Annotated in this window: 49 protein-coding genes (1 of these 49 running past the window's edge); 28 read left to right on the top strand and 21 right to left on the bottom strand. The window is 68.4% G+C overall.

All coding sequences use genetic code 11. From position 1 onward, the window contains the following. The coding region (locus tag CGZ91_RS14130) for an IS3 family transposase (protein WP_324252666.1) at window positions 1-160 on the top strand (160 nt) is incomplete at its 5' end. Window positions 161-445: 285 nt separating this feature from the next. Here CGZ91_RS14130 and CGZ91_RS13010 read toward each other — a convergent pair. Next, window positions 446-2,056, bottom strand: a complete 1,611-nt coding sequence (locus CGZ91_RS13010) for an ABC transporter transmembrane domain-containing protein (protein WP_094455807.1) — start codon at window positions 2,054-2,056, stop codon at window positions 446-448. After that, window positions 2,053-3,720: an ATP-binding cassette domain-containing protein gene (locus CGZ91_RS13015; protein ID WP_144276914.1), complete on the bottom strand. Its 1,668-nt coding sequence runs from the start codon at window positions 3,718-3,720 to the stop codon at window positions 2,053-2,055. The genes CGZ91_RS13010 and CGZ91_RS13015 overlap by 4 nt, the downstream gene beginning before the upstream one ends. Window positions 3,721-3,966: 246 nt before the next feature. Between CGZ91_RS13015 and CGZ91_RS13020 the strand changes: the two genes are divergently transcribed. Continuing rightward, window positions 3,967-4,308: a hypothetical protein gene (locus CGZ91_RS13020; RefSeq protein ID WP_094455811.1), complete on the top strand. Its 342-nt coding sequence runs from the start codon at window positions 3,967-3,969 to the stop codon at window positions 4,306-4,308. Window positions 4,309-4,565: 257 nt separating this feature from the next. Here CGZ91_RS13020 and CGZ91_RS13030 read toward each other — a convergent pair whose 3' ends face one another. The 3 genes from CGZ91_RS13030 to CGZ91_RS13040 all read right to left on the bottom strand — a co-directional run bounded on the left by CGZ91_RS13030 (window position 4,566) and on the right by CGZ91_RS13040 (window position 5,856). After that, complete coding sequence (locus tag CGZ91_RS13030; RefSeq protein WP_144276915.1) at window positions 4,566-4,901, bottom strand: hypothetical protein; 336 nt, start codon at window positions 4,899-4,901, stop codon at window positions 4,566-4,568. Between the two features lie 60 nt (window positions 4,902-4,961). Beyond that, a complete protein-coding gene (locus CGZ91_RS13035) occupies window positions 4,962-5,159 on the bottom strand; it encodes a hypothetical protein (RefSeq protein ID WP_094455817.1) in 198 nt (65 codons plus the stop codon). A gap of 211 nt (window positions 5,160-5,370) precedes the next feature. Beyond that, window positions 5,371-5,856 carry a hypothetical protein gene (locus CGZ91_RS13040; RefSeq protein ID WP_144276916.1) on the bottom strand — a complete coding sequence of 162 codons (486 nt, stop codon included), beginning with the start codon at window positions 5,854-5,856 and terminating at the stop codon, window positions 5,371-5,373. A 129-nt stretch (window positions 5,857-5,985) separates the two neighbouring features. Here CGZ91_RS13040 and CGZ91_RS13045 point away from each other — a divergent pair, with 129 nt between their 5' ends. Then, on the top strand, window positions 5,986-8,037 hold the full coding sequence (locus CGZ91_RS13045) for a maltotransferase domain-containing protein (RefSeq protein ID WP_229116629.1): 2,052 nt from the start codon (window positions 5,986-5,988) through the stop codon (window positions 8,035-8,037). A gap of 126 nt (window positions 8,038-8,163) precedes the next feature. Here CGZ91_RS13045 and CGZ91_RS13050 read toward each other — a convergent pair whose 3' ends face one another. Genes CGZ91_RS13050 through CGZ91_RS13065 form a run of 4 tightly spaced genes read right to left on the bottom strand, consistent with a single transcriptional unit; the run spans window position 8,164 to window position 11,351 of the window. Further along, window positions 8,164-9,819, bottom strand: coding sequence for a hypothetical protein (locus CGZ91_RS13050; protein ID WP_094455820.1), 1,656 nt, complete (start codon window positions 9,817-9,819; stop codon window positions 8,164-8,166). Beyond that, the gene (locus tag CGZ91_RS13055; RefSeq protein WP_094455822.1) at window positions 9,819-10,127 is read right to left on the bottom strand and encodes a hypothetical protein; all 309 of its coding nucleotides are present in this window, start codon (window positions 10,125-10,127) and stop codon (window positions 9,819-9,821) included. The genes CGZ91_RS13050 and CGZ91_RS13055 overlap by 1 nt, the downstream gene beginning before the upstream one ends. After that, window positions 10,124-10,732, bottom strand: a complete 609-nt coding sequence (locus tag CGZ91_RS13060) for a YbaB/EbfC family nucleoid-associated protein (RefSeq protein WP_094455824.1) — start codon at window positions 10,730-10,732, stop codon at window positions 10,124-10,126. The genes CGZ91_RS13055 and CGZ91_RS13060 overlap by 4 nt, the downstream gene beginning before the upstream one ends. Before the next feature lie 55 nt (window positions 10,733-10,787). After that, window positions 10,788-11,351 carry a TetR/AcrR family transcriptional regulator gene (locus tag CGZ91_RS13065; RefSeq protein ID WP_179229367.1) on the bottom strand — a complete coding sequence of 188 codons (564 nt, stop codon included), beginning with the start codon at window positions 11,349-11,351 and terminating at the stop codon, window positions 10,788-10,790. An 82-nt stretch (window positions 11,352-11,433) separates the two neighbouring features. On the opposite strand from CGZ91_RS13065, the gene CGZ91_RS13070 reads away from it, so the two are divergent. After that, window positions 11,434-12,435: an alpha/beta fold hydrolase gene (locus CGZ91_RS13070; protein ID WP_179229368.1), complete on the top strand. Its 1,002-nt coding sequence runs from the start codon at window positions 11,434-11,436 to the stop codon at window positions 12,433-12,435. 8 nt (window positions 12,436-12,443) lie between these two features. Here the strand turns inward: CGZ91_RS13070 and CGZ91_RS13075 are convergent, their stop codons facing one another. The 5 genes from CGZ91_RS13075 to CGZ91_RS13095 form a co-directional block, all read right to left on the bottom strand. After that, complete coding sequence (locus CGZ91_RS13075) at window positions 12,444-13,205, bottom strand: hypothetical protein (RefSeq protein WP_144276917.1); 762 nt, start codon at window positions 13,203-13,205, stop codon at window positions 12,444-12,446. Between the two features lie 176 nt (window positions 13,206-13,381). Further along, window positions 13,382-13,963, bottom strand: a complete 582-nt coding sequence (locus tag CGZ91_RS13080; RefSeq protein WP_094455831.1) for an ATP-binding protein — start codon at window positions 13,961-13,963, stop codon at window positions 13,382-13,384. Between the two features lie 125 nt (window positions 13,964-14,088). Continuing rightward, window positions 14,089-14,901: a D-hexose-6-phosphate mutarotase gene (locus tag CGZ91_RS13085; protein WP_179229369.1), complete on the bottom strand. Its 813-nt coding sequence runs from the start codon at window positions 14,899-14,901 to the stop codon at window positions 14,089-14,091. 14 nt (window positions 14,902-14,915) lie between these two features. After that, the gene (gene serB / locus CGZ91_RS13090; protein ID WP_094455834.1) at window positions 14,916-15,731 is read right to left on the bottom strand and encodes a phosphoserine phosphatase SerB; all 816 of its coding nucleotides are present in this window, start codon (window positions 15,729-15,731) and stop codon (window positions 14,916-14,918) included. Between the two features lie 114 nt (window positions 15,732-15,845). After that, the gene (locus CGZ91_RS13095; RefSeq protein WP_094455836.1) at window positions 15,846-16,832 is read right to left on the bottom strand and encodes a class I SAM-dependent methyltransferase; all 987 of its coding nucleotides are present in this window, start codon (window positions 16,830-16,832) and stop codon (window positions 15,846-15,848) included. Window positions 16,833-16,997: 165 nt separating this feature from the next. Between CGZ91_RS13095 and CGZ91_RS13100 the strand changes: the two genes are divergently transcribed. The 7 genes from CGZ91_RS13100 (at window position 16,998) to CGZ91_RS13130 (ending at window position 34,012) form a co-directional block, all read left to right on the top strand. Next, complete coding sequence (locus tag CGZ91_RS13100; protein WP_094455838.1) at window positions 16,998-17,819, top strand: siderophore-interacting protein; 822 nt, start codon at window positions 16,998-17,000, stop codon at window positions 17,817-17,819. A 115-nt stretch (window positions 17,820-17,934) separates the two neighbouring features. Then, window positions 17,935-21,414 carry an FHA domain-containing protein gene (locus tag CGZ91_RS13105; protein WP_144276918.1) on the top strand — a complete coding sequence of 1,160 codons (3,480 nt, stop codon included), beginning with the start codon at window positions 17,935-17,937 and terminating at the stop codon, window positions 21,412-21,414. Window positions 21,415-21,618: 204 nt separating this feature from the next. Then, a complete protein-coding gene (locus CGZ91_RS13110) occupies window positions 21,619-27,705 on the top strand; it encodes an Ig-like domain-containing protein (RefSeq protein WP_094455842.1) in 6,087 nt (2,028 codons plus the stop codon). 84 nt (window positions 27,706-27,789) lie between these two features. Continuing rightward, window positions 27,790-28,755, top strand: coding sequence for an AAA family ATPase (locus CGZ91_RS13115; RefSeq protein WP_229116630.1), 966 nt, complete (start codon window positions 27,790-27,792; stop codon window positions 28,753-28,755). 2 nt (window positions 28,756-28,757) lie between these two features. Further along, complete coding sequence (locus tag CGZ91_RS13120; protein WP_094455845.1) at window positions 28,758-30,086, top strand: DUF58 domain-containing protein; 1,329 nt, start codon at window positions 28,758-28,760, stop codon at window positions 30,084-30,086. Then, window positions 30,083-32,368: a transglutaminase family protein gene (locus tag CGZ91_RS13125; protein WP_094455847.1), complete on the top strand. Its 2,286-nt coding sequence runs from the start codon at window positions 30,083-30,085 to the stop codon at window positions 32,366-32,368. The genes CGZ91_RS13120 and CGZ91_RS13125 overlap by 4 nt, the downstream gene beginning before the upstream one ends. A gap of 96 nt (window positions 32,369-32,464) precedes the next feature. Next, window positions 32,465-34,012 (top strand): RDD family protein, encoded by a 1,548-nt coding sequence (locus CGZ91_RS13130; protein WP_094455848.1) that lies wholly within the window; start codon window positions 32,465-32,467, stop codon window positions 34,010-34,012. Between the two features lie 113 nt (window positions 34,013-34,125). On the opposite strand, the gene dcd is transcribed toward CGZ91_RS13130, so the two are convergent. Beyond that, entirely contained in the window at window positions 34,126-34,707 is a 582-nt protein-coding gene (gene dcd / locus CGZ91_RS13135) for a dCTP deaminase (protein WP_094450052.1), read from the bottom strand. Between the two features lie 149 nt (window positions 34,708-34,856). Between dcd and CGZ91_RS13140 the strand changes: the two genes are divergently transcribed. After that, a complete protein-coding gene (locus CGZ91_RS13140) occupies window positions 34,857-35,543 on the top strand; it encodes a 4a-hydroxytetrahydrobiopterin dehydratase (protein ID WP_094455850.1) in 687 nt (228 codons plus the stop codon). Between the two features lie 112 nt (window positions 35,544-35,655). Here CGZ91_RS13140 and CGZ91_RS13145 read toward each other — a convergent pair whose 3' ends face one another. From CGZ91_RS13145 to CGZ91_RS13165, 5 genes are all read right to left on the bottom strand, one after another. Beyond that, window positions 35,656-36,528, bottom strand: a complete 873-nt coding sequence (locus CGZ91_RS13145; RefSeq protein ID WP_094455852.1) for a carbohydrate ABC transporter permease — start codon at window positions 36,526-36,528, stop codon at window positions 35,656-35,658. Beyond that, a complete protein-coding gene (locus CGZ91_RS13150) occupies window positions 36,525-37,427 on the bottom strand; it encodes a carbohydrate ABC transporter permease (protein WP_094455854.1) in 903 nt (300 codons plus the stop codon). Before CGZ91_RS13150 ends, CGZ91_RS13145 begins: the two co-directional genes overlap by 4 nt. Then, complete coding sequence (locus tag CGZ91_RS14395) at window positions 37,420-37,713, bottom strand: type 2 periplasmic-binding domain-containing protein (protein ID WP_179229370.1); 294 nt, start codon at window positions 37,711-37,713, stop codon at window positions 37,420-37,422. Before CGZ91_RS14395 ends, CGZ91_RS13150 begins: the two co-directional genes overlap by 8 nt. Beyond that, window positions 37,701-38,684, bottom strand: coding sequence for an ABC transporter substrate-binding protein (locus tag CGZ91_RS13160; protein ID WP_179229371.1), 984 nt, complete (start codon window positions 38,682-38,684; stop codon window positions 37,701-37,703). Before CGZ91_RS13160 ends, CGZ91_RS14395 begins: the two co-directional genes overlap by 13 nt. A 242-nt stretch (window positions 38,685-38,926) precedes the next feature. After that, window positions 38,927-40,603 carry a glycoside hydrolase family 10 protein gene (locus CGZ91_RS13165; RefSeq protein ID WP_094455859.1) on the bottom strand — a complete coding sequence of 559 codons (1,677 nt, stop codon included), beginning with the start codon at window positions 40,601-40,603 and terminating at the stop codon, window positions 38,927-38,929. Window positions 40,604-40,707: 104 nt separating this feature from the next. On the opposite strand from CGZ91_RS13165, the gene CGZ91_RS13170 reads away from it, so the two are divergent. The 12 genes from CGZ91_RS13170 to CGZ91_RS13225 all read left to right on the top strand — a co-directional run bounded on the left by CGZ91_RS13170 (window position 40,708) and on the right by CGZ91_RS13225 (window position 52,835). Further along, entirely contained in the window at window positions 40,708-42,006 is a 1,299-nt protein-coding gene (locus CGZ91_RS13170) for an extracellular solute-binding protein (RefSeq protein WP_094450113.1), read from the top strand. A 93-nt stretch (window positions 42,007-42,099) separates the two neighbouring features. Beyond that, the gene (locus CGZ91_RS13175; protein WP_229115949.1) at window positions 42,100-43,059 is read left to right on the top strand and encodes a carbohydrate ABC transporter permease; all 960 of its coding nucleotides are present in this window, start codon (window positions 42,100-42,102) and stop codon (window positions 43,057-43,059) included. Further along, window positions 43,056-43,883 (top strand): carbohydrate ABC transporter permease, encoded by an 828-nt coding sequence (locus CGZ91_RS13180; protein ID WP_094450045.1) that lies wholly within the window; start codon window positions 43,056-43,058, stop codon window positions 43,881-43,883. Before CGZ91_RS13175 ends, CGZ91_RS13180 begins: the two co-directional genes overlap by 4 nt. A gap of 11 nt (window positions 43,884-43,894) precedes the next feature. Then, the gene (locus CGZ91_RS13185) at window positions 43,895-45,040 is read left to right on the top strand and encodes a glycoside hydrolase family 3 N-terminal domain-containing protein (RefSeq protein WP_179229372.1); all 1,146 of its coding nucleotides are present in this window, start codon (window positions 43,895-43,897) and stop codon (window positions 45,038-45,040) included. Between the two features lie 11 nt (window positions 45,041-45,051). Next, window positions 45,052-46,275 (top strand): anhydro-N-acetylmuramic acid kinase, encoded by a 1,224-nt coding sequence (locus CGZ91_RS13190; RefSeq protein ID WP_179229373.1) that lies wholly within the window; start codon window positions 45,052-45,054, stop codon window positions 46,273-46,275. Beyond that, the gene (locus CGZ91_RS13195) at window positions 46,272-47,252 is read left to right on the top strand and encodes an N-acetylmuramic acid 6-phosphate etherase (protein WP_094455863.1); all 981 of its coding nucleotides are present in this window, start codon (window positions 46,272-46,274) and stop codon (window positions 47,250-47,252) included. The genes CGZ91_RS13190 and CGZ91_RS13195 overlap by 4 nt, the downstream gene beginning before the upstream one ends. Further along, window positions 47,249-48,121 (top strand): MurR/RpiR family transcriptional regulator, encoded by an 873-nt coding sequence (locus CGZ91_RS13200; protein WP_229116631.1) that lies wholly within the window; start codon window positions 47,249-47,251, stop codon window positions 48,119-48,121. Before CGZ91_RS13195 ends, CGZ91_RS13200 begins: the two co-directional genes overlap by 4 nt. A 104-nt stretch (window positions 48,122-48,225) precedes the next feature. Further along, a complete protein-coding gene (locus CGZ91_RS13205; RefSeq protein ID WP_094455865.1) occupies window positions 48,226-49,023 on the top strand; it encodes a 3-ketoacyl-ACP reductase in 798 nt (265 codons plus the stop codon). Between the two features lie 96 nt (window positions 49,024-49,119). After that, the gene (locus CGZ91_RS13210; RefSeq protein ID WP_094455867.1) at window positions 49,120-51,165 is read left to right on the top strand and encodes an FAD-binding protein; all 2,046 of its coding nucleotides are present in this window, start codon (window positions 49,120-49,122) and stop codon (window positions 51,163-51,165) included. Window positions 51,166-51,204: 39 nt separating this feature from the next. Next, complete coding sequence (locus CGZ91_RS13215; RefSeq protein WP_094455868.1) at window positions 51,205-51,924, top strand: ThuA domain-containing protein; 720 nt, start codon at window positions 51,205-51,207, stop codon at window positions 51,922-51,924. 10 nt (window positions 51,925-51,934) lie between these two features. Then, the gene (locus CGZ91_RS13220) at window positions 51,935-52,615 is read left to right on the top strand and encodes a hypothetical protein (protein WP_094455870.1); all 681 of its coding nucleotides are present in this window, start codon (window positions 51,935-51,937) and stop codon (window positions 52,613-52,615) included. Continuing rightward, window positions 52,593-52,835, top strand: coding sequence for a hypothetical protein (locus CGZ91_RS13225; protein WP_094455872.1), 243 nt, complete (start codon window positions 52,593-52,595; stop codon window positions 52,833-52,835). Before CGZ91_RS13220 ends, CGZ91_RS13225 begins: the two co-directional genes overlap by 23 nt. A 130-nt stretch (window positions 52,836-52,965) precedes the next feature. Here the strand turns inward: CGZ91_RS13225 and CGZ91_RS14400 are convergent, their stop codons facing one another. Continuing rightward, window positions 52,966-53,532, bottom strand: a complete 567-nt coding sequence (locus CGZ91_RS14400; RefSeq protein ID WP_179229374.1) for a hypothetical protein — start codon at window positions 53,530-53,532, stop codon at window positions 52,966-52,968. 212 nt (window positions 53,533-53,744) lie between these two features. On the opposite strand from CGZ91_RS14400, the gene CGZ91_RS13230 reads away from it, so the two are divergent. The 4 genes from CGZ91_RS13230 to CGZ91_RS13245 all read left to right on the top strand — a co-directional run. After that, window positions 53,745-54,497: an EcsC family protein gene (locus CGZ91_RS13230; protein ID WP_179229375.1), complete on the top strand. Its 753-nt coding sequence runs from the start codon at window positions 53,745-53,747 to the stop codon at window positions 54,495-54,497. 128 nt (window positions 54,498-54,625) lie between these two features. Then, window positions 54,626-55,645 carry a Gfo/Idh/MocA family protein gene (locus CGZ91_RS13235; protein ID WP_094455876.1) on the top strand — a complete coding sequence of 340 codons (1,020 nt, stop codon included), beginning with the start codon at window positions 54,626-54,628 and terminating at the stop codon, window positions 55,643-55,645. Then, entirely contained in the window at window positions 55,642-56,661 is a 1,020-nt protein-coding gene (locus CGZ91_RS13240) for a Gfo/Idh/MocA family protein (protein ID WP_094455878.1), read from the top strand. Before CGZ91_RS13235 ends, CGZ91_RS13240 begins: the two co-directional genes overlap by 4 nt. A gap of 101 nt (window positions 56,662-56,762) precedes the next feature. Continuing rightward, window positions 56,763-57,671, top strand: partial view of an IS30 family transposase gene (locus CGZ91_RS13245; RefSeq protein ID WP_229116632.1) — the 5' portion only. Its footprint extends 315 nt past the window's final position; the window shows 909 of its 1,224 coding nt (coding positions 1-909); it begins with the start codon at window positions 56,763-56,765; the stop codon falls past the right edge of the window.

The raw sequence follows: 57,671 nt of genomic DNA on the forward strand, positions 1-57,671 counted from the left end.
CCTCAACCGCCACCCGTGGGCCAGCCGAGCCGAGCTACGCCTGGCCATCATCACCTGGATCGAGAAGTCCTACCACCGCCGACGTCGCCAACGACGCCTCGGCAAACTCACTCCAGTAGAGTTCGAAACAACCCATCAGGCGACCACCCAGGCCGCCTGACCCACCCCTAGAAATCTGTCAAGCAAACTGGGGGCAGTCCCCTGTTACCGGGGCTGGGGTGCGCGAGGCGGGTCTGTTCGATCTACACCTCGATCGCGACGCTGACCCGGCAGTCCGAGAGAGGGTGGTCGTTCAACGGCGCACCTCACCCGTCGACCTGGACTGGCACGCGAGGTGGTGACCTTTCGGTAGAAGGCCAAGACCCGGTCCGCTCTGGCGTCTTGGCGAGTCCGATGACACGGCCGCCTGTGGCATGGGCGACGGGTCGCGGAGGTTGGGACGGCTCTACTCGGGCCGTGTCGGGATGGGGCGGTGTGATGTGATGAGGACGAGCTTGGTCTTGGAGGCTTGTGCTATCCCTTGAGCGATTCCCTCTGCACGGCTGACGTCGAGTGCGGAGAACGGTTCGTCCAGGATCACGATGTCTCGGGGGGCCAGCAGGGCGCGTAAGACGCAGAGCGACTGGCGTTGTCCTCCGGAGAGGTGTGATCCTCCTGGGCCGATGTTGCTGTCTAGGCCGTAGGTGGTGAGCCATTCGGCAAGGTTGAGGGTGGCGGCGTGTTCCATGATGTGTTTGGTGGTGATGGCCGGGTCGCCGAGGGTGAGGTTGTCGCGGACTGAACTGTCGAACAATCCCCCCGTTGCTGGTGCGTAGCTGCTCAGCTGGCTGAGATCGTGTTGGGTTGTCGGCGTGTTGTTGATGGTGATGGTCGATCCGGGGTCGAAGGGGTACAGACCGAGCAGGCACTTCAGCAGGGTGGTTTTGCCGCTACCTGAGTTGCCGGGGATGTGATTGACGGTGCCCAGGCCTGCGTGCAGTTGATGTCGTAGTGCCGTGTCGGCTCCGGGGTACGTAAAGCGGCTGGCGATGTCGAGCTGGGTCACAGGCCCACTGTGGCGGTCCGACGCTGCCGGGAGCTTGCCTGCAATGGCCATGGCTGGCGTGCTTGTTGCGCCGATCTCGTCGAGTCGTTCCCAGCTCGCGTCGGACACGGTGAGCCTGCTCCACCATCTGAATGACGTTTCGATGCTGACGAGCCCTTGGAGCATGAGCGCGATGTAGGCGGACAGCGTTCCGACGTTCGCCTCGCCGTGGGCCACTCGGTAGGCCATCCACAGTGCTGCGGTGAAGACCGTGCCGGTGCTGACGATCGAGTAGAGGCCGACGCGTTGGCCGTCGATGTGAGTGCTGCGCATCACGGCACGCTCGAAGCTGTCGCGGTGGGATCCGAAGATTGCGCGGATGAATCCGACGGCGTTGAAGATTCGTGCCACGTCGAAGGCTGCGATGGCGGTGAGGACGGTGTTGGTGAGGCCGCCTTGGGCTTTGCGTGCGTCTCGTTCGGCGTCCTTCACACGTTTCAGAAGCGTGGAGTTGAGCAGTGCGGCGACCAGGGTGGCGGCGACCAGGATGGCGGTGAGACTCGGGTCGAGCAGGGTCATCGCGACGATGGAGAAGCCGCCGGTGGTCAGGCAGGTGAGGATGCGGCTCCACACGGTGTAGACCCGCTCTGCTGCTTGCTGGGTGTCGCGCTGGACGAGCGAGACGAGTTCGCCGCGGCCGCGTGTCTCGAAGGCGAGCATGGGCATATGCAGGATGCGACGGACTGTGACTAGACGAAGCTCGACGAGTGCATGGCCTTGCAGGTGGGTGGTGAGTATCGCCGCGACGCAGCGTGTCACGTACGACAGGGCGTCGATGATCAACGTGGCGACGAGGAAGAGCACGAACACCTGGACTGCCTTGTCCAGAATCGCGTTGGTGAGCGGCTCAACCAGAGCAGCCCCCAGGGCGCGGGTGATGCCGGCGGCGACCTGGAACAACAGGATCAGGGCGAACAGGCTGCGGTGCCGCCGGTAGATGCGGCCGAGAAACTGACGCCGTCCGGTGTTCATTTCGTCTCCAGACGTTCGACCTCGACTCGGCCGTCGCCCACGATGAGCCGGGCAGTGAAGGGCAGGTCGATGTGGTCGTGGTTGATCAGGACCACGGTCGCGGCACCGGCATGGGTTCTGAGCAGGCCGAGCACGCGGTCCGTGTTGTCGGCATCGAGGCCGGCAGTGATCTCGTCACCAATCAGGTAGTTCGACTCGGGCAGCCGGGCGAGGGCTCTTGCCGCCCCGATGCGGCGAACCTCGCCGGTGCTGAACTCTGACACCTCGGCGCCGGTGCGGTGGCTGAGCGCGAGTTCGTTGACCAGGTCGTCGACCCGGTTCCGGGCGACGGGGTTGTCGAGGGCAATGTTGGCGGTGCTTTCACCGTCGAATACGGGAGTGGACTGCGGGAGGTAGACCACGCCGCGTTGGTCGCCCGATCCGCGGCGGATTTCACCCGAGTCAGGTTGTAGGAGTCCCAGCATCAACGCGACCACGGTCGACTTTCCTGCTCCGTTGCGGCCCTGGACCTCGACCCACTCGCCTGGCTCGATCCGAAATGACACCCGGTCCAGGACAACGTGCTCACCGTAAGAGAACGACACCTGGTCGAACTCGATCGAGCCGTCACCGCCAAGCTGCCGCCAGTCAATGTCATCGGGCTCAGCGAGAAACTTGCTGATGGCCCGCTTCGCCGGTGCGATCTGCGCTTGAGTCACCCAGTAGCCCAAGAGTGCACTGAAGCCGTTGTACAGGTAGGCCGACGCCGGGATGAACGCAATGATGGCGCTCAACTCGACCATGCCCCGCATCGCGAGGAGACCACCGACGCCGAAGATGATCGTGACGTCGGCGAACTTCTTGATCATCCACTGTGAGTCTGCGTACCCGGCAGTCCACGCGAACTGGCGGTTCCGGGTCACCCGTTCCTCGTCCTGAGAGTCCTTCAGCCTGGACGTGACCCAGTCCTCGCGACCGAAAACCTGGGCAACGTCCTTGATGCCGACAAGGTCACTGATGAGGTCGTTGGTGCGCTCGCGGATGGTGCGCGCCGCAGACGAGATCGCATCGATGTGGCGATCCACCCGCCGTGTGACCAACCGGAACACCACGTTGAAAGCTACCGTCGACACTGCGAGCACTGGGTTGAGGAACACGCAATAGGCAAGCCCTGCCATCAACGTGGCCAATCCCAGGACCAGCCCTGAGTACGCACCCACGTGTCCTTGGGCGAAACCTGGCACATCGTCCATCACGTGCGTGAGGACGGTCCCATCGCCTAGCTCAGTTACCCGACGCTTCGGCAGGGCCAGAGCCTTGACCAACGCCTTGGACTGCAGGTCGCGCTCCAACCCGTTCTGTGCGAGCTGCTTCGCCACGCGTGAGAGGTATTCCAGCGCCGCGTACACCATGGCGATCGCCACCCCTGCCAATCCCAGCGGCAGGATCGCGCCCACATCACCCCTCTGAGCGGCCTGGACCGCCCGCCGCGTGAGCTCTGGCACGCCGAGACCGACCACGGCAAGCGCGATGAGAGCAGCCATCGCCAAAGCCAGACGTCGCTTCCCCGCCCGATCGAGGCCAACTACTACTGCCGTCGACGTCATTACCCACCTCGCTGAAGGTCCGACGACGCCAATTGGCACCGCGACATCGCCAACGCGAACGGGCGCGAACCAGCGCACACGGGTCCCGGGCGGACCGACCACACTACACGACCGGCGAGGGCTTCTCGGTCGCCGGTCATCATCCGAGGGACCCAAGGCCGCTGCCCTAACGAACAAACGACCGTCTGTCTCACGCCGACCTCGGCTGCGATGTGACAGCCCGGGGAAGACACGATCGCCACCGGCACCGCGGGCCGTGGTCACGGTTTGGTCAGGTGGGTTCTGAGCCCTGTGGCGCGTTGGAGCCAGCCGAGGATCTCCCAGGTGTTCGCCGGGAAGCTGGCCGCCTACGTCGATGCCCACCGTCTGGCCATGGAACTCTTCGCTACGAGGCTTCGTGAACAAGCCTCACCGAAGTTCAGCGCCCGGGCAGTCCATGCGGCGATCGGTGACCTGCTGGCCGAATCACCGCAGGTTCCGATGATCATCGCCCACTCGCTGATCCCCACCGAACACGAGCCCCGCCTGATCGAACTGGCCGGCGAAACCTTCGACCAGGTGATGGACCTGCTGATCACCGATCTGCACGCCACACCAGCACAGGCCCGCCAGACCTTCGCCGAGCTCCTGCTGGCCTTGGTCGACCGCGCCGCCCACCCTGCCTGACCACACACCGCACCCCGGGTCGTCACCACCTGCTGGTCCAGTTCGGGTCGACGTCGATCGGGACCATCTGTCCTGTGGTGCACCACTCCACGCGGGGTGCAGGGCGGTGGTCCAGCTCGTCGACCAGCATCACCAGGGCCCGATGACGGCCCCCGGTTTCCCGGACCCACTCCAGGACGAATCCTCTTGCAGGCTTCAGAGTTCCGTGCCGGCGAACCAGGACGAACCTGATGTCGTGGTAGGGCTGCCACTTGTCGTTACGCGGCGGAGACGCCATGTCCCAGCTCGCCCGGTTCGATGCGCCGTACGTCGCCGGCGAGGACCCCGGGCCCGATCAGCCGAGGATCCGAAAGGTCAACATACACATGTGTCGCGGTCCATCGGCGAGCGTGACCGCGGCACCATTCCTCGCCGTCGGTCTCCCACACCACGCGGACCTCGACCGGGATCGACCTGGGCTGGTCTGGGATCCCGCGTGCATGCCAGCCGGTCCTGTCGCTGCCCTGCGGCCAGCACATGTTCATCACCCGCTGGCTCGGCACATCGACCCCGAGCATCCACGGCATCACGACTGGTCGCGCAGCATCCCCCACGACACTAATTAGAACAGATGTTCGGCTTTGGGGGAAGTGTCGTACGACCCCGGTGACGTGTCAGCTGGCCGGGCTGTGGTGCTCCGGTACGACGAAGTGCAGGAGCTGCCATTCGTCCGTCTCGGCCGCGACCAGGCTTCGTGCCGCATCCCTCGCTTCCTCGTAGGTGGCGCCGGATGCGGTGAACTCTCGCCGTACGGCCTCTGCGACCTCGCCGTCCGGGGTGAGTTGTCGGGCTACCGCGATCACATCCACCATGACGCCCATCCTCCCCCAGCTACCGCCCGTGCGGCACTGTTTCCCTGTGGGGCCAGGGTTTCTGTCGTGGCTGAGTGCTACGATGGTGGCAACGAGGTGGAGTCGCGAACCTCTCCTAGTCCGGGATCTTCGGGTCACTGGTGTCGGAGTCAGTAGTTGACCGGTCCCGGATTGCATAGCCGTTTGGCTGTGCCCGGCGGTCCCACCTCGTTTAACGTTCCCGGCCGGGCCTGGTGTAGTCCTCCATCGGCGGAAGCTCCCGGCCGTTCAGTTGCTCCCATGTCTCGTGCCCGCCGCGCACCTGGCCGAGGCGTTCGGCCATCTGCTCCAGCCGGGTCAGCGCGGCATCCAGCTGTTGCGGATCCCGTGTGGGGCTGTCGTAGAGATCGTTCACCCGCTGGCGGGCGGCCAGGGTCAGCGACCTGGTGTGGAGCTCGGCCAGCCGGCCGTCGAGCCCGTTCGACCTGGCCACCGGCTGGGCCGGGTCTGGGCGCTGGTCGACCGGCAGGATGGTGGCCTCGCGGATCGCCATCTTCTCGGCCAGCCTCACCAGCCGGCCCGGGTCGTTGCGGTTGATCGCCTGCTGTCCGGCATAGGCGGCGACGTCGGCGATCCACAGCGGGTGGTAGTCCTGGTCGTGGCGGTGCGTCACCTTCAGCCGTGAAGGAACCTCCCCGGCATCTTTCAACGCGTTCACCGTCGCCACGTCGAGCGGGTGCCGCGGTCATATGTGTCGTCGCGCGTCATCACGGTGGACGTTGCAGGGAGGAACAGGTGCGGGCAGGGGGTCCGTGCTGAGGCCGGCCCGCCAAGTACGATCACGATCGTGACTGAGCATCTGAATCGTGCCCCGCAGGAAACCCGAAACGGCCTGCCCGAGCTCGGCTCGGCCAGCGGACAGTCCGGCTACATCGGCCGGATCCCCGTCACCGATGTCCAGCCCGCCGTTGATTGTGGCCGCTACCCGACCAAGTCGGTGGTCGGGGAGGAGTTCACCGTCGTCGCCACGGTCTTCCGGGAGGGCCATGACGCCGTCAATGCGACCGTGGTGGTCACCGACCCCCACGGTGTCGAAACCCACCACCCGATGACCTTGATCAATCCCGGCCTCGACCAGTGGGAGTGTCCGCTGAGCGCCCCCCGCGAAGGACTGTGGAAGTTTCGCGTCGAAGGCTGGTCTGACCCGTACGCGACCTGGCGCCACAACGCCGAGATCAAGATCAATGCCGAGATCGACGTCGATCTGATGCGCGCCGAGGGCGTCATCGTGCTCGATCGCGCCGCCGCCGAGGTGGAGCGCAGCGCGACCGGCCGGCGCCTGGTGGAGGAGGCCTCCCGGGCGCTCGCCGATCCCGAGATCAGCGCGGCCGATGCGCTCGCCCGGGCCACCAGCACCGACCTGGTCGCCGAGCTCGACGCCCAGCCGTTGCGCGACTGGGTCTCGCCCAGCGCCGACCTCACCTGGCTGGTGGAACGCGAACGCGCCCTGGTCGGGGCGTGGTACGAGATCTTCCCCCGCAGCGAGGGCGCCAAGCAGGATCCGGTCACCGGCGAGTGGCAGTCCGGCACCTTCGCCACCGCAGCGAAGCGGCTGCCCGCGATCGCCCGAATGGGCTTCGACGTCGTCTACCTGACCCCGATCCATCCGATCGGCTGGACCAACCGCAAGGGCAAGAACAACACCCTCACCGCCACCCCCGAGGACCCCGGATCGCCGTACGCGATCGGTTCCGCCGAGGGTGGCCACGACAGCCTCCATCCCGACCTGGGTGACTTCGACGACTTCGATGACTTCGTCGGGGCGGCCCGCGACAACGGCCTCGAGGTCGCCCTTGACCTCGCGCTCAACGCGTCGCCGGACCACCCCTGGCTCGACCACCCGGAGTGGTTCACCACCCGCGCCGACGGCAGCATCGCGTACGCCGAGAACCCGCCCAAGAAGTACCAGGACATCTACCCGCCGAACTTCGACAACGACCCGGCTGGGATGTACGCCGAGGTGCGCCGGGTGATCCAGGTGTGGCTGGATCACGGGATCCGGATCTTCCGCGTCGACAACCCCCACACCAAGCCGGTGCAGTTCTGGCAGTGGCTGATCGCCGACGTTGCTGAGCGCTACCCCGAGACCATCTGGCTGGCCGAGGCGTTCACCAAGCCCGCCATGATGCGTACGTTGGCCAAGGTCGGCTTCCAGCAGTCCTACACCTACTACGCCTGGCGCAACGCCAAGGCCGAGCTCGAGGAATACCTGACCGAGCTCAGCAGCGAGACTGCGGCGTACATGCGGCCCTCCTTCTGGCCCACCACCCACGACATCCTCACGCCGTACATGTGGCACGGCGGCCGGGCCGGATGGAAGGTGCGAGCCGCGCTGGCCGCGACGCTGTCACCGACCTACGGCATCTACGCCGGCTACGAGCTGATGGAGAACCAGCCGCGCCCCGGCTATGAGGAGCAGATCGACAACGAGAAGTACGAATACAAGGACCGCCGCTGGGAGGACTACGAGCCGACTGGCCCCAAGGCCGAGGTCTCGCTGGCGCCATACCTGACCATGATCAATCGGGTCCGCTCCGAGCATCCGGCGCTGCTGCGGCTGCGCAACTGGCGGGCGCACCGCACCGACCATGATCAGATTCTGTGCTTCAGCAAGGTCGAGGGCGAGGACCGCGTGATCGTGGTCGCCAACCTCAACCCGCACCAGATGATCGACACCTGGGTGCACTTGGATCTGGCCGGCCTGGACCTGCCCGAGGGCACTGCCCAGTTCCAGGCGCATGACGAGGTGACCGGCCAGACGTGGCAGTGGGGTGCGGACAACTGGGTGCGCCTGGGTCCGGACTCCGAGCCGGTCCACATCATCGCCGTACGCCCCTGAGCTCCGCCCTGAAGCGTCCGTGTCAGGCGGCAACGACGGCCCATGCGGCCACGGCTGGCCGGTGACGCGGACGTTTCAGAGGGAAGGAATGGTGGGCGAGCCGCGTGTGACTGCCCACCGAGGGCGTCAGCCCTTGCCGTCCATCGCTTCGCCGACCCGGTCCAGGAAGTGGCCACCGCCGTACTCGCTGCCCCGGTCGGAGTCGGGTGTGAGCTGAATCTGGTGTCCGGGCACATCCGGGAGTGCGTCCGCGCTGGCCGGCAGTCTTTCCTGGGCGCCAGTCAGCGGGTCATCGCCGGTGTAGTAGTTGCGCATCTGGCCACCGTCGGCGCCGTTCATCAGCGCCTCGGGCGTGGTGCCGTTCTTGTTGGCGATGTAGTCGATCGTCGCATCGCTGACGCCGGCAGCGTTGTAGGTGATGGCGGCGTTGCCGGTGTCCATCGCGGCGATGGTGGCCAGCCTGCCACCCAGCGAATGCCCGCTGTAGATGACGTTGTCGCCCTGGCCCGACTTCTGGAGTTGCTCGGTCAGAGCGAGGACGTTGCCGGTCTGCGGCGAGGCGGTCGCCCCGCCAATGGCGTCCTCGGGGATGTCGGGCTCCTGGGCTCCAGCGCCGGCAGACGTGCCCGCGAACGCAACGATCAGTTCCCCGTCGGGGCCGCGGAAGATCTCGGCCTCGTAGCCGGTGTCGTCATCGCGCAACATGTCCGGGGTTATCCCCAGCTCATCCAGTTCCTGCTGGGACAGTCGGTCGTAGCCCGGAGGCAGTTCGGCGTCGGGGTCGCCGATGGCCTGGTTGACGTCGACGATGTCGCGGTCGCGGTCCTGTCGATCGGTGCCCTGCGCGGTGTCACCGGCAGACCCGGCCGCCGGCGCGTCGGCATTGTGGCCGGGGTCGCTGCCATTGGTCAGCAGCGAGGTGGCCCGTTCCATGCGTACGCCGGTGCCAGCCATCTGGCCGATCAGGGAGGTCATCGGTTCGATCGACTGCTGGACGAACTGGTGCACCGTCCGCAACGCCTGTGACAGCGGGGCGGTGGCGAGGGAGACGAAGTCCAGGAAGGCCTTGTCGAGTGCGGCCTGGGCAGCCTCGGCCGCGCCCTCCTTGCCGCCGCTGACCGCACCCTTGACCGCGCCCCAGACGCCGCCGTCACGCCACCCGTCGATCATCCCCTCGGTGGCGCCGCTGATCGCTCCGACCACGGTCTCGGACACGATCTGGATGGCACCACCGACGAAGGCGATGCCGGCGTTGGCGATGCACTGAAGGGCGATCCGAGGCAGCTGTTCGGCCAGCTGGAGGACCTTCTGGATGACATTCGCCTTGGCGACATCAACCATGACGCCGAGCCGGGAATGGTCATTGGCGAGGCTCAGCGTGGCGTTCTGGAATCCGCCGGTGCAGTCCTCGGTGGCCGTGATCATGGCTTGGAAGCGGGTCGCGGCCTGCCCCTCCCAGCAGCCCGCGGCCTGACTGCCAGCGCCGGTGATGGTGGGGATCTGGTCGCCGATCGTGTCCGACGCCGTACGGAGCTGGTCGACGTGGTCACGGATCTGCCCGGAATCGCCGGTGAGCGAGTCGAGCATCTCCTTGAAGTCCATCAGGCCGTCGACGATCCAGTCGGTGAAGATCGCGGGCAGCAGGCCGCCGGCGACCATCGAGCCGAAGTCGAGCACCTTGTCGATGGCCTCCAGGGCGAGGGACTCCACCGGTCCGGCGGTGGGGCCTTCGTCGAGGACGGCGGCGGCCTGGACCACCCAGTCAACCTTGGGGCCGGTCATCAGATCACCACCCCGACATCAATGCCCATGCTGAGGCTGCCGTTGTCATCCTCGGTGGTCAGATAGCAGGTGGCGTTGTCGTCCAGGCGGGTCCCGATGGAGGCGACCGTCATCGACAGCGCATCGGCCAAGCCGTTCAGCGCCTCGGTGGTGGCCGGTTCGGCATCGGTGGCCGCACTGCCGACCAACTTCCCGTACATCTGGACGTTCGGTGCCGGGACGTTGATCCCGTCCAGACCGTCCGCGGCCGGGGTGATCGACTGTCCAGCAGATTGGAGGCCGCTGGGGGTGACAGTGAAGGAACTCATGACTCCGATCCGATCTGTTCGGCGATGGCCTGCCGGTTTGCGTCCTGCGCCTGGGCGAGCGCGGCAAGGACGCCAGTCTCGATGGCCTCGGCGCCCTGCAGGAAGATGGCTTGGTCCAGCCGCAGGCTGACGAGGAAGCCGCCGCCGTTGACCTCCACCTGGACGCCGTCGGCACTGCCGACAACCCGGGCGTCCTGGACCTGTTCGGCCACGACCTCAGCGCGGGCGGCGGCTCGCAGGTTGGCGGTGCGGACCCGGTCCTCATCCGATCCGGGGACCGGCGGGGTGAAGGTGGGGTCGGGCTCCTCGACGAGCGGGTGGTCGCCTGCCGGCGAGGGCAACGGGCGTACCCGGTCCAGGGCCTCGTTGTAGCCACCGAGGATCGCGCCGGCCAGGCCGGTCGGGTTGCTGGTCGCCGCGGCTGGGCTGAGGGTGAGCTCCACCAGCCGGCCCGAGGGATCGACGGAGTAGCGCCCCATCGCGTTCTCGGCGGTGCCGGCGGCGCTCCGGAGCCGGGCGGCGGCCGCGGCGCCCTCCTGCTCGCGGGCCTGCGCGCGCTGCTCCAGTTTGCCGAGGAGGCTGCTGAGTTGGTCGAAGTTGGTCACGACAGCGGACTCTACGGCGGTGAGGGGCCATGGCCCGAGTCTGGAGGCGGTGCTTTCAGTCCTGTGGCAGCCAGTCTGCCAGGGCGGCGTCGATGGCTTGCCGTGCTGAGGGGGCATCGAGGTGGCCCAGCAGGATGCGCAGCACCAGGCCGTCGGAGATCGCCGTCAGGGCCCGGGCGGCCACCGTCGGATCCGGTACGCCGGCTTCGACCAGTAGTCGCCGGGCGCTCTCCTGCATGCCGTCCCAACCCTCGCGGATGATGGCGGCCAGTGCCGGGTCGGTGGCGGCCGCGCCGATGAAGGCGTACCAGACAGCGGCGCCGGTGCGGTCCTGCTCGCTGCTGGGCAGTCCCATCGTCAGCAGGGCGCGTAGTTGTTCGCGCGGGCTGCCGCCGGCCTCGTCGAAGCGGGCATGGGCGCGCTCGAGGATCATCGCGCAGGCGTGCTGGACCAGCTCCGCCTTGGTGGCGAAGTAGTGCTGCACCCGGCCCATCGAGATCCCGGCGGCGGCCGCCACCGACCGCAGCGAGACCGCAGCCAGTCCGCGCTCGGCCATCACCGCGATGACTCCGTACGCGATCTCGGTGCGGCGCTGATCCTCATCCACCTGCTTGGGCATACCCGACAGCCTAGGCGATGCAGTCGCATTGTGATGCGTTAGAATGCGACTGCATTGCAACACGTCAAGCTTGGGAGAACGGATGCGTACGGTCATCAAGCGAATCGCGATCGGTGCCGGAGTGGTCATCCTCGTACCAGTGCTCTGGGTCGGGGCCAACCTCGCACTGCTGGCAGCCACCGGCACCGGCGCAGAGGTCAGCGCCTGGAAGTCCGAGCAGGGCCGCGCCGAGTTCAGGCATCTCTACGACGAGACGATGGCGCTGATGCCGCCACCGGCCCAGACCTGGGACGTGCCGACCGACTTCGGCAGCGTGCGGGCGTACCGCTTCGAGAAGCCCGGCGCCGATGAGACCTACCGTGCCCTGCCGCCGATCGTGCTGCTGCCCGGACACTCCGCGCCAGTCCCGATGTGGCACGGCAACCTGCCCCACTACCTGCCCGAGCGGCCCGTCATTGCGATCGACCTGCTCGGCCAGCCGGGGCTGTCCGAGCCGACTCGGCCAGTCACCAACGAAGCCGACCAGGCGCGTTGGCTGGACCAGGCGCTGGCCGGAATTGGCGTGGCGCGTGCGCACCTGGTCGGGGTCTCCTTCGGTGGCTGGACCGCCACCAACTACGCGCTGCACCATCCCGAACGGGTGGCCTCCCTCAGCCTCTTCGACCCGGCGTACGTGTTTGCGCCGGTGAAGCTGAGCTTCATGCTGGCGGCGGTGGGGACCGTGTTTCCGCTGATGCCTCCCGGCTACGACGCTTGGTTCACCAGCTACACCGCCAACGGTGCCGACACCAGCGGGGTGCCGGAGGCGGCGGTGATCGAGGCCGGCATCACCCACTATTCGGTCGTCCAACCGACGCCCGCCGCGATCAGCGAGGCCGAACTGGTGCGACTGGAGGCGCCGGTCTTCGTGGTCTTCGGCGGCCGCAGCGTGATCCACGACGCCCGACGGGCCCAGCAGACGGCGCTGCGCACGATGCCGCATGCCCAGGTCGAGCTGAAACCTGAGGGGTCACACGCCGTCCATGGTGAGTACGCGGAGGAACTGGATGCCCAGGTGGTGGCGTTCGCCGACCTGCACGACTGAGGGAGGGATCAGGCGACGCTGCTGTCGGAGGACTGCTCGACCGGCTGGGGCCGGTGGCGATACTTCGGCAGCGGGCCGTACCTGACCTCCGGCACCGGCAGCCGGGCCGGCGGCACCGGCGTACGTTCGGCCTGCCAGAGGTCGGCGTACCGGCGGCTCGGCGCCAGCCAGACCAGCACCGCCCCGACCACCGCGGGGACCGCCGACAGCAACCCCCACCAGCTGAAGACCAAGCTCAGCACCAAGCTGCTGGCCGCCACGACGATCGCCGCGCGGCGAGCCCAGCGCCATCCGTGCCACGTGTTGTACGCCGTCATCGCCGTCAGTCCGGTGACGCAGGCTGCGAGGACCAACGAGGCGGCGACGAAGGCGATGGTCCAGGTGTCGGCGCCGCCCCACTTGCTCAGCGCGAAGTCATCGGACAACCAACGGGTCCAGACCACGGCCTCACGGAAGGTGAGCAGGCCTTGGATCGCGACCCACATGCTGCGGCCGATCAGGAAGACGCCCGCGGCGGCCGCCAGTCCCAGTGCGATGGTCGCGGCGATGGTGGTCGGTGGGCGGCGCGGTGCGGTCGGCTCCCAGTGCGGATCCTCGCGGGGGATGTGCTGCTTGATGCCGTACACGCGGGCCTTGCGGCGAGGCGGGGCCGAGGCAGCTGCCGCGGGCGGGGAGGCCGGACTGTCCGGCAGCGCGCGGGCCGGCACCGGATCCGGGGAGGCGCCACTGAGCGGGGTTTCCGGGGAACCCGGCGGAAGGTTCTGAGCCACGGTCCTCTCCCGGTCGACGGCTGGTCGGCGCCAGTCTAGTGGCCAGCCGTCCGGCGGACCCACTGGAACGTCCGCGTCAGCGATGCGCCGAGGACGATGTGGCCTCGGCGGTCGGCGTACGCGGACGGTTCACGGCGCACTGTGAATCAAGCCCGGTGTGAATCAAGCGGTGTGAATCAACTACGGGCCGAACCCGGCTCGCTGTCCAGCCAGTCCAGGATCCGCTGCGCGGCCGCGGCTGGCGGTACGTCGGCGGTCTCCAGCACCAGGTGGGGGTGCCGCGCCAGGACTTCCGTGAACGCGTGGGCGCCGTCCGTCGTCGACATCGGGGCGGCCTCCATCTCTCGTACGTTGCTGTCCGACCACTCCAGGTCTCGCTTGGAAGCCTTGTGGAGCAGGCGGTGCTCGGTGCGATTGCGCTCCAGCCGGGTCGCCAGGTCGGCTCGCAACTCGACGAAGGCGACGTTGCCGTCGAAGATCGCGACGTACTGCTCCAGGAGGTCGGCGTCCTCGGCCAGGCTGAGGTCGAGCACGAGTGTGAACACCAGATTGATCTGGTGGGCCGCCGCCTCCTCCAACACCCGGCGCCGGAATTCGTTGTTGAGGACGCTGAACGGCGCGGTGCCAAACCCGAAGGTCTCGATCAGCGGCTCGATCGTCATGTGGTTGTGGAAGAGCCGGAACCGGCCGGTGTTCGCCAGCTCCCGGCCCACGGTCATCTTCCCGACCGCGGGCGGCCCGAACAGCAGCAGCAACATCCGACCATCCTGCTGGTGGTGTCGGTCCCGGTCAACGCAATTGCCCTGCAAGGTCCGCGCCAGCGGTGCGCCGAGGGCGATGTGACCACCGCAACGGCCCTGGCCGGACGTTTCAGGGCGAGCGATCAGGCCAGGCTGATGCGGACCTCAAGGGTGTGGCTGGCGCCCGGCTCGAGCTGCAGCGCGCCGCCGGCGACGTTGCCCGATTCCAGGCAGACCATCCCGGTCCACTCGTCGTCGCCGAAGTCGGCCATCGCGGCGGCCTTGTCGACCCACGGGTTCCAGACCACCGTGCTGCTGGCGCCGACGGTCTCGGCGGTGAGGCGACGGTCCCAGCCGGGGTCGTGCAGGGTGATCGGCCCGCCACTGGCATAGATGCGATCGGTCTCACCGGTGAACGTGATTGGCCCGGACTGGACCACCTGGGCGGCTGCGGCCCCCGGGACCTTGTCGGCGTACTGAACCCCCTCCAGCCCCGTCACCTGCACCTGTCGGATGTCGCTGACGGCCAGATAGGTGTGGGCGAGTTCCTCGATGGCGTACGCCTGCTCGGTCGGGTTGGTGAGCGTCAGGCGCAGGGTGAGGGTCTCGGCGTCTGCAGTGGCGCTGAAGTCGGCCTGCCAGGCGTGTGGGAACTGATCGGTCGGTTCGCCGGCGAGCCGGTACTGGTGCTCGCCGATCTCCTCCCAGTCGCTGATCCGCGCAGTGCCGTGCTTGGGGGTGGGGTCGCCGCTGGGGCCGCCACCGAACCAGGGCAGGCACAGTGGGATCCCGCCGCGTACCGCGACTCCGGCCTCGAAGCTACTCAGCCCGCTCACCCAGATCACGGGCTGGTCGGAGCCGGAGCGCCAGTCCAACACCTGGGCGCCCTGGGTCAGTGTGGTGAGGCGGTCGGTGGCACGGTGCGGCAGCGCGAGCATCGGTTCTCCAGTGATCATCAGTTCTCCAGCGATCATTCGTTGTCCTCCGCGGGCAGCGGAAGACCGGACAACCATGCCACGACGTCGAGTCGGCGGTGACTGATGTGTCCGTCGGCGGCCGCGGCGACCACCGGCTTGGCACAGAACGCCAGCCCCAGGCCGGCGGCGTCGATCATGGCGAGGTCGTTGGCGCCGTCGCCGACGGCGACAGCCTGCCGGGCGGTGACCCCGATCGCCGCGGCATGGGTACGCAGGCGGTCGGCCTTGGCCTGCCGATCGATCACGGGTCCGCGAGTACGCCCGGTGAGCCGGCCGTCGACCACCTCCAGCCGATTGGCGTGGACGTTCTGGGGCGGGATGCCCCAACCGGGAGTGAGGTGAGCAAGGATCTCGTGGAAGCCTCCCGAGACCAGCACGACGGGGCAGTTGCCAGCCGTCGCGGATGCGAGCAGTTCGGTCAGGCCAGGGGTTGGGCGTACCGCCTGGGCGACGTCGGCGAAAACGCTGACCGGCAGCCCCGCCAGAGTCGCGACTCGTTCGGCCAGCGAGGCGGCGAAGTCGAGTTCGCCACGCATTGCACGTTCGGTGACGGCGGCGACCTCGGTGCGGGTGCCGGCCCGGTCGGCGAGCAGCTCGATTGCCTCGTCGAGGATGACGGTGGAGTCCACATCGCTGACCAGCAGTCGAGGCGCCGTGGTGGGTGCCGGCGCGACGCTGACGGTGGCCGGGTCGAGGTCGGCGGGCAGCTCGGCGACCTCCCAGCCGTGCCCAAAGGTGGCGGTGACGGTGGGGTCGCCCAGAGCGGCGAGCGCCTCGGTGGCGGAGGCGGGAGCGGCGACGCGAAGCATGGCGACAGCGTACGGCGGTCGGCCCTGCAACGTCCGCCGGAGACGAAGGCGGAGTGCAATTCGGCAACGGCGAACCGCAGCGGCGGACCTTTCAGGGCCAGCCGGGAGCCGGGGTCAGGCGCGCGTGCGGGTCAGGATGTAGTGGCGATCCCGCGTGACGATGTCGGTGGCGCCGAACCGCCGCAGCAACGGCAGATAGGGCAGGTGGGCGTTGTAGACCACCCACAGCTCGCCGCCGGGCGCCAGCTGGGCGGCCGCCGCCGACAGCATGTCCTGCGCCGGGGTGGAGTCCTTGCGTACGCCTTGGTGGAAGGGTGGATTGCACAGGATCTGCTGCCATGGCTGGTCAGTCGGTACGCCGGCGGCGGCGTCGAGGTGCAGGGCGGTGAGCGGAGCATCGGCGTCGATGGTGGCGGCGACGCTGGCGCGGGTGCTGGCGGTGGCGGCCGCAGAACTGTCGACCGCGGTGACCGTGGCGCCCCGAGCCACCGCGGCGATGGACAGGACGCCCGCCCCGGAGCCGAGGTCGAGGGTGGGGCCCGCGAGGGTCTCCGGCAGGTGCTGCAACATCAGATCGGTGCCGGCGTCGACCCGACCCTTCTGAGCCAGGGTCCAACCGAAGACCGCGCCATGACAGACCAGACTGAGCGGGCCGGCGGCGGTCCGGACGTCGGCGGTCCGGGGCCAGCCGGGGCCCGGGCGGGCTCCGGCAGCGCGCAGCACCCGGGCGTGGCGGCGGCCCAGGCTGGCGCTGACCTCGGTGAAATGGGTGGCCAGCACGGTGTTCATCGATGGGCGCATGTGCTTGACCCGGCCGCCGGCCAGCAAGCGCGCCTGCGGGGCGAGGGTGGCGACCCGCCAGGCGTACTCGTCCAGTTCGGCCAGCGATCCGGGCAGGCGCAGCAGCACCAGGTCGATGTTGCTGAGCACGGATGCGGTGAGTAGGCCGTCGGCGCCCGGCTCGCCAGCGCGATCGGACCACCGGCGTACGCCTGCCAGCTCGGTCGCGTCCGGATGACCAAGATCAATGGCCAGCGTGCGCTCGGCAGGGACGCCGGTCTCGGCAGCCTCCAGGAGGAGCAGTTCGATCACGGGATCCATGGACCCACCATGCCAGTCCCCAACCTCATCAGCTCGCCCTGCACTGTCCGCGTCAGCGGTGGGCAGTGGTCACATTAATCCTGGCGGCCGCCTGACACGGACGGTTCAGGGGCAGCTGGCCCCGGTGGCTAGACTGCTAAGGCATACCTAACTTGGAAGGCATTCATGACTGATCGACCCGCCCGTGCCGGCATGACGCCGAAGACCATGACGGTGCTGGAGCGCCGTTGGCTCGGACCGGAGATGGCACGGATTGTTTGCGGTGGCCCCGACATCGAAGGGCTGGGGCTCCCGTTCGCCGACCAGTACGTCAAGCTGCTCTTCCCTGGCCCGCGGTCCCCTTTCGGGCTGCCGGTGCCCAACGATCTCGAGGGTCTGGAGCGGCACGAGGGTCCGGTCACCCGCACCTACACGATCCGTCCCGGTGACCAGCCCGGTCAGGTCTGGCTCGACATGTTCGTCCACGACGGTGGCCTCGCGTCCCGCTGGGCCGCCGAGGTCGAGCCAGGCGACCAGATCACCTTCCGCGGTCCCGGTGGGGCCTGGGAACCGGCCGCATCCGGTCGCATGCTGATGGTCGGTGACGAGGCCGCCTGGCCCGCGTTGGCCGAAGGACTACGGCGTCGCAAGCCCGGCGTCACGGCCGACATCCGCATCGAGGTCTCCTCGCCGGAGGGCGAACTGCCGCTGGATCTGGTCGACGGCGACAACGTGGTCTGGCTGCATCGCGGCGAGCGCCCCAGTGGCGAGATGATCGCGGAGCTGGCCGCCGATCTGACGGTCCCCGAGGGCGGCTATTCGGCGGTTTTCGTGCACGGCAATGCCGAGTTGGTACGCCCGTGGCGGCGCCGGCTGATGGGTGACCTCGGCATGCCCAACGAGATCTTGTCGGTGTCGGGCTACTGGCGTACCGGTCACAACGAGGACAAGTGGCAGGCCACCAAGCGCGATTTCGTCGCCGAGATGGATGCCGACCTCAAGCGCTGAGCTGCAGTAGTGGTGCGATGCGTCCGCGGCGCCCATGGTGGTGCCCGCGGGCCGGAACCGTCACAATGTCAGGGGCGGCCGAGGTGGCCGCCGGTGTCGGCGAGCGAGGGTGGACATGACTGAGGCGCAGACGGATCGTGACCTGCTGAGCTGGAAGGCGACCTATACGCCCGGCTTCTGGCTGGTGCTCGCGGGTCCGAACGTGGTGGTGCTGATGCCGCCTGCGCCGCCGGAGCTGTCGCCGCTGCTGCACGACCTGTGGGATGACATTCGCCAAGCCGAGTCGATCGAGGATGTCACCAGCCGACTGGCGGCGTTCCGGGCGACCGAGCTGCCCAACTTCGCGGTGTTCTTTTGGAAGGGTGCCGAACTGACCTCGCTGGTGCGCGGCGAGGTCCAGATCTTGGACGGTGAGACCGCCGAGGTGATCGCCACCGGCGAGGGGGTGCAGACGTGGTCCGAGGTCGGGTTGGGGCACGTGCGTCGCGCCTTCTGCAACCTGCAGGGCGTTGACGTCACCCAGGCGCTGCAGTTGCCGCTGCTCGAAGGTGTGGTCGCGGCGTCTGCCGTCGTCCTGGACGTGGAACGGCCAGAGGTACGCCTGCCCAGCTCCGCTGATCTTGATCCGGCTGTCGCTGGGGACCAGGACGCCGAGGTCCAGCAGCTCCCGACTGCCGCGTCGGTCGAAGGCATCGGAGGTAGGCCGAAGCCGGCCGCTGCCGCGGCCGCAACTGATCAAGATGCGCCTGAGGTGGCCCACAAGGACGGCGAGGCCACGCCGGCCGAGGTCGCCGGTCAGACTGGCGACCGGACCGAATCTGATCAAGGTGCGGTGGTGGCCGGCGACGCTGAAGCTGCTGAAGACCAGGGCGATACCGACGCCGGTCAGAGTGAGATGGCGCACGGCCCGGCTGAGGGTGCCGAGGCTGACGAGAATCTGACTGACGAGCCCGCCGGCGGCGACGCCGCGGATGGGGTGGCTGATGGTGGAGCTGCCGAGGGCGAGGCTGACGCTACGGCCGATGATGCCGATGCTGCGGACGTCGCAGCCGCCGACGAGGACGAATCGACCGCTGACACTGAGGAGCCTGGAGCCGAAGCCAAGCCCAAGAAGACCGCTGCCCAGGTGCAGGCCGAGGTGGCCTCCCTGTGGGGCGCGCCGGTGGCCGCTGCCGGCGCCGGGGTGGCCGTCGCCGCAGCAGCCGGCGGCTCCGATGATGACGATGCCGAGGGGGAGCGGGCCGACGACGCCGGCACCCGCGATGAGGCAGAGGCATCGGCGGAGGATGCGGGCGACGCCGATGAGGGGGTCGAGGCCGGAGCCGCCCACTCCGGGGCGACTGAGGGGGGTGCCGACGAGGCGGTGACCGGCCCCGACCCCGAGGGCGCATCGGCTCAGCCGGACGACGAGTCCGACGCGACCGATTCCGACGCCACTGATTCCGACGCCGCTGAATCCGACGCCACTGATTCCGACGCCACCGAGTCCGACAGTGCGGCGGGCGAGGCTGACCGATCTGAGGACGGTGATTCCGCGGCTGAAGAATCTGAGTCGGGCGAGGAGCCCGAGGAGCCGGCCAAGCCGAAGAAGACGGCCGCTCAGGTCCAGGCTGAGGTGGCGTCGCTGTGGGGTGCCCCGGCGCCGGAGGTTGAGGAGACCGTGGCGGAGACCTCAGAGGCGGGCGAGCCCTCAGAGAATGCGGGCGGGCCTTCAGACAGCACCGAGTCTTCAGAAGCGGGGCAGGCGACCGATGAGGATGCGTCCGGGGTGCTCGCTGTCGACGGCGCTGCGGATCAGGCCGAGGAGACCGACGGCGCCCAGACCGACAGCGCCCAGACCGACAGCAGCGATCAGCCTGCCGATGCCGGCGTACCTGCCGATGACACCGAGGAATTCGCGGCTGTTGTGGTCGACGAGACCCCGATCGCGACCAACGTGGACCTCGGTCAGGACGCCGACAACGAACCCGAGAGCGATCCGGCGGATGAGATCCCGGCTGCGGAACCGGCCGAGACCAGCGACGACGTCGACACCCGACCGTTCCAGCATTCAGAGTTCAGCAACGGCCGGCCGGTGGCGCCGCCGCCGTCGGCCGCGGCTCCGGCAACCGGGCCCACCGGCGAGGGCCAGTCCACCGATGCCGAGGTCGCTCCGCGGCGTTCCCGTGGGAACGCGGCCGAGTCCGAGAATCCTGCCCGCCGTGCCGAACCGTGGCAGCAGGGTGAGGGTCACCCGGGTCAGCCTGCCGGTTCGCCCAACCCTGCTTGGGGTGCCAGCCCGGCGCCGTGGGGCGGCCAGCAGCAGCCGCAGCAGGGTCGCCCCGGCGGCTGGGGCCAGGGGCAGCAGTTCGGCCAGGGACAGCAGCAAGGTGCGCCGGGTCAGCCAGATGGCTGGGGGCAACGCCCGGGTCAGAACCAGGGCCAGAACTGGCAGCAAGGTCCCGGTCAGCAAGGTCCCGGCCATCAGGGCTCCGGCCAGGTTGGCCAGCGGCCCCAGCAGGCGCAGTGGGGTCAGGCTGGTACCGGTCAGGCTGGTGCGGGTCAGGCTCCGCAGTGGGGTCAGCAGCGCGGTCCGCAGCCGTGGGGTCAGTCGAACCAGAATCCCCAGCCCCCGAGTCAGCAGCAGGGCTGGGGACAGCGCCAGCAGCAACAGCAACAGCCGGCATGGGGTCAGCAGCAGGGGCAGCAGGGCTGGGGCCAGCGCGGTCCGGGGCAGGCCCCCCAATGGGGTCAGCAGGGCGGCCCGCAGCAGTGGGGGAACCAGAACCAGAACCAGAACCAGGGGAGTTGGGGACAGAACCCGCAGCAGCCCCAGCAGCCGCAGCCCGGTCAGTCGGCACCGTGGGGCCAGCAGCAGCCGCAAGGTCAGCAGGCGCAAGGTCAGCAGGCTCAGCAGGGTCAGACCCAGCAGTCCTCCGACGATCAGGAAGCTCCGCGCCGCGATCCGTTCGCGCCGCCGGCCGAGCAGGCCAGCGGTTGGCCCGGCCAGCAGGCGTCCGGTGGTGGCCTGATCCAGGGCGTGCCTTTCGGCGGGCCGGCAGAGGCCGCTGCCCAGGACGAGGATGACGAGGACGACGATCACGACGGCGAGACCATCTTCACCACCGGTCTGGCCGCGGCCCAGAAGCCGCAGGCCAGCGATCACGTCGACGAGGGCTTGGTGATGGCGGTGATGTGTTCGCTGCAGCACCCCAACCCGCCGGACGCGGACGAGTGTGCTCGTTGTGGCGGGCCGGTCGAGAAGTTCAGCCCCCGACTGGTGGAGCGGCCCGTGCTCGCCAAGCTCCAGGTCAGCACGGGCCAGGAGTTGGCGTTGGAGAGCACCGTCCTGGTCGGTCGTGCCCCCAGCGGCAGCGCCGGCGAGACGACTCTCACGGTGCCCAGCCCCGGCCATGACATCAGCCGTACCCACCTCAAGATCTCCTTGGACGGCTGGGATGTCGTCGCCACCGACCTGCACTCCACCAATGGCACCGCGCTCAAGACCCGCGATGGTGACGAGCCGCTGATCGCCGGTCAGCCGATGCCGCTGCCGATCGGTTCGGTGCTCGACCTCGGTGATGACGTGACGATCACGGTCGCGAAGGCGGACTGAGGGCGTACGCCATTGGACGATGGCGGCACCGTCGGCGTCGGTGGCCGGAGAACTTGCTGACGGATCATCCACCGTTCACCTGACGGTCGTTCTCAGCAGGCAAGGTTGGTTCGTTGGCCGTTCCTGTCAGACTGTCGTGCGAAGCTGAGGCTGCACCACGGAGGAGCTGGGAAAAGGGGGAGAGGAGTGGCGTCGAGTACGCGCGTGAAGGGGCGTTCACAGGAGCGTCGCGCGGGCCGTTCCTCGGCCCAGCGGACCCGTCGTGAGCAGTTCCGCACCAACCTGCTCGACTCTGCCAAACGCCGCTGGGGTGCCCTGGTCACTGTGCTGGTCTGCGCGGGCCTGGTGGTGACCGCGGTGGTGCTGCCCGGCTATCCCATCACCGACCTGGACCTGGATGACGGCCAGATCTTCGCCGTCAACAACGAGGCCGGACTGGCGGGCCCGCTCAACTACGAGATCGACTCGCTGGCAGCCTCGATTCCGATGCCCGACAACGATGTCGAGGTGATCCAGGAGGGCTCCACGATCCTGCTGCGGTCGCGGCAGTCCAACATTCTCCAGCGGATCGACCCTGGTCGGAACAACCTCGGCAGCCCGACCCTCCTGCCTGCCAACAGCGAAGCGCAGCTCGGCAACGGCACCGTGGTGGTGACCAGCCCCACCAATGGCCGACTCTGGGCCCGGCCGGTCGACCAGTTGCTCGGCACCGATCTGTCCAAGACCCAGGCCGACCTCGACCTCGACATCGGCGGGCTCGGCACCGTGTCGCCGACCGGTGATGTGGTGGGGCTGTCAGTGGAACGCAACCGATTGATCCGGGTCGTCGGTGAGGGTGAGGAACGCGAGCTGGCCGTCACCGAGTTGCCGCTGCCGCTGTCGGAGCCCCACGATGTCCAGCTCAGCATCGTCGGGGATCGCGCCGTGGTGCTGGACCGCCGCGCCCAGCGGGTGTGGGCGGAGGGCACCAGCGACTTCGTGGATGTCCCGGGCGGCGACCAGGCCCAGCTGCAGAAGCCGTCGGCCGCGTCGGTGCAGCTGCCGAGCGGCGGTCGGGCCAACGCCGTTCTCGCCACCCCGGCGGGACTTTTCGGCGTTGCTGATGACGAACTGGTGGAGCTGGCCCCCGGCGGCGGCGCACCGGTGCCGCCGGTGGTGCAGGGCGAGTGCGCGTACGGCGCCTTCGGCAACAGCTATGGCTTCAGCTGTGCCGGCGCGCCCCGCAACGGCCAGATCCCCGAGTACGCCGGCGGCGAGCTCGACTTCCAGGTCAACCGTGACGTGGTGGCCCTCAATGACTCCAGTGACGGCAACATCTGGTTGGTCGACAAGGGCATGCGACTGGTCAACAACTGGCAGACCGTCGCCCCGTCCAAGCCCGGCGAAGGCACCGAAGAGGACCCCAACGTCACCGAGGACGTGGAGCCGGACCGGACCCAACCCAACCGGGCGCCGGTCGCCGAGGACGACACCTTGGCGGTGCGCGCGGGCCGCACCACCACCATCCCGGTGCTCGACAACGACTCCGATCCTGACGGCGACATCATCACCGTGCTGGAGCCCGAGACCCTGGGTGGCGGTGCCCAGCTCGCGACCCTGCGCGGCGGCACCGCGCTGCAGATCACGGTCCCCGAGAATGCCGGCGGCACCCTCAACTTCAGCTATCGGATCAGCGACGGTCGCGGTGGGGAAGACTCCGCCCAGGTCACACTGCAGATCCTCCCCGCCGACCAAGCCGCGTCCAACCAGGCTCCGGTGCAGCGCAAACGTACGCCCGTGGTGCTCCCGTTGGGCGGCACCGAGAGCACCCGCGTCCTGCTCGACTGGCGCGATCCGGACGGTGACGACCTGGTGCTGGTGAGTGCGCGGGCGCCGTTCAACGACGAGGTCAGCTTCACTCCGGACGGCGTCCTCACGTTCACCGACGTCGGTCTCAACCCGGGCCGCAAGGAGGTCGAGGTCGTCGTCTCCGACGGGCGTACCGAGACCCAGGGCGTGGTCGTCATCGATGCCCGCGACGACGGCGTCATCCCGCCCACCGCCCACGGCGACTACGTCGAGACCACCACCGGACAGGCCGTCGAGATCGAACCGTTGGCCAACGACCTGGGCAACAACCTCTTCTTGTCCTGGGTGGACCGCGAGGTCCCCAACACCCTGGTCGAACCGAACTTCACCACGGGCACGGTGCGTTTTACCGGCCAGGCCGCCGGCACCTACTACTTGGGCTATCGGGTCTCCAACGGCCCGACCGCGTTCGGTCTGATCCGAGTCGACGTCCGCGACCCGGCCGAGGACAATCGGCCCCCGGTCGCCGCCCGTGACGTCGGTCTGCTGCCGGCCGGTGGTTCGGTGTTGGTGGATCCGCTGATGAACGACGAGGACCCCGACAACGACGTGCTGGTGTTGCAGAGCGTCGAGGCCAATCCCAACCTGCAGGTGGAGATGATCCAGCGGCGGTTGCTGCGGATCTCGGCAATCAACACGCCACGGGACCCGGTGTCGCTGTCCTACACCGTCAGCGACGGTGCCCACGTGGTCGAGGGCACCATCGTCATCATTCCCTCACCGACCGGCGCCGAGACCCGGCCGATCGCGGTCCGTGACGAGGTGACGGTCCGCGCCGGTGACGCGGTCACCGTCGATGTGCTCAAGAACGACTACTCACCGGCAGGTCTGGATCTCACGCTCGACAACGAACTGGTCGAGAACCCGGGCAACGCTTGGGTCGATGGCGACAACGTTCGCTTCATCGCGCCCTCCCAAGCGGGCCAGTACACCGCGCTCTACCAGGTCCGCGACAGCCAGGGGCAGGTCGCCTCGGCCCAGGTGCTGCTCAGCGTGGTGTCCAGCGACGCCGAGAACCTTGCCCCGCAGCCCGAGGAGGTGACCGGTCGGGTGCTGGCCGGCACCACCACCAAGGTGCTGATCCCGTTGCAGGGGCTGGATCCCAACGGCGACTCGGTACGCCTGCTTGGCATCGATTCGGGCCCGCGACTGGGCCGGATCGTCTCGGTCGGGGAGGAGTGGCTGGAGTACGAGGCGTACCCCGGCTCCCGCGGCACCGACACCTTCACGTACGCCGTCACCGACGGTTTCGGCGCCACCGGTGTGGGCACCATCCGGATCGGCGTGGTGCCCCAGGGCGAGATGAACTCCCCACCCACGGCGGTCGATGACGAGATCCGTGCCAAGCCGGGCCGCCTGGTCCGGGTGCCGGTGCTGGCCAATGACTTCGATCCCGACGGTGACCAGTTCGGCTTCCACGGCGAGCCCGACTTCCCGGTCGAGGCCACCGTCAACCAGGACATGCTGGAATTCCAGATGCCCGAGGAGCCCGGCACCGCCCTCGGCGTGTACGGCATCACCGACAACCGCGGCGCCCGCACCTCCGGGCAGGTCATCATGGTGTCCGACCCTGACGCCCCCGAACTGCCGGTGGTGACCCGAGACGACATGGTCGCGCCCGCCGACGTGGTCGGTCTGGGCAAGGTCAACGTGCCGGTGTTGGCCAACGACTTCGATCCCGACGGTGACATCGGCAAGGCCCGGGTGTCGGTGCCCGAGCAGCCCGGCGTACCGCCGGAGGAGCAGGCCGTGGCGGACGGTCAACACGTCCAGGTCGTCATTGGCGCGCAGATGCGGATGGTGCGCTACCAGGTCACCGACGAGTCCGGCGAGATCTCCTACGGCATGATCACGGTGCCCGGTCGCGCCGACGCGGTCCCCGCGATCCGGCCCGATGCGCCCGAGTTGCGGGTGGTGGCCGGCGACAACCTCGACGTCGACATCCGCCAGCACATCGTCGGCACCGAGGCCCGCCCGGTGATCCTCACCACCGAGGATCGGATGTGGGCCAGCAACGGCAGCATCGCCCCGCTCAACCCGACCGTGGTCCGATTCCGGGCACCCGACACCTACGCCGGGCCCGCCTCGATCACCGTTGAGGTCACCGACGGCCGCAACATTTCCGACGTCGAGGGCCGGCGTACGGTGCTGTCGCTGCCGGTCACCGTGGAACCCAAACCCGAGGAGTTGGGCGGCGGTGGCAGTGACCAGCGGATCAACCAGGCCCCGATCGCGCCCTCGGTGACTCTCAACGTGGGTGCTGGTGAGGCAGCCGAGACGATCGACCTGACCGACACCGTCACCGACCCCGACGGTGACGGACTCACCTTCACCGCCGCGACCGGCGACGTGCCGGAGGGGCTCGCGGTCCGGGTCGAGGGCTCCAAGATCAGCGCCCAGGCAGAGATCACGGCAGTTCCCGGCACCAGCACCACCTTCCGCGGCAAGGTCAGCGATGGCCGCGGTGGCGAGGCCGACACCGTGATCCAGATCGTGGTGCTGCCGTCCTCGAAGCCGTTGCCGCGGGCTCTGGACGACGTCAGTGACGCGATCCAGGGCCAGACCCTGCCGGTCGGCGTCCTCGGCAACGACGTCAATCCCTTCGACATCCCGTTGGAGGTCATTGGCGCCGTGGTCGAATCCCCGTCGGGTTCGGGCACCGCGCGGGTGGTCGACGGCCAGATTGTCGAGGTCACCCCCAACGACGACTTCGTCGGCACCATGGTGGTCCGCTACACGATCCAGGACGCCACCAAGTCCCCGGACCGGCGCGCTGAGGCCCGGATCCGGCTCACCGTCAAGGGCCGACCGGGCAAGCCAGGAGTGGTGCGGCTGGAGCAGATCGGCGACGGCCGGTTGGATGTCACCTTCACGGCACCCTCCGACAACGGCATGCCGATCTCCAACTACATCCTGCGCGGCAGCGGCGGCGGCCGAAACATCGAGCAGTCCTGCGCCACCACCACCTGCACCATCACCGAGCTCACCAACGACGTTCCCTACACCTTCACGGTGGCCGCGGTGAACGGGGTCGGCGAGGGTCCCGAATCGGAACGGTCGGCCGAGATGCGTCCCGACGTACGCCCGGACAAACCCGAGGCACCGGTGCTCGAATTCGGCGACCAACAGTTGACGGTGAACTGGAAGGAGCCCGGCAACCGAGGATCGGCGATCCGCCAGTACCGCTTGCAGATCCAGGGCCCCGACGGCACCGAGGTGCGTGACGTCAACGACCCGAACGCGCGCAGTTACGTCTGGACGGGGTTGGAGAACGGCAGTTCCTACACGGTGACCGTGCAGGCGTACAACAATGCCCCCGACCCCTCGGACTTCTCCGATCCGTCCGCCCCAGAGGTGCCGGCCGGGCCGCCGGGCGCCCCGACGGGCATCCAGGCCAGCGACAGTGGTTCGCCGTTGGGTGAACGCATCAAGGTCTCCTGGACCGCGCCAAAATTCGTCAACGGCGACCAGATCCGCAACTACGAGGTGTACGCCAACGGCCAGCTGGTGGCCGAACCGACCGGCACCGAGGCGGAGATCGATCGGCTCACCAACGGCACCCAGTACACCATCGAGGTGGTTGCCCGGAACAAATCTCCGCAGGGCTCGCCGCGGGCGGCGGCCTCCCAGCGTGTGGTGCCCTTCGGTGAGCCCGAGCAGGTCGAGGCGCCGCGTGCCAGCGGCGGCGACCAGCGGGTGGTCGTCGAGTGGAAGGAGCCGGCGACCCGAGGCAAGGAGGTCACCGAGTATCGGGTGTCGCTGGGCGACGGCCTCACCCAGACCGTCTCCGGTGGCCAGACCCGCGCCGTCTTCACCAACGTCCAGAACGGCCGGCGCTACACCGCCCGGGTGCAGGCCTGTTCGGCGAACAAGTGCGCCCCGGTCTCGGATGAGTCGAACTTCTGGAAGCCCTTCGGCAAGCCGTCGATCAGTGCCGAACGCCTCCTCAACGGCAACCACGACGGTGTCGTCCTGAAGGTCACCACCAACGGCGGTCGAGCCAAGGTGACCGGCCCGGGGCTGCCCGCGGAAGGCCGGATCTTCGACGGCAATGGGACCGTGGACATCCAGAGTGCCGGCGTACAGCCCGGTGCGCTGATGCGGTACGAGGCGGTCACCCTGGACCCCAACCACGGTGAGCTCGAGTCCAACCAGCGGGCTGCGACTGAGCTGCGGGCCTTCGGTGAACCCGAGATGACGGTCGCCAAGGACGGCACCAACGGCGTGAAGGTGACGCTGAAGAATGTGCCCCGGACCGCGATGTACTGCTGGGTCGCCGGCGGTGGCAACGACCGGCACCAGATAGGCCTGACCGATGGCGCCGGCAACGGCGTCCTCAACCAGACGATGGAGCCCGGCGACAAGAAGCAAATCGCCTGTGCCCCTGACTCGAAGGGACCGGCCACGCTGCGGCCCGACCCGGAGGAGTACACCCAGCCATGACCCGAACCACACCGGCCCCACGGGCCTCGAGCACTCCACCGACCCCCACATCCGCTGCGCGAGAAAGTACTGTCTGAGATGGCGATGACACCCGACCAGGCCCGCTGGTTCTCCGAGACCTTCGGTGCCATGGTGCGCAATGTCGAGAAGGCGATCCTCGGCAAGACCGACCCGATCCGACTGGCGATCACCTGCATGCTCGCCGAGGGTCACCTGCTGCTCGAGGACTACCCGGGCACCGGCAAGACGACGCTGGCCCGCTCGCTGGCCCAGACGGTGCAGGGTGATTCCAGCCGGATCCAGTTCACTCCGGATCTGCTGCCCTCCGACGTCACTGGTGTCACCATCTATGACCAGAAGACCGGCGAGTTCGACTTCCACAAGGGCCCGATCTTCGCCTCGATCGTGCTCGCCGACGAGATCAACCGGGCCTCCCCGAAGACCCAGTCCGCGCTGCTGGAGGTGATGGAGGAGTCCAGGGTCACCGTCGATGGTCGCGGTTACCGGGTCGGTCCGCCCTTCATGGTCATCGCCACCCAGAACCCGGTCGAGCAGGCCGGCACCTACCGGCTCCCCGAAGCGCAGTTGGACCGCTTCCTGATGAAGACCTCGCTCGGCTACACCGACCGTGAGAACACCCTGCGGATCCTCGCCTCCGGTGGCAGCCGCCCCGATTCGCAGGCACTGGCGCCCGTGGTGACCACCAAGGCGGTCGGTGAGATGGCGCAATTGGCCAGCACCGTCCACATCGAGGGTTCGGTGCTGGACTACATCGCCCGGCTCGTTGAGCGCACCCGCGAGCTTGAGGACGTACGCCTCGGGGTCTCGATCCGCGGTGCGCTCGCGTTGGTCCGTGCCTCGCGGGTGTGGGCCGCGTCGATGGGGCGCCACTATGTGCTGCCCGACGACGTCAAGGAACTCGCCACCGCCTGCCTGGGGCACCGGATGATCCTGGACCCGGAGTCCGAGTTCAACGGTGTCACCAGCACCGATGTGATGCAGCAGGTGCTGTCCTCGGTCAATCCGCCCAGCGAGCAGCGCGCCTCCTGACCGTGACCAGCAATCCCACCACCGAACCCACCGGCCGGCCCAACCTCTCGGGACCCGGCTGGGGCGTCGACGTGCCCGCGGGCGAGGAACAGCTGGTGTGGGCCGATCCGGAGCCGTTGCCGGAACGCCCGGAGGTGTCGGTCAGCCGGCTCCGGCACACGTTGGCGCAGGGCTGGGACTGGTTCTCCCAGAGCCTGGGGCTGCGGCCGATGTGGGTGGTGGTCGGTGGCGCGGCGATACTGTGCGCGATCGTCGGCGGCATCGTGGGCTGGTGGGAACTGCGGATCGTCGCGGTCGCGTTGGGCCTGGTGTGGCTGTGCAGTTTCGCCTTCATCATCGGCAGCAACCAGTACGGCGTACGGCTCACCATGATGAACCGCAAGGTCGTCGTGGGGGAGCGGGCTCCGGGCCTGGTCCAGGTTGCCAACACCGGCCAGAACCGCAACCGCGGCGGGCGCCTGGAACTGCCGATCGGCAACGAGATCGCGACCTTCTCGCTGCCCGGTCTGGCGTCCATGGAAGTCCACTCCGAACCCTTCGAGGTGCCCACCCGGCGCCGTGGGATCGTCGAGATCGGCCCGGTCCGCTCCGTCAAGGGTGACCCCTTCGGGCTGCTCGCCAAGCAGCGGTCCTGGACCGAGTCGCTGATCCTCTACATCCATCCGCGTACGGTCCGGCTGCCCGGTTCCCAGCGCGGCTACATCAAGGACCTCGAAGGCCAGCCGAGCAGCGACTTGGCCGCCGCCGACATGTCCTTCCACGCGCTGCGGGAGTACGTCCCCGGCGACGAACGGCGCCACATCCACTGGCGTTCCACCGCACGTACCGGCCAGCTGATGGTCCGTCAGTTCGAGGAGACCCGACGCTCCCACGTCGCGATCGGCTTGGACTGTGCCCGGGAGTCCTACACCAGCGAGGAAGAGTTCGAGCTGGCGGTGTCGGTGGCCGGATCGATGGCGCTGGAGGCGTTGCGGGAGGGGCATACCGCGACCCTGTGGAGCACCGGCGGCCAGCACGGCGCCGCGAGCGCCCAGAGCATCATGAACGACTTGGCCGGCATCGAAATGGGCCGCGGCACCCTCTTCGACACCACTCACGCGATCACCAACTTCGAGCACCGCGCCAGCCTCATCACCATGGTGACCGGCTCTCGTCCCGAGGCGACCGAACTGCGCCGTCACTGCGCCGGCTTCGACCTGGACGCCCGGGTGCTGGCGGTCCAGGTCAACCTCGGCGCCGAGGTGCAGGTGCGCACCGTGGGCCGGCTGAGCCAGGTCACGGTCGGCACCCTTGAGGATCTGCCCGCCACCATCCGGAGGGCGCTGCGATGAGTTCGGTGACGCTGAGCAGGGCCGGATCGGTCTATGTCCAGGACCAGCCAGGGAGGCTGTGGTGGGTCGGTCTGGACGTGGCCGCCATCCTGCTGCTGGCGGTGGTGGTGACCTTCGGGTTCAGCCATGCGTACGGGCCCGGCTGGGTCTGGATGGCGAGTCTGGGCGGCACCGTGCTGGGCCTCGGCGTCGCGTTGTTGTCGGCCTGGCGACGCTGGAGCACCCTGCCGACGGCCGGGGCTGCGGTGGCGGCGTACCTGCTCTTCGGCAGCCTGCTGGCGATGCCCGACCAGGCGCTGATCGGCTTTCTGCCCAACGGCCGCACCCTGCTCGGGCTGCTGACCGGACCCGTGACGGCGTGGAAGGGCATGCTCACCATCGAGCCGCCGATCGGCGAGACCGACGCGCTGCTGGTCGTGCCGCTGTTGACCTTGCTGGTCGCGGCGCTGGGGGCGATGACGATCTCGTTGCGGTCGGGACGCTCCACCTGGGCCTGGCTGCCGATGGCTGCGGCTGCGCTGTTGGCCTGGGGCCTCGGCACCCACGAATCGATGCTGCCGATCGTGGCCGGTATCGGTCTGGTCGCGGTCGTCCTGATCTGGGTCACGCTGCGTCGTGGGCAGGCCCGGCTGAGTGGCACCCAGGGCCGCGGCGGCAGCCGTTGGCCCGCACTGGCCTCGGGCGCGTTGGTGCTGGCCATCGCCGCCGGCGGTTCGGTGGCACTGGCCGGTCCGGTCGCGCCCAGCGGGCCGCGGCAGACGCTGCGCGACGCGGTCGAGTCGCCGATCAACCTGGAGCGCTACCCGAGCCCGCTGCAGCGGTTCCGCTACAACCACTCCGACCAGTCCGAGACCGCGCTGATGCGGCTCACCGGCGTACCGGAGGGGGCCAAGGTCCGGATCGCGACCCTGGACACCTACGACGGCATCACGTACAACGTCGGACGACCCGAGGACAACGCCGACGGCACCGGCGAGTTCCGACGCGTCGGGTCCCGGATCCCCGACGGCTCGCAGGGGCTGTCGGCCCGGGTGAGCGTGGAGATCCTCGACTACAACGGCGTCTGGGTGCCGACCGTGGGCCAGACCCTGTCGATCGATTTCGACAGCCAGCGGGGCTACCAACTGAGCGACGAGTTCTTCTACAACCCCCGCACCGGCACCGGCGTCAACCCGCTCGGGCTGCAGCGCGGCGACCGCTACTTGACTGAGGTCGTGGTGCCGACCCGCCCCGAGGTCGAGGTCCTGGAGGCCGCCCAGGGCGGATCGGTGGCGCTGCCCGAGCTCGGCCCGGTGCCCGAGATCGTGGTCGAGACCGCCGGTCGGTGGACTGCGGACGCGGTCAGCGGTGGTGACATCGCCCTGCAGTTGGAGCAGCAGCTGCAGCAGGGGTTCTATTCCAATGGCGTACGCGACCAGCCCGCCTCGCTGCCGGGCCACACCTACGACCGGGTCCAGAGCATGTTCACCGAACAGCAGATGGTCGGTGACGAGGAGCAGTACGCCGTCACGATGGCGCTGATGGCCCGCGCAATGGGGCTGCCGGCGCGGGTCGTCTACGGCTACGACACCGGCGACGGTGGCGAGGTGACCATCCAGGGTCAGGACGTCACCGCGTGGACCGAGGTCAATCTCGAGGGCCTGGGCTGGGTGTCGTTCTTCCCCTCCCCGCCCAAGGACCGGCTGCCCGACGAGTCGACCATCTCGCGGCAGACCAAGCCGCAGCCGCAGGTGGAGAACCCGCCGCCGCCCCCAGAGCAGCCCGACGACCTGCCGCCGGACAACACCCAGCCGGATGCCCCACGCCCGGACGACGAGGACCAGACCCTCACCGACTATCGGCTGATCGGCATCGTCACCGCAGCGGTCGGCGTACCGCTGATCTTCATCGTGGCCCCGATCGCGTTGGTGCTCGGCATGAAGGCCAAGCGGCGTACCGGGCGACGTGAATCAGGTGCGCCGAAGGCTCGGGTGGCTGGCGGCTGGGCCGAACTGGTTGACAAGGCCACCGACTTCAACGCTCCGCTGACGGCGAGCAAGACGCGGTCGGAACAGGCGGCCGAGTTGGTGGCGAACTATCCGCGCACCCGCGAGGGCGCCGATCCAGTCACGTTGGCGAAACGAGCCGACGCGGCCGTGTTCGGACCCGGTGAGCCGTCGGCCCGACAGGTCGAGGACTTCTGGGCCGGTATCGGGGTGGTCAGCAAGCAGATGGGGCGGTCGGTGGGCGGCTGGCGCCGGCTCCGTGGCGCCCTGTCGCCGAAGTCGCTGCGGCGCCGTTGATGGAGTGTGGTCAGTGAACAAGACCGTGTGTGAGGATGGGCGCGTGTCCACCCGGCCGGTGAGTCGGGCGGCGCGACGTCATGCGAGGAGGAGCGAATGAGCGGCACTGGTGCGAAGGACGGGCCAGCTGGCGCAGCGGTGTTGCCCGCGGGCGTCGAGCTCGGCCCGCTGGGTAGCCGGCTGCTCGCGGCGATCGTCGACGGCCTGCCGGCCGCGATCCTGAGCGCGGCGTACTGGGGCATCATGTCCGCCGTCGACGACAGCAATGTGGTGATGGTTGCCAGCATCGGTCTGGCGATCCTGCTGCTGGCCTGGGCCGTCCTGGTGTGGTGGTCGATCGCAGTCCGCAGCGCCAGCCCGGGCATGCGACTGATGCGGCTGCAGATCGTCGGCCTCAAGGACGGCCGGGCGATCGGCTGGGGCCGGGCGTTCCTGCGCTACCTGGTGTACGCCGCCCTCTCGGCGACCGTGATCGGCTGGGTGCTGCTCATCATCTTCATGATCACCCACGTACGCCACCAGGGCTGGCACGATCGCTGTGTCGACGCGGTCGTCATCAAGGAACGCGTCCTGATCCGCAACACCTCCACCGGGATCGCCAGTGTCCACCGACCCGCCGGTGCCAGCAGCAGTTCCACGGTCGGGTTGCCGCAGCGGATGCGCAATCGACAGACCTTCACCGGCGACGCCGCACCCGGTTCGGGTGGCCAGGGTGTACCGGCGCAGGCGGGGCCGCAGGACTCGGTGCCGTGGGGGAATCAGGGCGGCTCGGGCGACCAACAGCAGGCCTGGGGTCAACAGGGCAACGCCACTGGTGCCGGTGACCAGCAGCCCGGTTGGGGTCAGCCGCAACAGGGCTGGGGCCAGCAGGGTCAGCAGCCTCAGCCGGGCCAGCCGGCCTGGGGTGGCCAGCAGGCCGGGCCCGGTGGCTGGGGCGAGGAGCCGGCGTCGTACGGACAGAACTTCCAGCAGCAGGATCCCGGTCAGCAGGGCTTCGGGCCGCAGGCGCAGCGCCAGCAGGCGATGGAGCATGCCGAACAGCAGCAGCAACAGTCGGCCGCGCAGCCTCCGATGGGGCATGCCTCCGGGCCGATCTCGGCAGTGCCGGGCATCGGGGCCCCGCCGACGGCCGGGCCGCAGTCGCACGCCGACGAGGTCGCGCCCGCCCAGGGCGAGCCGAACTATGTCGGCTCCAAGCCCAGCCCGCAGACCGATCGAGTCGAAGCTGAGCCCGCTCCCGAAGGCGAGGACGAGGACGGCACCACGCTGGCCTCGCGCAGCATGATCAGTTCGGCGCGGTCGCCCAAGGAAGGCTGGGCGGTACTGATCAACGGCCAGTCGACCCCGGTGAACGGCCTGGTGCTGGTCGGCCGCAACCCGAAGCCACCGGCCGGTGACGAGGGCGCAGAGCTGATCAAGGTCGATTCCAAGAAGGTCTCGAAGACCCACCTGGCCGTCGGCGTGGACCAGCGGGGCCTGTGGATCATGGACCGCGGGTCCACCAATGGCACCGCGATCCGCACCACGAGCGGCGCGCTGGAGCCCTGTGCCGCCGGTGAGTTGGTCCGGGTGCGGGCCGGTCAGACGATCGCCGTGGGCGACGTCCAGCTGGAGATTCGACGGGCGCCGGCCTCGAAGGCGTGAGCGCGGGTCCAGCGGCCGCGACGTGCGGCCCGCCGGTGCACCGCGCGGCTCGGCGGACGACCCGTCAGACCGCAACGCTGGCGCGCTTCAGCGCGGGATAACGCTGGCGCGCTTCAGCGCGGGATGTCGGTGCGGTGGAAGTTGAGGTGGGAGCGGCTCGGCGTCGGGCCGCGCTGCCCTTGGTAGCGGGACCCGTACTTGGAGGAACCGTAGGGCTCGCTGGCGGGCGAGAGCAGCTTGAAGAAGCACAGCTGCCCGATCTTCATGCCCGGCCACAGCTTGATCGGCAGGGTCGCGGTGTTGGAAAGCTCGAGCGTGACATGGCCGCTGAACCCGGGGTCGATGAAGCCTGCGGTGGAGTGCGTCAGCAGGCCCAGCCGACCCAAGGATGACTTGCCCTCCAGCCGCGCCGCGATGTCATCGGGCAGCGTGACGACCTCGTAGGTCGCGGCCAACGCAAACTCGCCCGGATGCAGGATGAACGGCTCGTCCGGTCCCGGAGCGACCTCGCGGGTGAGCTCAGGCTGTTCCTCGGCGGGATCGATGTGGGGATAGCGGTGATTCTCGAAGACCCGGAAGAGGCGATCCAGGCGTACGTCGACGCTGGAAGGTTGCACCATCGACTCGTCGAGCGGATCCAGCCCGATCCGGCCCTCGGCCAGCTGGTGCCGGATGTCGGTGTCACTGAGCAGCATGGGACAAACCTAGCGGCACGCCGTGCGTACGTCGCCCTGCAATGTCCGCACTGGGCGTGGCCGGTGGCCGATACGGCCGCGGCTGGTGTGTGACGCGGACCGTTCAGGGGGCGGCGCGCGGCCGGCGAGGTTCCGTGTTTCCATGAAGTATGAGCACCAACATTTCCGGCACCAGCACTCCCACAACCAAGCTGTCCGTGGCCGAGGTCACCGCCGCCGAGCTGGCGGGCTGGCATCAGCTGGGGGCAACGCTGACGTCGCGCTGGCAGACGGGGGACTTCGCCACCGGATTGGCCTTCGTCGACCGGGTCGGAGGCGCGGCGGAGGAGGCCGGGCACCACCCCGACATTCACCTCAGCTATCCGGAGGTACGCATCGAGCTGAGCAGCCACGATGTCGGCGGCATCACCAGCCGCGACATTGACCTGGCCCGCACCATCACCGCCCTCGCCGACGAAGCCAGGATCAGCGCGAGCGATGCCATCACACGGGTGGAGTTGGCCCTCGACCAAGCCGACCCGACCCCGGTCGGTCCGTTCTATGCGGCGCTGTTCGGTGCCGAATGGAGCGATGACACGGTGGTCGATCCGAGCGGTCAGGCCCCGGAGATCTGGTTCCAAGGGCCCGACGAGGGTGGTGCCGAACTGCCCCCGGCCGACCCGCCGCAGCGTTGGCACGCCGACGTCTGGGTGTCACCATCGACGGCTGAAGCCCGGGTCCAAGCCGTCCTCGACGCCGGCGGGACACTCGTCAGCGATGCCGAGGCTCCCTCGTACTGGGTGCTGGAGGATGCCGCCGGCAACCGCCACTGCATCTGCTCGGCCAGCGCCCGCTGATCCCTGAACCGTCCGCCCCAGCGCTGCGCCGCGGGCAATTCGGCTGTCGCGACGTGCAGGCACGGACGCTTCAGGGTGGCCCGGCGGGTCTGCGCAACCGGCCCGTACGCCGCTACTTCAGGCCACTCATCATCACGCCGCGCACGAAGAAGCGCTGCAGGAAGATGAAGACCAGGAAGGCCGGGATGAAGGTCACCGTCGCGGCGGCCATCACCGTTGCCAGCAGGGATTCCTGGGCCTGCAGGGAGTTCAGGCCGACCGTCAGCATGTAGTTCTGCGGGTCACGCATGACCACCAGCGGCCACAGGAAGTCATTCCAGTGCCACAGGAAGACGAAGGTGCCCAAGGTCGCCAGGATCGGCTTGGTCTGCGGCAGGATGATCGACCAATAGATCCGCAGCTCGCTGGCGCCGTCAATCTTGGCGGCGTCAATCAGTTCGTCGGGGATGTCCATGATGAACTGCCGCATCAGGAACATCGCCTGCGCATTCGCCAGCGTCGGCACCAGCACGCCCCACATGGTGTTGAGGCCGTTCATGTTGGTGACGATGAGGAAGAGCGGGATCAGGGTCAGGTGCCCAGGCACCATCAGCATCGCCAGGAAGACCCAGAAGATGGCGTCCCGGCCGATGAACCGCTTCTTGGCGAAGGCATAACCGGCCATCGAGGCGAACAGCAGCACCAGGAAGACCGAGGTCACCGAATAGATCGTCGAGTTGACGGTCCACTGAAAGATCCGGTCCGAGGCGAGTGCTTCGGCGTACGAGTCGAGGCTCAGCCCGGTCGGGATCAGCGATCCGGGCAGTTCGATCGGCTGACCCGGTCGCAGCGAGATGATCACCATCGCGTAGAAGGGGAACAGCGTCACGATCGAGGCGATCACCAGCGGGATGTGCCACAGCAGTTCCTTGCGGTTGCGGCGGCCACCACCGGCGGTCTTGAGCTTCTTCTCAATCTGGTCGACCTGGTTCAACGCGGCACTCATCGGCGACGCCCCACAATCATGTTCTGGATCAGCGAGATGACCAGGATCAGCGCCAGCAGGATGACGCCGGCGGCGGCACCGTATCCGAACTCGGAGTAGTTGAAGCCTTGGTCATAGATCATGTACGTCAGCGAGTACGACGCCCGCACCGGGCCGCCGCCGGTCATCACGAGGATGTGGTCGAAGGCCTGGAAGGAGGAGATCGTCTCAAGGATGAGTACGAAGAACAGCGCCGGCCGCAGCAACGGCAGGGTGATGTGGCGGAACCGCTGCCAAGCCGTGGCCCGGTCGATCTTCGCGGCCTCGTAGTACTCCTCGGGGATCGCCAACATGCCGGCCAGCAGGATCAACATGTCGTAGCCGAACCGGCTCCAGGCCTGCACGACCGCCAACGCCGGCAGCACCATCGTGGTCGACCCGAGCCAACTGCCCGGGTCAAGCCCCAGCGCCACCTGGATCGCGCTGATCGGGCCGTTCTCGGAGAACACCCACTTCCAGATGACACCCGACATGACCGCGCTGGTCACCACGGGCAGGAAGAAGATCACCCGATACACCCCGATGCCGCGCAGCGGCCGGTTGACCAGCGAGGCCGCCAAGATCGCGATGATCACACACAGCGGGATCGCGATCACCGTGTAGATGACGGTGACCAGCAGCGCCTGCCAGAAGATCGGGTCGGCGAACAGCCGCTCGAAATTCTCCAGTCCGACGAACTTCACCCGACCGACCAGGTTGACGTCGGCCAACGACAGCGCAATGCCATAGATCGCCGGAGCCAACCGGAAGACGGTGAAGAGGATGAGGTAGGGCAGGACGAAGACGTACGCGAACAGCGCCGCCGGCGAGCGCCACCAGGGGCGGCGCTTCGGCGGCGCTGCTGTCGTTGTCTCAGCCACGGGCGAGCAGCGCGTCGACCTGCTCAGCGGCAGCGTCGAGGGCGGCCTGCGGCTCGACCCGACCCAGCAGGCAGCCCTGCAGATGCGGACGCATCAGGTCCATCATCTCGCGGGCCTTCGGGTGCAGGACGCCGACGTTGACCTGCTCGACGAACTGGGACTTGAAGGCGTTGTCCTCGTTGCCGTCCCACATGCCCTGCAGCGAGGTACGCGGCGGCAGGTAGTTGGAGGCTTCCAGGAACTTCTTCATCGGGCCCTCGGAGGTGAGGAACTTCACCCAAGCCACCGACGCCTCGGGCGACTCGGTGGTGTTGAAGATCGACAGGCCGCCGACCGAACCGAAGACGACCTCTTCGGTGTCGAAGAACGGGTCGGCACCCTTGGTGACGCCCTCGCCCATGATCTTGGTCGCCTCGGGATGCCGAGGGTGAGGCCCATCAGCTCGGTGCCGCGGGCAAACTTGGTCTGCTCGAACTTGCCGATCGGCTGGGTGAGGCTTTCGGGGTCCCACGCCTGCAGGTCGGCGACGTCACGCAGCAGCTGCAGCGCCTTGAGGCCCTCGGGGCCCGCGAAGGCGGACATCGTCTCGTCGTCGCTCAGCGGGGTGCCGCCGGCGGTCCACAGGAACGGGTAGAACGTGTGGTTGAGGCTGCCGTCGGCCGCGGTGTACTGCGCGAAGGTGAAGTCGTTGCTGACGCAGGCCTCGGCGGCGGCGCGGATCTCGTCGAAGGTGCGCGGTGGTGCGGACAGGCCGATCTTCTCCAGCACCTCGACGTTGTAGCCGGGGTTGGACACGGTCATCAGCAGCGGGAAGGCATAGAGCGTGTCGTTGTAGGTGTACGCCTCCAGTGACGACGGTACGAACGCGTCGCGCTCGCTCTCCATTGCCTTGCCGAGATCGAGCAGCAGGTCCTGGTCGGCGTACCGGGGCACGAAGTCGGGGTTGAAGTAGACGACGTCGGGCGCGGTCTTGCCGGCGATGGCGGTGGTGAGCGCCTGCTCGCGGCCGCTCCACGGCTGCTGGACGACCTGTACCTCGACCTTGGGGTACTGCTGGTTGAACTCCTCGACGATCGGGGTCCACCAAGCCTCTTCCTGGGTGGCGCCCATCGGGTAGGTCCAATGGACGACCTTGCCCTCGACGGCATCGGGTTCGGTGTCTCCGGAGGGAGCTTCGGCGGCACCGCCGGAGCAAGCTGCAAGCAGTCCTGTGGCGCCCAGTGCGAGCCCACCGCCCAGCAGTGATCGACGATCCATGTTGTGGTTCCCCTCTGAATGGTCAGTACTTCGGCGTACCGCTCGATCTGTCGCGAGCATTCCGTTTCCGACACTATGGCGGTGTCGATGGGCCGGTGGCAATGGGTTGCGGGGGCTTTACCGAATCGTGATGGTGGGCTGGCCGTAAGGGGCCGTCTGAACGACACCGCCCCGGCGCCAGCAAATCTGGCGCCGGGGCGGCGATGGGGGTGGGGTGGGGGCTCAGCTCGCCGTGGACTTGCTCACAGGCGGCTCGGGCGGCTGGGCTTGGACTCGTTCCAGAGCCGGTCATAGGCGGTCACGAAGACCGACTCGCCCGGTCGCGGGGCGGCCTCGCCGGTCAGCGTCACCGACTGGGTGGCGTCCTCGGTGCCGCGCAGCGTCGCCAACAGGTTGGCACCGTCGTCGGTGCGGTGCCCGCCCCGGCCCTGTGAGGGATGGTCGCTGCGCCACACGGCGTACGAGGTGGCGCCGCCGTCGCGCTGCCAGGACACCTGTACGCCGTCGCCGGTCGCGGTCAGCGTGATGTCCTTGGGTCCCTTGGGGCGGCGGCCGCCGAGGTGGCGGATCACCGGCACGATCGCCGGGTGCCGGTAGTGCTGCTCGACCAGTTCGGTGACGGCGCCCTGCGGATTGTCGCGGACGCTCTTGGCCGAGAAGTAGACGTCACCGTCGACCTCGGGGTGGCCGGCGTTGAAGGTGAGGTGGTTGGCCAGCTCCTCCGGGTCGGTGAAGACGCCCGACACCGCCTTGTATGCCGCCTGCCCGATGTAGAGGGCGACATCGGTGTCCTTGACGACATCGGCCCACCACGGCACCAGGGCGGCGTAGTCGGCCACCTCGAGCCCGATCTGCCAGTAGATCTGCGGGTTGATGTAGTCGACCCAGCCCTCCTTGACCCAGCGCCGGCTGTCGGCGCTGATGATCTCGTAGGACTCCGAGCCTGAGGTGGCCGAGCCGCGCGGGTCGGAGCTGTCGTTGCGCCAGATTCCGAACGGGCTGATGCCGAACTTCACCCACGGCTTGGTGTCGTGGATGTCTCGGTGCAGGTCGCGTACCAGCTGGTTGATGTTGTCGCGGCGCCAGTCGCCGACGTCCTGGCCCTGGCCGTAGCGGGCGTACGTGTCCTGGTCGGGATAGTCGAGGTTCTCCTCGGGGTTGTCGGGGTCGGCGACGACGTAGGGATAGAAGTAGTCGTCGAAGTGGACCGCGTCGACGTCGTAGTCCTCGACGGACTGGATGATCGTGGCACGGACGAACTCTTGGACCTCGGGCAGGCCCGGATCGAAGTAGAGCTTGCCGCCGTAGGCCCACACCCAGTCGGGGTGTTGACGCGCGATGTGCTCGGGCACCAGTCGGCTCGGATCGGTGTGGGTGGCGACCCGGTAGGGGTTGTACCAAGCGTGATATTCGAGGTTGCGCTTGTGCGCCTCCTCGATCTGGAAGGCGAGCGGGTCGTAGCCGGGGTCCTTGCCCTGCTCGCCGGTGAGCCAGTGCGACCACGGCTCGTAGGGCGAGCGCCAGAACGCATCAGCGGTGGGGCGGACCTGGGAGATGACGGCGTTGAGGTTGAGCTCGACGGCCAGGTCCAACCAAGCGATGAACTCGGCCTGCTGTTCCTCGACGGTCAGGGTCCGCGAGCTGGGCCAGTCGATGTTCTCGACGCTGGCGATCCAGATCGCGCGGAACTGGCGCGCCGGCTGCTCCGGCTCGCCCTTGCCGGGGCCCGGGTTGCCGGGATTGGCGTACGCGGGGACCACCCCGGCCACGTAGGCGCCGCCGGCGATGGCGGCTCCTCCGGCCAGGCCGAGCAGGCTGCGCCGCCCCAGCTGTGGGATGCCGCTGTTGACCGTGGGCTGGGCCGTCGGGGGTACGCCGGGGTCCTCAGCAGAGGGCGTCGAGGATGTGGGGTTGGCCATGGTGCCTCCTTGGGGTGCGGGGTTCCAGCGTGCTAACTTTCCTGAACGGTTCCAGCCATGAAAGCAAGTTTTACTCACGTTGTCGATGATTGAGGAGAATGACCATGATTTCTCGACGTTCCCTGTTGGGCGGCGCCGCTGCCGGCACGATGGCGCTCGGCCTGGCCGCCTGCTCCAACGGCGGCGGGGGAGAGCCGGGAGAGCCCGTCGACGGCGCCGGCAAGAGCCTGACCCTGTGGATCATGCAGGGCACCAACTCCAAGTCTGATGAGTACATCGCCGCCCTCAAGGACGCCTTCACCACCCAGACCGGCGCGGAACTCACCGTCGAGGTGCAGCCCTGGGACGGCGCCCACGACAAGTTCGTCACCGCGATGACCGGCGGCACCGGCCCCGACGTTGCCGAGGTCGGCACCACCTGGACGCCGGAGTTTGCTGATGCGGGTGGCTTGGACCTGCTCACCGACGACATCGAGGCGGCCGGCCTGGGTGATGACCTGGTCGACGGTCTGGTCGAGGCCGCGACTCTGGACGGCGACATCTACGGCATGCCGTGGTACGCCGGCGTACGGTCGATCCTCGGCAACCGTGAGCTGCTCGACGCGGCCGGCGTCAACGAGCAGCCGCAGAACTGGGATGACCTGTTCGAGATGATCCAGGCCCTCAAGGGTCAGGACGCCAACACCATCCCGTTCCCGGTGGCCGGCGCGTCCCTGTTCGCGATGATGCCCTTCCCGTGGGGTGCCGGCGGTGACATCGCCACGGAGTCTGGCGGCAACTGGACCGCGGCCATCAACCAGGCACCCGCGGTCGAAGGCATCAAGTGGTACACCGACCTGGCCCTGGTTCACGGCGCTTCCACGCCGGCGGCCTCGACCTGGAAGGAAACCGACTCTCTCAAGCAGTTCGAGCAGGGCAATGTCGGCATGTTCATCACCGGATCCTGGGTGCCGGCGACGATCAAGCAGAATCAGCCCGACCTCTACGAGCAACTGGTTGCCTTCACCATCCCCGGCAAGGACTCGGCGATCGCGCCGAGCTTCCTGGGTGGTTCGCACCTGTGCCGGTTCGCCGACACTGAGGAGCCCGAGCTCTCCTTCGAACTGATCAAGCTGATGTCCACCGGTGAGTTCGCCGAGCGGTGGGCCACCGAGACCAACTACTTCCCGGGCCAGAAGTCCGCCCTGGAAGCGGTCACCGCTGCCGGCGACGAGCTCACCACCGTCTTTGCCAGCCAGATGAACGAGGGCGGCACGTCGGTGCCGGTCACCCCGCTGTGGGGTCAGGTCGAGGGTCGCAAGACGCTGCCGAACATGCTCAACAACATCCTCGCGGGCGGCCAGGACGCCCAGACCGCCGCCGATGCCGCGGCCGAGGAGATGAACGCAATCTTCGGCGGCTGAGGTCGACGCTGCCCCTGGCTGCTCCCGTTCGGAGCGACCAGGGGCGGCGTACGCCTTCATCCACCCGCCGACCCGAGGAGTCCGATGGCGACCGTGACCGCCCCATCCCCCCGACCGCGACCCCGGCTGCCGCGCTGGTTGCGTCGCGGTGCCCCGCGCTGGTTGCGTCGCGGCGCCCCGCCGTGGCTGCTGCTGGCGCCGGCCCTGGCGACCCTGGCGATCCTGCTGATCGTCCCGTTGGGCCGGGTCCTCGACCTGTCCTTCCAGGACTACCGGCTGCGCAACCTGCTCCGCGGCACCACCAACTATGTGGGCCTGGAGAACTACACCACCATCCTCAGCGACGGCTTCCTGTGGACCACGGTGTTGCCCAACACCGTCGGATTCGCCGCCGTCTGCGTGGTGTTGACCATGGTTGTCGGCGTCGCGATCGCGGTCTTCCTCAACAACCTCGCGACGGCCTCGCGCTTCATCTGCACCACCGCGATCATGGTCGCCTGGGCGATCCCCGCGCTCACCGGCACATACGTCTTCGTGTGGCTGTTCGACCCGCTCAACGGTTTCGTCAGTGACCTGCTGGGGATGGTCGGGATCCTCGAGCCCGGCACCGTGAACTGGTGGAACTCCCGACTGGCCTTCTACAGCATCGCCACCCTCAATGTCGTGTATCACGGCTTCCCCTTCATCGCGATCACGGTGCTGGCAGGTCTGATGACGGTGCCCCAGGAGCTCCACGAGGCAGCCGCCATGGACGGCGCCAACGCGTGGCAGCGGTTCTGGCAAATCACCGTGCCGATGCTCCGCCCGATCCTGGCGGTGTGCGTGATCCTGTCGACGATCTGGGACTTCAAGGTCTTCACCCAGATCTATCTGATGCCCGGCGGCGACGGCTCCAACCGCAACATGATGAATCTCGGCGTGTGGTCCTACACCGAGTCCTTCGGGCAGGGCAACTACGGCATGGGTTCGGCGATCGCAGTGCTGTTGACGCTGCTGTTGTTGGTGGTGTCGGTGATCTACCTGCGGGTGATGATGAAGGAGGACGAACTGTGAACCGCCGTACGCCGCTGGGCACGGTCCTCAAGGGCATCGGCATCGCGCTGCTGCTGATCTATGCTCTGTTTCCCTTCTACTGGATGCTGTCGACCGCGGTCGACACCTCGGCCTCCTCGCGCGGCGCCAATCTGCTGCCCAGCGGCTTCACCCTGGAGCACTTCCGCCGCGTGATCGTCGACGCCGACTTCCTGCGCTACGTCCGGATCAGCGTCATCGTCGCGGTCGGCACCGTGCTGCTGTCGGGGGCGATCGCGCTGCTGGCCGCCGTCGGCGTCGCACGATTCAAGTTCCGGTTCCGGACCGCCGTGCTGGTCCTGGTGTTGATGGTGCAGATGGTGCCGCTGGAGGCGTTGGTGATCCCGCTCTTCCTGCAGGCCCGCTCGCTCAACATGCTCAACTCGCTGCTCGGCCTGGTCATCGTCTATCTGGCGTTCTCGCTGCCCTTTGCGATCTGGAACCTGCGCGGCTTCGTCGCCGCGGTCCCAAAGGAGTTGGAGGAGGCGGCGTACGTGGACGGTGCGAACTGGTTCACCATGTTCTTCCGGATCCTGCTGCCGCTGGTGGCGCCCGGGCTGGTGGCGACCAGCGTCTTCAGCTTCATCACTGCGTGGAACGAATTCATCTTCGCGCTGACCTTCATGAACGAGTCCAGCAAGTACACCGTTGGCGTCGGGCTGCGGACCTTCTTCACCCAGAACACCGCCGAATGGGGCCCGATCATGGCCGCTTCGACCATCATCGCCCTGCCCGTGGTGATCTTCTTCGTGTTGGTGCAGCGCAATCTGGCCTCCGGGCTGACGGCGGGGGCGGTGAAGGGGTGAGCGAGCGCTCCGTGACTGAACCGCCCGTACGGATTCAGGATCCCGACGCCGACGTGTTGGCGTTGCTGCTGCCGCCACTGCCGGCGGGCGACGTCGACGAGGTGATCGAGGACGCGCTGCGGGCCGGGCTGGGCGGGGTGGTCTACTTCGCCCACGACGTCCCGACCTTGGCCCGGGCTCGCGAGCTCAGCGACCGGGTGCACCGAGCCAATCCGGATGCGGTGGTGGCGATCGACGAGGAAGGTGGGCCGGTCACCCGGCTGTTCTCTCGCTTCAGCGGGCTGCCCGGGCAGGCACGCACCGAGGGGCCACTACCTTCGGCCGGGGTCTTCGGCCGGGTCGATGACCCCGAACTCACCCGGGAGGCCGGCGTCGCGATGGGGGCGGTGCTGACCTGGTGTGGCATCGATCTGGACTTCGCGCCGGTCGCCGACGTCAACTCCAATCCGGACAATCCGGTGATCGGCCTCCGCGCGTACGCCGCCGATCCGGCCCGGGTGCGGACCCAGTCGGCAGCCTTCGCGGCGGGCCTGCACCAGGCTGGGGTGCTCAGCTGTGCCAAGCATTTCCCCGGCCACGGCGACACCGCCACCGATTCCCACCACACCCTGCCCACCGTCGAGATGCCCCGGGACCGGTTCCTCGCCGAGCACCTGGCTGGTTTCCCGTTGGCCGAGGTCGATGCGGTGATGACGGCCCACATCGAGGTGCCCGCGCTGGGGCAGGGGCCGGCCTCGATCAGCCGCTGGTCGGCGGAGCTGGTGGCCGAGCAGGGCTTCGAGGGCCTGGTCGTCACCGATGCGTTGGACATGGCGGCGGTGTCGGGGACGGTCGGCTTCCCCGAGTCCTGCGTCCGCGCGTTGGAGGCCGGTGCCGACCTGCTCTGTCTTGGTACCTCCATCCGGCGCGACGCCCACGCCATGCTTGACCAGGCCCATGGCGCGATCGCGGCGGCCCTCGCCTCGGGGCGGCTCGATCGGTCCGACCTGCAGACCCGGGCTGTGCGCGTCCGTGCGGCACGCGCCGTCCGGCGGGTGGCGGCCGAGGTGGCGGACCCAACCGCTCTGACCGACGAGCTGTGGCGGATCGGCAACCTGGCCCGGGTCAGTGCCGGCCTGCCGGCGCTGTCCCCCGAAGCCGCCGCGGCGGGGTCATGAGGGGAGGCGCCATGAGGATCGCAGGCATCCTGTCCGGCACGTCGTTGGATGGCATCGATGTCGCCGTGGTGCACTTTGGCATGGTCGGGACGCAGTTGCGCGGGTGCATCGAGGTGGCGCGGACCGTGCCGTGGCCCGAGCAGACCCGGGGCCGGCTGGTGAGCCTGTTGACCCGTCCCACGGCGGAGTTGGCCGAACTGGCCCGGCTGCACGCAGCGGTCGGTGAAGCCTTCGGTGAGGCCGCGGCGGAGGCGATCGCCGAGTCCCACGGCCCGGTTGACCTGATCTGCAGCCATGGCCAGAACATTGCCCACGTCACCGACGGGGCGGTCACCGAAGCCACGTGGCAGCTCGGTGACCCGGCCCGGATCCATGCGCGCACCGGCGTACCGGTGATCGCCGATGTCCGGGCCGCCGACGTTGCCAGCGGCGGTGCCGGGGCTCCCCTGGCTCCGATCTTGGACACCTTGTTGGTGGGTGGCGAGGATGCCGGCTTCCTCAACATCGGCGGTATCGCCAACGTGACCCGGATCCGGCACGGCGAGGTTGTCTGCGGTGACACCGGACCCGGCAACTGCCTGCTCGACGATGCGGTCCGCGCGCTGTCCGACGGCCAGGAGAGCTTCGACCGCGACGGCGTACGCGCCCGGGCCGGGCAGGTGGACGAGGAACTGCTGACGTACCTGGTGGCCGACCCCTATTTCGGGTTGCCGATGCCTCGGTCGACCGGCCGGGAACACTTCTCGCTGGGTGAGCTGGGCATCCACGTCGACGGCCAGCGGGCGCGTTGGTCCGGTGGGAACCTGTCGGGGGCCGATCTGGTGCGCACGCTGGTCGAACTGACCGCGCGCACCGTCGCCGACGCATTCGGGCCGGGATCCAGTACGCCCCTGCACTTGTCCGGTGGTGGCGCGGACAACCCGGTGCTGGTCGAGCGATTGGCCGATCTGCTGCCTGGCTGGCAGCTGCGCCGCACCGAGGAGTTGGGCGTCGACTCCGACCACAAGGAAGCAGTGTTGTTCGCGCTGATCGGCTGGCTCGGCGCGTACGGCCTGCCGGGCGTGGTGTCGGCCCCGACCCGAAGCCGGGGCGGTGCCGCGATCACCGGAGCCAGGGAGCCGGCGGTGCTCGGCAGCCTCACCCCACCCGATGCCCTGAGTCAGCTGGACACCCGCGGCATGACCACGCCTGCGCGACTGATCCTGCGCACCCATGTTGAGGAGAGGGACCAATGAGCAACGCTGAACCGACCACCCCGCAGGAGTGGCGCGCGCTGACCTCGCTGCGCTCGCCGACCGAGGAGCGCAACCCGCGCACGATGGATCTGGACACGCTGCCTGCGACCGAGATCATCGAGCGGATCCTCGCCGAGGACGCCAGCGTGCTGGCGCGGGTGCAGGCGCTGTCCCCACAGATCGGTGCGCTGGCCGAGGCCTGCGTGACCGCGATCGACGCCGGTGGCACCGTCCACTACGTCGGCGCCGGGACGTCGGGACGGCTGGCGGTGCTGGATGCCGTCGAACTTGCGCCGACCTACAACGCCGGCCCGGAATACTTCACCGCTCACCTCGCCGGCGGCGCCGACGCGATGCTGGTGTCGGCCGAAGGTCTGGAGGATTCCGAGGCCGCTGGCGCGACCCTGGTCGAGGAGTGCGGGGCACACGATGTCGTCATCGGACTGGCGGCTTCGGGGCGTACGCCCTATGTCCGTGGCGCGATGGCGGCAGCCCGGGCGCGAGGCCTGGTCACCGGATTGGTCAGTGCCAACCCACACGCCGAACTGGCCGAGTTGGCCGATCATCCGATCCTCACCGACACCGGACCCGAGGCCGTCACCGGCTCCACCCGGATGAAGGCGGCCACCGCCCAGAAGCTGGTGCTGAACGCACTCTCGACCGCGACCATGGTCCGGCTCGGCAAGACCTATTCCAACCTGATGATCGACGTCCGGGCGACCAACCAGAAGCTGATCGCGCGTACCGTACGGATGCTGGTGCAGGCCACCGACGTGGACGTCGACACCGCCGACGCGACGCTGCGGGCGGCCCACGGCAACGTCCGGGTTGCGTTGGTGGCACTGCTCTCCGGTGTGGGCGCCGGCGGCGTACATTTGGCCGAGGCTGCGCTGGATCGACATCCCACCGATCCCGGCCGCGTCGGAGACGCCGCGGGCATTCGCGCCGCAGTCCAGGAGGTGGAGGCGGGCTCGTGACCGACGTCGTCAGCGCGTTGCGAGAGGTGCGGGGCAGTCTGCATCCGGCGATGGTGCGGATCGCCGATGTGATCCTCGATGACCCGGAACGGGCGGTCGGACTGTCGATCGCCGACCTCGCCACCGCCGCGGGCACCTCCCAGGCCACGGTGGTCCGATTGGCGCGCCAGGTCGGCTTCTCCGGTTATCGCGACTTTCGCTTCGCGCTGCGTGGGGATCTGGAGTTTGCGCGGGGCCGGCGGGTGCTGTTTGCCGGCGAGGACACCGACATCGGAGCGGATCTGTCGCCGACCGACAACCTGGCCGAAACCGTACGCAAGGTCGCCCTGGCTGACACCCAAGCCGTCGCCGACACCGCCGCTCGAATCGATCTGGGGGTCCTGGCCCGGGTGGTCGACGCAGTGGCGCAGGCACGACAGATCGTCACCTTCGGGGTTGGCGCGTCGGCTTTCGCGGCGATGGACCTGCAGCAGAAGCTGGCCCGGATCGGACGGGCGGCGACCTCCTACGTCGATGCTCACCAGGGGCTGCCCGCGGTCGCGCTGTTGGGCAATGAGGACGTCGCGATCGGGATCTCCGACAGTGGCCGCACCATTGACGTGGTCGACGCGCTGACGATTGCGGGGGACCGCGGCGCGACCACGGTGGCGATCACCAATGCCTCCCGGTCGGCGCTGGCCGAGGCCGCCGACCACACCCTGCTCACCGCGGCCCAGGAGTCGACCTTCCGTTCCGGAGCCACCGCCTCCCGGATTGCCCAGCTGAGCTTGGTCGACATCGTCTTCGTCGGGGTGGCCCAGCGGCACTACGACTCGGCCCGCGAGTCGCTGTCGCTGACCCGCCGCGCGGTTCAGGACCGCCGGATCTGAGCCGAGTGCCTGCGACGACGGTCGGATAGCAGATTGGAAAGCGCTTGCCGAGCTCGGCGAGGTGTGACAGAATCGCCGAAACGCACTTTCTGGGAGGACGCGGCATGAGCGGGCGCAAGGTTGCCATCGTCACCGGCGGAAGCCGGGGCATCGGTCGAGGGATCACGGAGCGACTGCTCGCCGAAGGCTGGAACGTGATGGTCTTTGCCACCAAGCCGCAGGCGGAGTCGCCTTTCGGTGAGATCGAGGCGTACGCCGAGGGTCAGCCGGGCGACGCGGCGTACACGCACGGCAGCATCGGTGACCTCGCCGACGGCCGCCGCCTGGTCGACGCGACCCTGGAGCGATTCGGCCGCCTGGATCTGCTGGTCAACAATGCCGGCGTGGCGCCGCGGCAGCGCAAGGACATCCTCGAGGCCGAGGTCGACGAGTACGACTTCGTGCTCGAGACCAACCTGCGCGGCCCCTACTTCCTCACCCAGTACGCCGCCCAGGCGATGCTGAAGCGGCCCGTCACCAGCGGTGCGGACGGCCGCCCCGAGGTGCGCGGCACGATCGTCAACGTCTCCTCGACCTCGGCCACCCGGGTCTCGGTCAACCGTGGCGAATACTGCATCTCCAAGGCCGGCGTCGCGATGGCCACGCAACTGTGGGCCGCCCGGCTGGCCCCGGAAGCGATCATGGTCTACGAGGTACGCCCCGGGATCATCGAGACTGACATGACCGCCGGCGTGAAGGACAAGTACGACGCCGCCTTCGCAGGTGGCATCGCTCCGATTCCGCGGTGGGGTCTGCCCGCCGATGTCGCCGGCGCGGTGAGCATCCTGGCCAGCGGCCAGATCCCCTACAGCACCGGCGAGATCATCAATGTCGACGGCGGCATGCACATCGCTCAGCTCTGAGCCGACACCGCTTCTGAGTCGACACCGCTTCTGAGTCGACACCGCTTCTGAGTCGACACCGCTTCTGAGTCGACACCGCTTCTCGAGGAGATACCCATGACTGACCTTTTCGCTGACGCCCCGCACATCGACGCCGCCGGACGCAGTGTCCCGGTGCTGAGCGCCAACACCGTCGTCGTTGGCACCGGTTCGGCCGGCTACTGCGCCGCTGACCGACTGCACGGCTTCGGCCAGGAATCTGTCCTGGTCATCACTGACAAGCGCCGCGCCGGCGCCTCCCGCAATGCCGGCTCCGACAAGCAGACCTACTACAAGCTGACCCTGTCCGGTGGTGACGACGACTCGGTGTACGCGATGGCGGAGACCTTGTTTTCCGGTGGCGCCATGGACGGCGACATTGCGCTCGCCGAGGCCGCCAACTCCGCCCGCGCCTTCCTGCACCTGGTCGAGGCCGGCGTTCCTTTCCCGCAGAACCGCTCGGGTGAATTCGTCGGCTACAAGACTGACCACGACCCGCGCCGCCGCGCCACCTCGGTGGGCCCGTTCACCTCCAAGGGCATGACCGAACGGCTCGAGGAGCGGGTCGAAGCCCAGGGCACCCCGATCCTCCAGTCACTGCGGGTCGTCGAGGTGCTCCGCGCCACTGACCCGGAGTCCGGCGAGGAACGCTGCGTCGGGTTGCTGTGCCTGCGCACCGACCAGCACGACGATGCCGACCGGTTTGCGCTGATCCGCACCCGCAACGTGGTGTACGCCACCGGCGGCCCGGCTGGCATCTATGCCGACGCGGTTTATCCCAACGGGCAATGGGGCGCCAACGGTGCCGCGCTGGCGGCCGGCATCGCCGGGGAGAATCTGACCGAATGGCAGTTCGGGCTGGCCTCGGTGCACCCCAAGTGGAACGTGTCCGGCACCTACATGCAGGTGATCCCGCGATTCATCTCCACCGACGCCGACGGCAACGACGAACGCGAATTCCTGGTCGAGGCGCTCAACCCTGACGGCTCCGACGAGGGCTACGGCCGGCTGATGTCGCTGGTCTTCCTCAAGGGCTACCAGTGGCCCTTCGACGTCCGCAAGGCCGTCGACGGCTCGAGCCTGATCGACCTGATCGTCTACCGCGAGCGGGTGCTGCGCGGCCGCCGGGTCTGGCTGGACTACCGCTCCAATCCGGTCCGCGAGGACTTCGACCCGAGCCACCTGAGCGAGGAGGCGTACGCCTATCTGGAGCGCGCCGGCTGCCTGTTCGGTACGCCGATCGAGCGGCTCCAGCACATGAACAACCCGGCGTACGAGTTCTATCTGGGCCGTAACCCGCGGGTGGATCTGGCCACCGAGATGCTTGAGGTGGCCGTCTGCGCCCAGCACAACAACGGCGGCCTGGCCGTCAACGACTGGTGGGAGACCAGCCTGGCGGGCTTCTTCGCCGTCGGCGAGGCGGCCGGCGCCCACGGCGTCTATCGCCCCGGCGGTGCGGCGCTCAACTCTGGCCAGGTCGGTGCCACCCGCGCGGCCCAGTTCATCGCTGCTCAGCGCACCGGTGACGCGCCGGGCGCCGAGGTCTACGACGAGGTCGCAGCCGCGGCGGTGGAGCGGGCGTACGGACTGCTCGACGGTGCGACCGGCCGCGTCAGCGAGGGGGGCGAGGACACCACCGACCCGATGATCAAGCAGGCCCGGCAGCTGATGAGCACCGAGGCGGCCGCGGTCCGGTCGCCCGAATCGGTGCGGCGGGCCCATGACCAGGTCAAGGAATGGCTGGAGACGTACGCCGACACGATCGCCGCCGATCCGACCTCGAGGCGGTCGGTGGACCGGGTCTTCCTGGTCCGCGACATCCTGCAGACCCAGTACGTCTATCTCGCGGCGATGCTGGACTATCTCGACCACGGTGGCCGCAGCCGCGGCGCGGTGCTCTACACCGATCCGGCCGGCGAGCAGCCCGGTGGGGAGGAGATGGGGCTGCCGGAGCTCTTCCAGCTCAGCCTCGACGGCGGAGCCCTGGATGGTGAGAAGCAGTCCGTGACCTATCGTGACGGTCAGGTGGAGTGTCAGTGGCGTCCGGTCCGCCCGATTCCCGCTGACGACGACTTCTTCGAGAACGTGTGGCGGAGCTTCCGCGAACACGGCAACATCGTGTGACGAAGGTGGGCTGAGGGGCACACCGGACCAGGAGGCAGCATGTCCGCAACTGATCCGACCATCCGGGTGGTCCGCGGTCACGGCCGCTACACCGACCCGTGGCATCCGTTCGTCGAGTCCAGTGACGGCATCGCCTCGGTTGCCCGGGAACACCCGGGCGCCTCGGTCGACCTGGTCGACGCCGAACCGGCTGCGCTGGCGGACCTGTCCGGGGTGGACCTGGTGATCCTCAACACTGGTACCGGCACCGATCCGAAGTCGCCGCTGCGCGAGGATGCCGAGTGGGCGGCCGCCCACGAAGCGTTCGGGGCCTGGATCGATGGCGGCGGCAAGGTGATCGGCACCCACACCGCCGCCGCGAGCTTGCGGGACTGGCCGCGCTGGTCCGAACTGCTGGGCGGCCAGTGGGTACGCGGGGTGTCGATGCATCCGCCGCGCTCCGATGCCCATTTCCTCCCCGTCGCCGGGCAGGAGGGGCATCCGCTGCTGGCGGGACTGCCCGAGGGCGTACGCGCCTTCGATGAGCGCTACTCCAAGCTCACGCTGGCGCCGGACTCGGTGCCGGTGCTGTGGCACGAGTTGGAGGAGCAGTACTGGAGCGAGGGCCCTGATGGCACCCATCACGGTGCCCGCCAGATGTGTGTGTGGGAGTCGGCGGCCGGGCTGATCTACGATTCCCTTGGTCACGGCCCCGAGGCGTACGAGTCACCCGATCGGCGCCGACTGCTGGCCAACGAGATTGCCCACCTGCTGAACTGACGGAGATCTGATGGCTGTGTCCTCGCTCATCGACGACGTCGCCGCGCGCGGCTACGCCAGCTACCGCTTCAAGGAGATGCTGGAGCTGCCGCGCGAGCAGTGGCCGGCGCTGGCCACAGCGGCCGCCGAGGGGCAGGACGTGGTCTGCCGCTTCCTCGCTGCGGCGTGGCAGCAGGGCGGTGCGGATCTCTTCGTCGAGGTGATGGCGTACCTGAAACGGGTCAACCGCTACACCAACGCGCCCGGCGCCATCAAGAACAGCCCCAAGCTGGCGACCTCGGCTGGATTGGAGCGGGCCGCGCTCGCCGCCGTCGACACCGACGCGACTCGGCTGGCGGTGCTGGCGGGCAGCTATCCGATCATCGAACTGTGGGCGCTGATGGCCACCGCCATTCGCGCCGACGCGGACCTGCTGGACCGCCTCGACGAGGCCTGGGGCGGGCACCAAGAAGGTGGACCTGGCGCCGCTGGCGGGATGTACGCAGCTGCGTCGACTCGCCCTGTCAGTAGCGAAGGCACCCTCGATCGAGGTCATCACCGAGCTGCCGGAGTTGACGTATTTGAATATGGAGGAGACCGCGGACCTGGCGCCGGTGGCCAGCAGCACCGTGGTGACGCTCGGCCTCTTTGCCCCGGTCGACCTCGCGCCGTTGCTCAAGGCGGACCAATTGCGGCAGGTCAACCTGTTTGAACGAGCCGCCTCCGACCCCCAGTCGCCGCGGCTGTTGGTCGAGCTGGCCCGACGCGGCGTGGCGGTGGTGGCACACCAGTCCGAAGCGGCCGCGCTGCAGTCGGCGGCGCTGGCGGCCGGCGCCCATGTCGAGGTGATCAACCGGTTGGTGGTGCTCGCGGCCGATAGCGAGGCTGCGGCGACGGCGTCCGAGCAGCACTACGGCCCGAGGGTGATCTAGGGCCCGGTGTGAAGCCGCAGCCCCGGCGTACAACCACGTGATGCTGTAGTTGTGCCGGCAAAACCGGCCGTTTGGGCTGCGTAGCTGCGTGAAGCTGTCGTTGTGCAGGTGCCCGGACCGGCGGCCCAGGTCAGGGGTTGGCCGGGGGATCCTCCGGCTCTGGCTGTGGTTCGGGCTCCGGCTCCGGCTCTGGTTCGGGATCCGGTTCGCTGGTCGCCGGGGGCGCCTGGGAGACCCAGACATTGCCCGAGGAGCACACGTACATGTCGCCGGCATACCGCATCACCACGCCGGGGTTGCGGCAGTAACCGCCGGGCACGAGTTCGCTCTCGCGTTCGGCGGTGGTGCTGGGGGCTGGCCGTGGTGCAGTGGACCTCGGAGCGCTGGAGCTGCGGGTCGGCTCGGGCTCGGGCTCGGGCTCGGGCTCTGATTCGGGCTCGGCTCCTGATGCAGTCGGACTCACCTCGGGACTGGGTGGCAGCTCGGGGGAGGGTTCGGGCGCAGGCGAGGTGAATCCGGGCTGGGTCGGCGTCGGGGTCGGGCTCGCTGCCATCGTCGGGGTGTCGGTCCTGACGACCGGCGCAGGGCTGGCCTCGACCGGTGCCGTCGGGCGATTCAGCGCCGACACCGAGAGTCCGACGGCTGCGACAGCCAGGATTCCCAGACCGACGGCGGTGGACACGGTTTGTCGCTGCACGGCACTCCCTTTCGCTGCGGACAGCCTAATGTGCCGGGCTGCTGAGGCCGAGCACCTTTGAGCCCAGCTTCAGGGGTTTCAGCGCCGGAGTGACCGCGCCCGCTCCTCCCGGCACAGGCGGCACCGTAGTCGTACCCGCCCTCGCCAAGCTGCCGCGTACGCTGGACGCGCATGTGACGAACCGCGTCACACCACTGTTGAGGGGGATCATCGTGGGCAAGACCGACACTTTCCACCAGCTCATCACCACCGTCGTCGCCAACGGGTTCGGGCCGCTGCCGAGCTCCCGCGCCTACGCGGAGGCGTACGCGGGTAGCGGCTTCCAGCCTGGTTCGGAGAAGGCCGAGAAGGCGGTCAGGCGCATCATTGCCGAGTCGACGCTGCTGGCCGGGGCCAGCGGTTTCACCTCCGGGTTGGGTGGTTTGGCGACCGCGCTGGTCGCCATCCCGGCGAGCGCGGTCGGCACTTTGCTGGTGAATGCCCGGATGGTCGGCGCGATCGCGCACCTGCGCGGCCACGATGTGACCGACGAGCGCACCATCGAACTGATCAAGATCTCACTGGCCGGTTCGGCGGCGCAGGGCTTTGTCGCGAAGGTCGGCGTCCAGCTCGGTGAGCGACTCACCTGGGCTGCGGTACGCAAGCTGCCTGCCGAGATTCTCAAGCGTGTCAACCAGGACATCGCCCGGCTCATCCTGACTCGGATCGGCGGCAAGTTCGGCGGCAAGGCCTTGGTCCGCGGCATCCCGCTGCTGGGCGGCTTCGTCGGCGGCGGCATCGATGCCTTCGGCTCGGCGGCGGTGGCCCGGGCGGCGCAGTCCCTTTTCGCTGCGCAGCCCGTGTCGACCGATGCATCCGGCACCGAATCGGGCCAGGAATCCGCCACCGCGCCAGCCGCTGACACCGACAGCTCGGCCGCGGCAGACCAGTCCGGCACCGACCCGAAGGCCAGCACCGAGGTGTGACCGACCCCACGTCGACGACCCCCGCACGCACCGCGTACGGGGGTCGTTCGGTGTCGGGGACAGGCCCGAGGGTTGCGCCGTAGTAACGGATTGCTGCTGCTACGCTGACGCGCAACTCAGGAGGACACATGGACCAGCAGCAGGCCCCTGCCCGACGTCGGGTGGGATTGGTCGGCGCGGGCGGCATCAGCGGGGCGCACCTGCCCTACTGGCTGTCGATCAACGCGCAGATCTTCGTCTACAGCACCGAACACGCCGAGCGTCTCGTCGCCAACAACCCCGAGGCCGACGTCACGATCGTCAACTCCCTGGAGGAGCTGCTCGATCAGGTCGACATCGTCGACATCATGACCCCGACCCCCGACCACTACGCCCCCACCAAGGCAGCGCTGGCCGCGGGCAAGAAGGTGGTCTGCGAGAAGCCGCTGACCCGGCACACCGGCCAGGCCAAGGAACTGTTGGAGCTCGCCGAGCCCGGCCAGCTCTACCCGGCGCACGTGGTCCGCTACTTCCCGCAGTACGCCCACGCCAAGCGCATCATCGACGAGGGCACCCTGGGTGAGCTCGGCGTGCTGCGGTTCACCCGCCGCGGCAGCTATCCGACCCGCGACTGGTACGCCGACCCGGAGCGTTCCGGCGGCATCGTGATGGATCAGATGATCCACGACCTCGACCAGGCGTACTGGCTGGCAGGGCCGGTGGAGCGGCTGTACGCCGTCAACCGCGTCCTCACCGACCCCGAGAAGATCGAGACCTGCCACGTGGTGATGCACCACACCAACGGTGCGGTGTCGCACTGCCGCGGTCTGTGGGGCAACCAGCGTACGGTCTTCGGCTACAGCTACGACATCTACGGCACCGAGGGCCGGCTGCGGTTCAACACCGACGACAGTGCCCAGGTGCGGCTGGATGATGCCCTCAAGGCCAAGCTCGCGGCGGAGAAGCCCGACAAGGGCTTCCTGCCCAGCACCAGCGCCTTCGACTCGCCCTACAGCACCGAGCTGGCTGCGTATGTGGCGGCCTTCGACGGTGGTGAGCTGCCGCGGGTCAGCGCCGAGGACGGCTTGATGGCGGTGGCCCTGTGTGAGGCGGCGACGGCCTCGATCGAATCCGGCGCCCCCATCGTGATGAAGGAGTTCCTGGCATGAAGAAGCTCAAGATTGCGCTGCTGTCGTTTGCGCACGTGCATGCCCGCAGCTACGTCCAGCTCCTCAAGGATCGCGACGACGTGGAGTTTCTCAGCACTGACGTGCTCTTCGGGCCGGCGCCCGAGGACGAGCTCCGGGGTCGGGCCCAGGCCGAGGAGTGGGGCGCGCCCTACGTCGAAACCCTGGACGAGATCTGGGAGTGGGGCCCCGACGCAGTGGTGGTGCAGAGCGAGAACGTCAACCATCGCCCGCTGGTGGAGGCCGCTGCTGCCCGCGGTGCGCACATCCTGTGCGAGAAGCCGCTGGCGACCACGGTGGCCGACGGCGAGGCGATGCTGCAGGCCTGCGCCGACAACAACGTCTTCCTGATGATGGCCTACCCGATCCACTTCGAGTCGGGTGTGGAGACGGTCCGCGAACTGGTGTCGAGCGGCAAACTCGGCACCGTCGTCGGCGCGACCGGCACCAACACCGGCCGGATCCCGGTGAACCGGCGGGCCTGGTTCTGTGACCCGGAGCAGGCCGGCGGCGGCGCCTTGGTGGACCACACCGTGCACTGCGCTGAACTGCTGGACTACCTGCTGGGCTCCGAACCGGTCAAGGTACATGCGGTGGCGAACAAGATCTTCCACGCCGACCACCCCAAGGTCCACACCGAGACCGCCGGGCTGGTGACCGTCACCTACGCCAACGGCGTGGTCGCCACCATCGACTGCTCCTGGAGCCTGCTCCCGGAGGGGCCGCTGCTGGACGGTCTCACCCTGGAGGTCGTCGGCAGCGACGGCATCGCCTCGGTCGACACCTTCGGTACGGCCGTTGAGGGATATGCCAGCCAGCCCGGCATGCAGCGGCTGCCCTTCGGTCCCAACCTGGACGGTCGGATGGTCGAGGCCTTCCTCGAGGGCGTACGCACCGGTCAGGCCCCGCAGCCCGACGGCGCGGCGGGCCTGCGTACCCAGCGGATCGTCAACGGCGCCCTGGACTCCTTCGCCCGCGGCGAAGCCGTCCAGGTCTGATCACCGATTCCTACGAAGACCGCGCTCCAGCGGCTGTTGGTCGCAATAGGGCGGGGTCAGAGGGTGAGTGCAACGTGTTGTGCTGACTCTTGGAGGCTGTGGTGCCTGGGCGGGATTGGGATGAGTTTCGGTACTGGGTGGAGTGTGGGCTGACGATCCCGCAGTTGTGCCAGCGGTTCGGCTGGCATCCCAGGACGGTGCAGAAGGTGTTGCGTCGGTTCGGGTATCGGTTGGCGTTGGGGCGGCGGGGCGGTCAGGCTCGTCCTGTGATGCCTGAACAGTTCACTGATCTCGACCGGGTCGTCCCGGCTTCGGGCGGTCATGGTCGTCGGCTGAGTCAGCAGGAGCGGGTGGTGATCCAGCTGCGCCGTGAGGATGGTTGGTCGATGGCCCGGATTGCGCAGGCGATCGGGGTGTCCGCAGCGACGGTGTGTCGGGAGTTGAAACGTGGCCAACGGTTGCCTGATGGCCGTTACTGCGCGGCGTTGTCCCACTCCCAGGCGGTGGCCCGCAGGGCCCGGCCCAAACCAACGAAACTGTCCGATCCCCAGACCCGTGCAGCGGTGATCCAGGGGTTGAATGATCGGTTCTCGCCACGCCAGGTCGCTGCGAAGCTGCGGACTGATTTCGCCGAGGATCACACTAGATGGGTGAGTCACGAAACGATCTACCAAGCCCTGTATGTCCAAGGCAAAGGCGCCCTGCGCCAGGAACTGAAGATCGCCAAAGCGTTGCGGTCGGGCCGCACCCACCGGATCCCCGCCTCGAAACTGCCCCAACGTTCCAGCAGGTCCTGGCTGGAGGGCCATCACATCTCAACCCGGCCAGCCGAGGCAGCTGACCGGACCGTGCCCGGCCATTGGGAAGGGGACCTGGTGATCGGCAAGGACCACAAGTCCGCGCTCATCACCTTGGTCGAGCGATCCTCCCGGTTCACCCTGCTGCACCGGCTGATCAACGGTCAGGACTCCAAGACTGTGGTCGATGCGTTGATCGAGATGACCAAGAGC

The sequence above is a fragment of the Parenemella sanctibonifatiensis genome, assembly GCF_002250565.1.
Lineage (GTDB): Bacteria > Actinomycetota > Actinomycetes > Propionibacteriales > Propionibacteriaceae > Parenemella > Parenemella sanctibonifatiensis.

Coding starts and splice junctions, on each gene's coding strand:
- CGZ91_RS13010 (WP_094455807.1), bottom strand. CDS start 2,056: ATGAACACCGGACGGCGTCAGTTTCTCGGCCGCATCTACCGGCGGCAC.
- CGZ91_RS13035 (WP_094455817.1), bottom strand. CDS start 5,159: ATGGTGGATGTGATCGCGGTAGCCCGACAACTCACCCCGGACGGCGAG.
- CGZ91_RS13050 (WP_094455820.1), bottom strand. CDS start 9,819: ATGACCGGCCCCAAGGTTGACTGGGTGGTCCAGGCCGCCGCCGTCCTC.
- CGZ91_RS13055 (WP_094455822.1), bottom strand. CDS start 10,127: ATGAGTTCCTTCACTGTCACCCCCAGCGGCCTCCAATCTGCTGGACAG.
- CGZ91_RS13065 (WP_179229367.1), bottom strand. CDS start 11,351: ATGCCCAAGCAGGTGGATGAGGATCAGCGCCGCACCGAGATCGCGTAC.
- CGZ91_RS13070 (WP_179229368.1), top strand. CDS start 11,434: ATGCGTACGGTCATCAAGCGAATCGCGATCGGTGCCGGAGTGGTCATC.
- CGZ91_RS13080 (WP_094455831.1), bottom strand. CDS start 13,963: ATGTTGCTGCTGCTGTTCGGGCCGCCCGCGGTCGGGAAGATGACCGTG.
- CGZ91_RS13085 (WP_179229369.1), bottom strand. CDS start 14,901: ATGATCACTGGAGAACCGATGCTCGCGCTGCCGCACCGTGCCACCGAC.
- serB (WP_094455834.1), bottom strand. CDS start 15,731: ATGCTTCGCGTCGCCGCTCCCGCCTCCGCCACCGAGGCGCTCGCCGCT.
- CGZ91_RS13095 (WP_094455836.1), bottom strand. CDS start 16,832: ATGGATCCCGTGATCGAACTGCTCCTCCTGGAGGCTGCCGAGACCGGC.
- CGZ91_RS13100 (WP_094455838.1), top strand. CDS start 16,998: ATGACTGATCGACCCGCCCGTGCCGGCATGACGCCGAAGACCATGACG.
- CGZ91_RS13105 (WP_144276918.1), top strand. CDS start 17,935: ATGACTGAGGCGCAGACGGATCGTGACCTGCTGAGCTGGAAGGCGACC.
- CGZ91_RS13115 (WP_229116630.1), top strand. CDS start 27,790: ATGACACCCGACCAGGCCCGCTGGTTCTCCGAGACCTTCGGTGCCATG.
- CGZ91_RS13125 (WP_094455847.1), top strand. CDS start 30,083: ATGAGTTCGGTGACGCTGAGCAGGGCCGGATCGGTCTATGTCCAGGAC.
- CGZ91_RS13130 (WP_094455848.1), top strand. CDS start 32,465: ATGAGCGGCACTGGTGCGAAGGACGGGCCAGCTGGCGCAGCGGTGTTG.
- dcd (WP_094450052.1), bottom strand. CDS start 34,707: ATGCTGCTCAGTGACACCGACATCCGGCACCAGCTGGCCGAGGGCCGG.
- CGZ91_RS13140 (WP_094455850.1), top strand. CDS start 34,857: ATGAGCACCAACATTTCCGGCACCAGCACTCCCACAACCAAGCTGTCC.
- CGZ91_RS13145 (WP_094455852.1), bottom strand. CDS start 36,528: ATGAGTGCCGCGTTGAACCAGGTCGACCAGATTGAGAAGAAGCTCAAG.
- CGZ91_RS13160 (WP_179229371.1), bottom strand. CDS start 38,684: ATGGATCGTCGATCACTGCTGGGCGGTGGGCTCGCACTGGGCGCCACA.
- CGZ91_RS13165 (WP_094455859.1), bottom strand. CDS start 40,603: ATGGCCAACCCCACATCCTCGACGCCCTCTGCTGAGGACCCCGGCGTA.
- CGZ91_RS13170 (WP_094450113.1), top strand. CDS start 40,708: ATGATTTCTCGACGTTCCCTGTTGGGCGGCGCCGCTGCCGGCACGATG.
- CGZ91_RS13190 (WP_179229373.1), top strand. CDS start 45,052: ATGAGGATCGCAGGCATCCTGTCCGGCACGTCGTTGGATGGCATCGAT.
- CGZ91_RS13195 (WP_094455863.1), top strand. CDS start 46,272: ATGAGCAACGCTGAACCGACCACCCCGCAGGAGTGGCGCGCGCTGACC.
- CGZ91_RS13205 (WP_094455865.1), top strand. CDS start 48,226: ATGAGCGGGCGCAAGGTTGCCATCGTCACCGGCGGAAGCCGGGGCATC.
- CGZ91_RS13210 (WP_094455867.1), top strand. CDS start 49,120: ATGACTGACCTTTTCGCTGACGCCCCGCACATCGACGCCGCCGGACGC.
- CGZ91_RS13215 (WP_094455868.1), top strand. CDS start 51,205: ATGTCCGCAACTGATCCGACCATCCGGGTGGTCCGCGGTCACGGCCGC.
- CGZ91_RS13220 (WP_094455870.1), top strand. CDS start 51,935: ATGGCTGTGTCCTCGCTCATCGACGACGTCGCCGCGCGCGGCTACGCC.
- CGZ91_RS13235 (WP_094455876.1), top strand. CDS start 54,626: ATGGACCAGCAGCAGGCCCCTGCCCGACGTCGGGTGGGATTGGTCGGC.
- CGZ91_RS13240 (WP_094455878.1), top strand. CDS start 55,642: ATGAAGAAGCTCAAGATTGCGCTGCTGTCGTTTGCGCACGTGCATGCC.